This is a genomic window from Methylophaga sp. UBA2513 (assembly GCF_002341285.1).
GTDB classification, from domain to species: Bacteria; Pseudomonadota; Gammaproteobacteria; order Nitrosococcales; family Methylophagaceae; genus Methylophaga; species Methylophaga marina.
The window spans coordinates 1,970-59,446 of record NZ_DDNT01000021.1 but is presented as its reverse complement, the minus strand read 5'-3'; the positions used below and the strand labels follow the sequence as shown (position 1 = coordinate 59,446).

Here is a 57,477-nt window from a genome sequence, read left to right as displayed (position 1 = left end):
CTGGCTCTGGCTCTGGCTCTGCAATAGCATCTTCTATTGAATCTGTTTGTCCAGCAAAATCTTCATCAATGACGTCATTTTCAGGCGATGTCATCACATCGTCGTCAGATACAGATAACGCCGTATCTTCGGTAACTTGACTCGACTCCACCAAATCACTTGCTTCTGGCAAAGCGGTTTTCACATTGAGAGTATCGGTTTTTAAGAAGTCTTTTAGGCTTCTGGATTCTTTACTCGGAATATCCGCCGACGCTGACATTGATTCATCATCTAATATAGATAAATCATCAACCTGATCACGTTCATCTGTTGCATCAAGCTCACTGACTTCTTCAACCTCTTCGTCAGTGATGTCCATTTCAGGGATGTCATCAATTGGTTCGGCAAGATGATTTTCATCAGCTGTAATATCGTCGTCTGATGTAAGCGTAGAGCTCTCTAATGGCTCATCATCAAAACTAGGCAGGCTTTCACCATCATCATCAATAATATCAAACGACTCATCCGGAGATGTCTCAGCCTCTTCAGGCAAGCTTGTGTCTACATCTGATTCAAACTGCTGTTGTGATGATATATCTTCAGGTTGAACGCTTTCCGCATCATCCTCATCTGTATCTAACGTTAAATCGGCAGAATGATCGGGCTCAGTGGACTCTGATTCATCTTCGGTCAGGGCAGAAATTGCCTCATCAGCCTCAGCCAAATGTTCTTCTAACGCTGATTCAGTCAAAGGCTCATCGTTGTCATCGGCTGATGCCACTTGTTCGATAACATCATCTGTGAGCGGTTCAACATCTTCAATACTGAGATCATGAGCAGGTGATATATCATCATCACCCTCTTCAGCTGCCAGCTGTGACTCATCAGCTATTATGTTATCAGCGGCCGTTTCAGCTTCTGGAGAATCCACTGCTGCCTGTTCAGGTTCTAGATCCAGACTTTCTTCAAGTTCTACCTGCTCAGTTGTCGCCAGCGTCTCATCAGTGTCTGACTCTTCTTGAGTATCATCAGTCGCTTTCTCGGCTATCTCAACGAAATTCTCACTAGCGACGGCGTCCTCATCATGGACATCTTCGACAGGAACAGGTGCTTGTGTATCTTTTTCATTTTCATTGGTAACCAGTTCATCAATTGCTGGTATATCGTCGTTTTCTATAGGCTCAATAGTAAGCTGGTCTTCAGCAATCTCATGTTCTTGCTCAATCTCTGAACCCAGCTCTTCTGTTTCAGGATCTGAGAGTTCAGATACTTCTGGCTCATTATCTTCAGCAAGTTCTGGGGTTTCAGCTTCTGCTTCAGATTGAGGTTCATCTATTACTGGTAGGTCATCACTTTCTACCGGCTCAACATTCAATTCGTTTTCAGTCAGCTCGTTCTCAAGCTCTGAATTCAGTTCTTCTGTTGATGTGGATTCTTCAGCAATGCTTCCAGCTTCTGCTTCAGGCTCTGATAAATCTGATACTTCTGTTTCATTGTCTTCACTGAATTCTGGCAACTCGACTTCAGATACAGGGTCATCGATTGTAGGTATATCGTCTCTATCTATAGAATCAACATTAAGCTGCTCTTCAGTAAACGTTGGCTCAGTATCTGAAATCAGTTCTTCTGTTGAAGTGAGTTCTTCAGCAATCTTGTCAACTTCTGTTTCGGGCTCTGGTAAATCAGATACTTCTGGTTCATTATCTTCAGCGAGCGCTGTGGTTTCAGCTTCAGCTTCAAATTGAGGTTCATCAATTGCTGATAGGTCATCACTCTCAACCGGCTCAACACTCAACTCGTTTTCAGTGAGATCGCTCTCAAGCTCTGAATTCAGTTCTTCTGTTGATGTGGATTCTTCAGCAACATTGTCAACTTCTGTTTCGGTCTCTGATAAGTCAGATACTTCTGGTTCATTATCTTCAGCAAGCTCTGGGGTTTCAGCTTCTGTTTCAAGTTGAGGTTCATCAATTGCTGGAGCTTCATCGTTATCTATGGGCTCAAGACTCAGCTCGTCTTCAGAAAGCTCTGGCTCAGAATTCTGTTCTTCTGTTGTGATGGGTTCTTCAGCAATATTGTCAATTTCTATATCAGCTGACGACTCCGATGATTCTGACAACTCAGGCTCTACGTCAGCCAAATTGCTTTCATCATTGCCTTTGGACTCATCAGGCGTAACAGCTCCAGGCTCATTACCATCTTCGTCGATGTCACTACTAATGTCATCGACTGATTCAGTCGGTATGACTGCTTCGTTTTCAACGTCAAGAGCTTGAGTCACATCAACTGGTTGCTGCTCATCTTGAGCCTCACTGCTGTCAATTTCATCAGTTATGGTTTCATCTAGTGTCAGCTCAGACTCATTATCTTCGTTATCGATTTCAGTATCTGAATCTGTCTCAACTGATGTTTGCTGCTTCTCTTCGTTGTCTTGCAGTGACGACAAAATATCATCCACAGCCCCCGGAATTTCAATCTCATCTGTGACTTCGGTAAAGCGTTGAAGCTCTTCATCGGTGAGCTCTTCCTGTTGGACTGAATCAGCTTCATCAGCAATACCATTGATTTCAACGACATCAACTGGCTCGTTGCGAATCTCTGTCTCTCTAGTCTCGTTTGTATTGTCTGGGTCAGAAACACTTGCGTTTTCATCTTCCAGTGAAAAATCGTCCCCGTCTAATAACGCATCCAGTTCTTCATTAGATAAGATGGGCTCTTCTTCTGGAGATGAGTCGTTGTTAGCAGGTATTTCAGCATTAGGGGTGTCAGTATCAGCTGCGTCTTCAGGCTCGGTTGGCTCACTGACATCTGTCTCAGGTGAGAGTGATGGAACCTCGGCCTGATCATCGAATACCTGATTTATCTCATCGCCATCACCAAAGGTTTGCTCTTCCTGAGGTTCAGGTACCTCGTCAATTTCTGCTGGCGTTTCCTCTTCGGTCACACTCTCATCAATCTCAACATCCTCTTTCTCAGTTGGAAGCACAGCTGCCGCAGCCATTGAAGCCCCTGTCAGTTGTTGATACTGACTCAGTAAACGTTCCATCGTTTGTGCCGCGTGATCAATCTGTTGCTGTAAATCATCTGCGGTTGGTGCCGTTTCTTCAGATTGTTGAGACTTAGCGTGTGAACCAACTGGCTCGATGTTCAATGCCGCATCAACGGCTTGCTCAACCAGGCCAGGAATAGCTAAAAACGCTTTATCATCCTGTTCTATATAGGTTTTGATAAGACTTTTTTGTATGCGACGTTCACGCTCAAGAAAGTCGTTTACTTCCGCTTTGAGCGCTTCATCACTTAGGGCGTATTTTTCATGTAAAACCTGACTGAGATTTTGCTCTCTCGATATCTGGTCCCGCTTAATTTTTTTTACGGCGTTGGTGCCGGCATTATGAACTTTCCGCCTTTTTTTTCGATTACTTATTAATAAAATGCCAGCAATAACAGCAAAAATCAGAGCCAGTTCATACGCCAGGAACTCGAGCATTGGATCGGTTAGATTTATCAAAGCATATCTCCCACCGCTGCGGTTGCTGCATTCTGTCTTCGCCACCAGATAACGCCAGCTATCAGTAGAGCTAAGATAATGGCATTACCTATCAGAAGTTTTGTGTTATCAGATATTGAGATACCTGATTCTTCATTATCCTCGCTTAGCATCAAGTCATCATCCAAGGGCATAATATCGACGTCAGCTGCATCTTCACCTGTAATCGGTTCCAGAATGGGAGCAAGTTCTTCATCAAATAATTCAGCAGCTGGTTCAAGCGCTAATTCATCTTTCAACGTGATAGGCTCAGCTTGTAAAAAAACCGGACGTCCTTCAGGCGTTTCACCGCGTAACTGAAGCGATAATTCGTAATCGGCATCTTTCGTGAGTTCAGTTAATGTCAGCTGCCAATTGTTCGTATCCGTTTTCTGCATCTCGTATGGCCACTCGCTACCATTTTCTTCTCTTAATAATGCTTTTATCGACAAAGAATCTGGTTTTATTAGGGTTGGTTCGACCTGAACCTGTATACGATGACTTCGACTATCGCCAGGTAGACGTTCCGAATCAACATAGTAAGGCGCTGCTATCACATTGATACTTTGGCGTCTCTGACGTTCAAACGTCGCACTTTTCAAGGTGACAATCACATCCTGACGTCCAGCGGTGAACTCCTCACCCAATTTGGCATTAAACTGACTTTTTTGTGGGTCCAATGTCATCGACAACTGCTTTTCTTCCAGCTCAGAATTTTGTTTGAGTGAGCCGTCAACCAACTCCAGAAAATCGTTTCGTGTAATGTGTTTTCCGTGATCAGTTAATGTCGCGTGAAAATCGAACTTTTCCCCTTTCAGCACATTATTAGGTAAATCACTGGTTTCCAGTTTCATATCCGTGACAACCATTACCCTGTTATCCGGATCAAGCTGAGCATCAATTCGCCACTCGCCCGTCGCCGGGTTTTCAATGGTAATCAGATCAAAACTATCTTCATGTAACCAACGCAATTTATCTGATTGATCCAACTCGGTGAGGGTTCTACCGTCGGGTGTTTTAAGTTGTGTTTCTGCTGATCCTGCTTTTCGAAAAGCCAGCACTGTCATTTCATTGACACTGCTATCGATTTTGAACTGATTATCAGCGAGAGGAACAGTGTCTGGCTGGGTGGCTTTTTCGAACATATGAAGGAAAATACGTTGCAAATCATCAGCCGTATTGGCTTGTTGATACCAGCCATCCGTTTCCATTGAGATAGCTTTCAGCAGTTCATGATCGGCATTATCTGACAGGGCAATTGTGTGAACGGCGAGATTCGCCGCTTTTAGTCTAGGCACAATCGCATTGAGGATGCGCTGGCGAGAGGCTTCGCTGGCTTTTTGTCCTGGTTGTAAATCAACAAAACCATCAGACAATAAAATCAAGCTTTGACGTTGTTTAGGATCGTTTTTTATGCCTGTTTTTGTGGCTTTTTCTAAGGCTAGCTCGATATTAGTATAGAGACCAAGGGAGTGAATTTTTGAGGATTTTTCAATCGCTTTCTGTCGCCAGTCATCATCAACTTTTTGCCATGGCACCAGCATATTGACCATCTTAGCAAAGGTCCAAACCCCTGAGTTTGCGTCATCTGGCATGAGCCCCACTAACATTCTCAGCGCAGGTGCTCGCAGGTTTTTGGGATCATTCTTTTTCATGCTGCCCGAGACATCTATCACAACACGAACATCACTACTGGGTGTTTCAGCCGCTTGTGCAAGCTTTGTTGGCATAGTCACCAACAAAGCTAATGGCAATGCGATCTTTAAGAAATCTAACATAGCAATCTACCTTGTTCATTATGCTGTCAGCTTCTGTCTTTACGCTTTTTAAAGACATTTTTTTGACAGCCACTCCAATCTAGGCAGGGCTATGCAGGTTTTGTGCCGTTATTTAATAGCAGCAAAGCCGCGGGCTAAATCCGCTTTAATATCATCCACACTTTCAAGGCCGATAGAGAGTCGTAACATTCCATCAGTGATGCCAGCTGCAGCGCGTGCTTCTTCAGTGAGACGTCCATGTGTTGTTGTTGCAGGATGCGTGATGGTCGTTTTGCTATCACCTAAGTTCGCGGTGATAGACAGCCACTCCAAAGCGTTAATGAGAGACCATGCATCCTTCTTACCGCCTTTGATTTCAAAAGCAATAATGCCACCAAATGCTGACTGCTGTTTCTTAGCTAATTCGTGCTGTGGATGCGATGGTAAGCCTGAGTAAAACACATGGCTTACTAAAGGTTGCGACTCTAGCCAGCTTGCTACCTCAAGTGCTGACGCAGAATGGGCTTTCATTCTGAGATCCAGGGTTTCCAGACCTTTGAGGAAGGTCCAGGCATTGAATGGACTCATCGTCGGTCCTGCTGTACGCAAGAAACCATATACGTCTTCACCAACACGTTTAGCATCGCCAACCACCGCACCACCAATACAACGGCCCTGGCCATCGATGTATTTTGTAGCTGAATGCACAACGATATCAGCGCCAAACTCCAACGGTCTTTGTAATGCCGGCGTACAGAAACAGTTATCGACAACCAATAAACAATCATTGGCCTTGGCAAGCTCAGAAAGCGCTTCCAAATCTGCAATTTCATTCATTGGATTAGAAGGCGTTTCTAAAAACAGCATTTTTGTTTCTGGCGTAATAGCGGCTTTCCAGTCATCTAAATCAATCAGCTTCACATAGCTGGTGCTGACACCAAACTTGGATAAATATTTATCAAACAACACACGTGTAGTGCCGAAAATACTCATCGACGAAACGATATGATCACCGGCTGATAATAAGGCCATCATTGTCGATAAAATCGCCGACATGCCAGATGAAGTAGCAACACAGGACTCACCACCTTCCAAAGCAGCTAAACGCTGTTCAAAAGTGCGAACGGTGGGATTAGTAAAACGAGAATAGATATTACCCGGCTCATCACCACCAAATCGTGCTGCAGCTTGCTCTGCACTTTCGAAGACAAAGCTGGACGTTGGGAATATAGGTTCAGACTGTTCTGACTCGGCAGTTCTTTTGTGACCAACTCGAACGGCTTTGGTAGCAAAGCCTTTATTGTCATATTTATCTGTCATGGGAGTTCAACATAAAAAAGATGTAACAATTCTATATTTTTAGCAGGCTACTGACCAGATGAATCCTGAGTTTCAGTCAAAAAAATACCCGAAACTTGTTCGGGTATTTTTTATGAAGCCTAGTCGGTTTTATGGTTGATAGCTCAGAGATAACATCACTGTTCTACCAAGGCTATTGTATGTATCCGCTGTCTGGTAGTCTTTATTGAGCATATTTTCACCAGTGAGTCTGACAGTCCATTCCGGTTTGAATTGGTAAGCGACTCTCAGATCAACTAATCCATATCCACCCAAACGGTTGGTATTAGAGGCATTATCATAGCTCTTTCCTCTCAGCTTTAGACTGCCGCCCACAGACCACTGATGATTGATGGCGTGATCCAGGTTAATGTTAGCCAATTGTCTGGCTCGTCTTGCTAATGTATTACCCGTGTCCGTGTCTTCTGGGTCGAGAATAGCTGCGTTGAAATTGACATCCCATCCAGACAGCTGGGTTGATGCATCAAATTCAATCCCTTTTATCTCAGCTTCATCAACATTCACGTACGTGTTGCCCTGAAATGACAATAAATCCCTTACTTTGTTTTTGTAGAGATTAACTGACCATGTTCCCCAGCTTGGCGTGGACTGTAGAGCAATACCATAATTTTTTGACTTTTCTGCATCTAAATCTGGGTTACCGACAAACCAGCCAAAATCAGGGGCGTAGAGCTGATTAAAGGTCGGGGCTTTAAACGCCGTACCAGCGCTTGCAACAAACCGGATGTCATCCGTTACAGACATACCCCATTCAGCAGTTCCAGTCGTCTCATCACCGAATGCTTCATTGTCATCATAGCGAGCACTAATCATCCAGTCATGAATATTTGCCTGACCTTGCCAGCTGGCAAACACAGCATGATTGTCTCGTGATGTTTCACGATAGTCATAGGCTCCATCAACGCGGTCATTATCTAAATCGATGCCTACATTTAGTTTGTTTTTTTCATTCAGCGTCAGTGTGTTAAGCCAACTTATCGTTCTGTGGCGTGTATTAAAGTCATTACCTGCGATGTTGTCAGCGTAGGCTTGAGATTTATCTCGTGACTCTGACAACGTAAAGGATGTCAGCCATAAGTCGTTAATATTGATACTTGTATTGACTCCAACGACTTGTTCCACAACTTTACTGGATGGATTACCAGAGCCATCATAGTATGCACGACCTTGTGTCCTTAATAAGGTCGTACCAACTTGCCAATCATTTGTGATTTTGTGCTGAACATTGAACGATAGACTATTATTTCTGTATCCATCATGATCTGGATCCGTTGTTTCTCTGACATCAATACCGTTCGATGATAAGTGACTGTAACTAAGGTTATATTTAGTATTTTTGGTGCCACCACTCACACCTGCTGACGCGGTTTGAGTATTTTTTGTTCCAGTAGCGATAGAGAAAAACGGCTTTATTTCACCTTCCTGACCTTTTCTGGTGAAAATTTGAATAACACCACCAATAGCTTCTGATCCATATACACCGGATCTCGGCCCTCTCACGATTTCTATCCTATCAATAAGCTGAACAGGAAAGTGTTGTAAGGCCGATCCACCTGATGTCGCTGAAAACCATTTGACGCCATCGACAAGTACGAGAACATGGTCTGAATTCGAACCTCTTATGAATAAACTCGTGCTATTTCCGAGCCCACCATTTCTTGCCATATCGACGCCAGGTGTTCTTGATAAAAGTGTTGGAAGATCATTGATTTGTAATTTTTCGATTTGCTCCCGCGTAATCACCGTGGTCGGCGCCAACGCATTTTCCGTAGGCATACGATTCGCTGTGACGGTAATGGAATTAAGCTCATCACTGGCGATGGCAGGTAAAGAAAGTAAAGAAGAAATCAGCGTAAATGCTGAAAGGCGCGTGCAAGCACGCAAAGGCAACGCCTTTGAAAACAAGGTCATAATTGTCTCCTGAGGATACGCTCACCCGCGCTCCAAGGTTAAAAGGGTCACAACACTATGGTGTTGTTATGAAACCTCAGGCCGGTCTCCGGACTTACGTTGTGGCTATGCCTGACACATCGCCTTCCCACGAGATTCGCAGTGGCTTAATGATGTGCTTTTCAACGCTTACCGTTGCGGGGGCAGTGTTGGATTTGTCACCAACTTCCCGTTTAACTCTGCCTAAACAGAGCACCTGAAGAGCCGCGCATAGTAATGGCTGCGCATCCATACGTCAAACCTACGCCATCCTCTTATATTAAAGTTGAGAGTTTATTCTTCACGTCAAATTGACAATATATCGTATTAATCCTTATTCTATCGCGAGTTTTAGGTATTGCAATCGCGAGTAAACGGGAAGTCGGTGCATCAATAGATAATGCCGACACTGCCCCCGCAACGGTAAGTGAGATCAGATAAACCTAATGCCACTGTACAGTGCTGTATGGGAAGGTGTTTATCAGGCAACACTCACGAGTCCGGAGACCGGCCTGAAAATACAACGTGCCTCTTGGCAAATTCAAACCTATTGTGTGCGGGTGGGCACACTGGAGAATCACATCATGACCTTATCTCGTTCTCAGCAACTAATTATTGCTGGTCTCTTAGCGCTTTTAATGTTTATGACCCGAGGTCATCATTTTGCTTCTGTCGATGCATTACCCAGTGCATCATGGGCTATCTTTTTCTTAGCAGGTCTTTACCTCAGTTCAGCAGCCTGGTTTCCCGTGTTTTTAGCGATGGCGGCTGGTCTCGATATCACCAGTGTGTTGTTGGGTGGTGGTCAATTGAGCACTAGTTTCTGTATGTCTCCTGCTTACGGTTTTCTCATTCCTGCTTATGGCAGCTTATGGATGGCTGGACGCTGGTATGCATCGAAATACCAATTTAATGCTGCCACCTTATTGCCTCTTGTTGGCAGTGTATTAGTAGCCGCCACTGCAGCCACACTATTTAGTGGTGGTGGTTTTTACTTCTTCTCTGGTCGTTATCCTGATCCAACATTCACTGAATACACACAACGCTTTATTCAATACTTCCCTAAAAACCTGGCGGTGATGAGTTTTTATCTGGTGGTGGCCATGATTTGCCATGTGTCTATGTACTTCACCAAAACCACACATCAAGCTGATCAAAAGTAGTTAATAAATGCAGTCGCAGTCATGCGCTGCTGTAGTCATTGCTGCACCCGCATCTGGTCAGGGTAAAACGACGGTTACGGCTGTACTAGCAAGACATTACAGGCAGCAAAACAAACACGTTCGAGTCTTCAAAGTGGGTCCAGATTTTCTGGACCCCATGGTTTTAGAGCAGGCGTCCGGTCACCCTGTTTATCAACTTGATCTTTGGATGGTTGGCAAACAACATAGTCAGCAACTGTTAGCAGAAGCCGCTGCACAGGCTGACATTATCCTGATTGAAGGTGTGATGGGACTGTTTGATGGCGAACCTTCTACAGCTGATCTGGCAGCAGCTTTTGGTATACCCATTCTCGCCGTTATCGATGCCAGCGCCATGGCACAAACCTTCGCGGCGATTACAGTAGGTTTGGATCACTATCGGCAAGACACACAGGTGGCGGCGGTTATAGCGAATAAAGTCGGCAGTGAACGTCATGCCGATATGCTCAAAAATGCCCTGCCTCCAACACTTCCCTGCCTTGCTACCTTATACCGACAAACTGAACATGCCTTACCCAGTCGATATTTAGGCTTACAACAAGCCGGTGAAATTACAGATTTAGAACAACGTTTAAGCCATACGCTTGAGGCTTTTGATTTTGATGATTCAGTGTCTTTGCCAAACATCGATTTTCCGTTCATTGATACTCCGCAACTTCCAGCGTTACTGGATGGTTTGAAGATTGGCATCGCCAAAGATGCCGCTTTCTCTTTTCTCTATCAGGCAAACCTGGATTGTCTGAAGTCTTTAGGTGCTGAGCTTGTTTTTTTCTCTCCACTCAATGATGCCGAGCTACCTGATATCGATAGTCTCTATTTACCCGGTGGATATCCGGAGTTACATTTGGCCGCATTAAGTGCCAATACACAGATGCAACAAGCTATTCAGCAACATTACGAGGCAAATAAACCTATCCTCGCGGAATGTGGTGGCATGTTATACCTTTGCGAGACGCTGACAGACAAGACAGATGTTACCGCCACAATGTGTGGTATTTTGCCAGCTAAGGCGAAACTCCAGGCCAGATTAACCGCGCTTGGTTTGCAGGAAGTGACCGTTGAGAATCAAGCGATTAGAGGTCACACTTATCATCATTCTTCACTCAGCACAGAATTAGTATCTGAAATAAGCGGACAGTGTCCTAATGGCAAATCAGTCAATGAAGCTGTTTATCAACAAGAGCGTCTGACCGCCAGCTATATCCATTTTTACTTTTACTCTAACCCTCATCTTATTGCAGCGTGGTTATCACCATGAGTGATTCCCCTCATCAATTTTCAAGAGCAGAACAAGAAGCGGTTTACAGGGCAATAGCCGAGCGCCGGGATATGCGTCACTTTCGACCTGATCCTGTTGCACCGAAACAGCTAAAACGTTTATTAATGGCCGCACACCAAGCCCCAAGCGTTGGTCTGATGCAACCCTGGCGAATTATTCGAATTACTGATTCCATTATTCGTGAAAAGATAAAAGCCCTGGTCGAAAAAGAACGCATAGAAACGGCCAAAGCCATGAACGAACGTGAAGATGAGTTTATGCGTTTAAAAGTCGAGGGCATGGATAATTGTGCTGAAATCCTGGTTGTCGCCTTATGCGATAAACGTGAAGAACATATCTTTGGCAGGAGAACCATGCCGAATATGGATTTGGCCTCCGTTTCCTGTGCCATTCAGAACATGTGGCTGGCCGCCAGAGTCGAAGGTCTGGGTATGGGCTGGGTATCTATTTTTGAACCAGAAGCATTGGCAGACTTACTCAAGCTGCCTTCAGGTGCCTCCCCTGTCGCCATTCTGTGCCTGGGTCATGTTAATGAGTTTTATCCAGAGCCGATGCTACAAATGGAAAACTGGCGCCAGGGCATTGAACTTGACTCTGTTTTATATGAAAACCACTGGGATAAACCGGCCAGTTTATGACCTTACTGTTTATTATTCTTGCTTTATTGCTTGATTGGTTACTCGGTGAACCAACACGTCGTCACCCGCTTGTGGGTTTTGGTCAACTCACCAAACACATTGAAAACAGAGTGTACAACGCTAGTGACGGCATTAAAAAGCAGTTTATTAAAGGACTGCTTGGCTGGTTAGTGCTGGTCGCACCTTTTGCTTTTATCGCCTCTTGTATAAGTGACATTCCATCACTTAACCTGATATTCAGCGTTATCGTACTCTACCTCTGTATTGGTCATCGTAGCTTATACGATCATGTGACACCGATTATCACTTCATTAAAACAAGGCGATATTGAACAGGGAAAAACCTTAACCAGTTACATCGTCAGCCGTGACAGAGAAACATTACATATTCCTAAAGCCAGTATCGAATCGGTATTAGAAAATGGCGCCGATGCCATTTTTTCAGCTTTGTTCTGGTTTATTGTGGCGGGCCTTCCCGGTGTCGTTATTTACCGACTGAGTAATACATTGGATGCTATGTGGGGATATAAAACTGACCGTTATCTCTATTTCGGTCGTGCTGCCGCCCGTATTGACGACCTAATGAATTATATTCCGGCACGATTAACAGCGCTCAGTTATGCACTGGTAGGCAATGTCCGCTCTGGACTACATTGCTGGAGACAGCAAGCTAAACAATGGGATAGTCCCAATGCTGGCCCGGTGATGGCGGCAGGTGCCGGGGCGCTGGAAATAGAGCTGGGTGGCCAGGCACGTTATCACGGTATTTGGCACGATCGTCCAACGCTTGGCTTAAATCGCGAAGCCAATGCAGATGATATTCCTCGGGCCTTACATCTAGTCACGGATAGTCTGTTGTTGTGGATAGCCGTCATCACTATCATTACAGGTATCAGCTATGCTTGAGCATGGTGGCAAACTCAATCACTACATTAAAAAATATGGTATCGCCCACCAGCATTGGCTGGATTTATCAACGGGGATCAATCCCAATGGCTGGCCCATTCCGGCATTACCCGAATCTGTCTGGACCCGTTTACCAGAGCAAGATGATGATTTACTTAACTCGGCAGCAGAGTATTACGGTAATCCATCTTTAATCGCCCTTCCCGGCAGTCAGGCGGCTATACAGTTTTTACCACAGTTACGTGGGCCATGCAGAGTAAAAGTGATAGACCCTTGCTATGCAGAGCATGCCTATAGTTGGCAAAAAGCCGGGCACGATGTTCAAGCCATTGCTCATGAAGAGATTGATTCTGTGATTGCCCATACGGATGTGTTGATTATTATCAACCCAACCAATCCAAGCGGCAGACGATATAGTAAAGAACAGCTATTAAACTGGCATCAGCAATTACAACAAGGTGATGGCTGGCTAGTCATTGATGAAGCTTTTATTGATACAACACCCGAGAAAAGTCTTTGTAACCTACCGGCCATGCCCGGACTACTTATTCTGAGATCGATAGGCAAATTCTTTGGTCTGGCAGGTTGTCGCGTTGGCTTTTTAATCGCCGAACAATCAATTCTGGATAAAGTCGAAGAGCATCTTGGCCCCTGGCCCATTGCTACTGCATCACGTTTTATCACCACAAAGGCACTCAAGGATACTGACTGGCAGCAGCGTACCATTCAACAACTGCAAAACCAGTCTCAACGTTTAGCTCAGTTGCTTAGCACTTATAAGCTCAGTCCCACAGGCAGCACTGATTTATTTCAATGGGTGATGCATCCTGCCGCCAGCGACATTCATGAACATCTGGCAAAACAAGCCGTACTGACCCGCTTATTTAGCTCCCCTGCCAGTTTGCGTTTTGGTTTACCGGCCAATGAACAGCAATGGCAGCAACTGGAAAAAGCCCTACAATCCCTGCGAGAAGTGTTATGAAACAGAAAACATTGATGATTCAGGGCACCACATCCGATGCAGGCAAAAGCACGTTGGTCACCGCCTTATGTCGTTGGTTTGTGCAGCAGAATTATCGTGTTGCACCGTTCAAACCACAAAATATGGCACTCAATAGCGCAGTGACTGCTGAAGGAGGAGAGATTGGCCGAGCTCAGGCAGTACAAGCACAAGCCTGTCATCTGGCGCCGCATATTGATATGAACCCGGTATTACTCAAACCTAATAGTGATTCCGGTGCTCAGGTCATTATCCATGGCAAAGCTGTCGCTAATATGGAAGCCCGCTTTTACCATGACTATAAGCCAATAGCGATGCAAGCCGTTCTGGACTCACATCACTGGCTTGAATCCAATTATGAGCTGGTGATGGTTGAAGGTGCAGGTTCGCCGGCAGAGATCAATTTACGTGATCGAGACATCGCCAATATGGGCTTTGCTGAAGCGGTTGATTGTCCGGTCATTTTGATTGCTGATATTGATCGTGGCGGTGTGTTTGCCCATTTGGTCGGTACATTATCGTGTTTATCTGAATCAGAACAGGCACGTATTAAAGGCTTTATTATTAATCGTTTTCGCGGAGATATTAGCTTATTGCAACCAGGTCTGGACTGGCTGGAACAAAAAACAGGTAAACCGGTGTTAGGCGTGTTGCCCTATTTGCATGGTCTGCATTTAGAAGCTGAAGATGCCGTCAATACGCAGCAAATCACGTCTTCGGAAAAACAGCTCAATATTATTGTTCCCGTGTTACCACGTATCAGTAATCACACGGATTTCGACCCACTGAGACTTCATCCTCAAGTCAATTTACAGTTTATTGGCCCTGATGAAACCATTCCCGCAGCCGATCTGATTATTTTGCCTGGCAGCAAACATGTCAGAGCAGATTTGGACTGGCTGATAACTCAGGGCTGGTCTGAAGCGATTCAGAAACACTGTCGCTATGGTGGCAAAGTGTTGGGTATCTGTGGTGGTTTTCAAATGTTGGGCAGACTAATTCATGACCCGGATGGCATTGAAAGTGAGCCTGGTAGCAGTGATGGTCTTGGTCTATTGGATATGGAAACAATATTGGCTGGCCATAAAACATTACGACAAAATCAGGGGCAATTACTTATCAATAATGTGCCTGTCACTATTTCAGGTTATGAGATACATGCGGGTATCAGCACAGGAAACGCATTGAAATCGCCTCTTGTACATCTGTCACATGGTCCAGATGGTGTCATCAGTGATGACAAACAGATTATCGGCACCTATCTGCATGGTTTATTTGAACAAGATGAACCAGCAAAAGCGTTATTGAGTTGGGCAGGTCTTGATAATGTTGAATCTGTTGATTATTGGCAACTTCGTGAAAATGACATCAATAAACTGGCAGAAATGGTAGCTACACATATTGATACGGATAAGTTGATGCAGATACTTGAGGACGCATGATGACAACGACGTTAATCCTTGGTGGCACAAAATCAGGTAAAAGCCGCTTAGCGGAACAATGGGCAGCTACCACAAATGAATCCGTCACCTATATTGCTACAGCGCAGGCGCATGATGATGAAATGGCAAAGCGGATCAAACAGCACCAGCAGCAAAGACCAGACAACTGGCCAACCATTGAGCAGCCACTGTATCTTGCGGATGCCATAAAAAAAGCCACAACTGACGTCGTGCTTGTAGATTGTTTAACGCTTTGGCTGACCAATCTTTTATTAGCTGAAGACGTTCTTCTAACAGAACAGATATCAGCTTTTTTGGATACGCTGCAAACCTCTGATAAACACATCATTATGGTCAGTAATGAAACCAATATGGGCGTGATGCCTCTCGGGGACTTAACGCGTCGTTATTGTGATGAGGCCGGTGTTTTACATCAACGTATCGCCAACATCAGCGATAACGTTATCTTAACCGTGGCAGGTTTACCTCATCTTTTAAAAGGACAACTGCATGAACAACTTCGCTGAATGGCTCAAACAACCTGTTAAGGCGGTAGATAAGACGCATGAACAAAAAGCGTTAGCACGTCAGCAGCAGTTGACTAAACCGCCAGGTTCCCTCGGTCAGCTGGAAAACTTAGCCGTCAAAATAGCGAGTTTACAAGCCAGTGAAATCCCTGACCTGACGCATGTGCACATCACTGTTTATGCTGCAGACCATGGCGTGATGGCTGAAGGTGTTTCAGCCTTCCCTCAGTCTGTCACCGCCGCGATGATCAGAAACTTTGCCAATGGCGGTGCCGCTATCAGTGTATTAGCTCAGGAGTTGATGGCAAAGCTCGATGTTATCAATGTCGGTACTGTGGAAGCATTAGAAGAAATTCCAGGTGTATTAGATAAACGTATCGATGCGGGTACCGCTAATTTTTGCCAGAGCTCGGCTATGACTGAGCAGCAATGCCAGCAGGCACTATTAATTGGCCGTGATAATGTATTCAGTGATATTGAAAATACGCAACTCTACATTGCCGGTGAAATGGGTATTGGTAATACCACTGCTGCTACAGCTTTAGCCTCTGTTTTACTAACATGTGACCCCGCAGACTTAGTCGGTCCCGGCACAGGACTGGATCAACAAGGTGTTCAACACAAATTAAACGTTATTCGGCGAGCACTTGAGCAACATTCCGCGCAGCGCGACAAGGATGCGTTAACCGTATTGCAAACCTTGGGAGGTTTCGAAATCGCCGCAATGGTGGGTGCCTATCTGACGTGTTCCAAACAAGGTATCCCGGTGCTGATAGATGGTTTTATCAGTACAGTGGCAGCATTAATAGCAGAGAAAATACAAGCTGGCTGCAAAGATTGGTTTATATACAGTCATCAAAGCGCTGAGCCAGGCCATCAAGTTGTTTTAGAGGCCTTAAACGCTGAACCATTACTCAAACTGGATATGCGTCTAGGTGAAGGCAGTGGTGCTGCCGTCGCTGTTCCCCTACTTCGCCAAGCTTGCCTGTTACACAACGGCATGGCGACTTTTGAACAAGCCAACATCAGTAAAGGAGACAAATAATGTGGTTATCGTTTCAAATAGCCCTACAATTTCTCACCATTATTCCTGTCAGTTATGCGAACGCAACTGAACAACAGCTTGGACGCTCTTTAGTTTTTTATCCGCTAGTTGGCTTGATTATCGGATTCATTTTATCTGGTGTCGTATCTGTTTTACCCGTTTCCTATAGCTTACTCAGCGCCGCTTTATTACTGACCGTCTGGGTATTGTTAACGGGCGGTTTACATATAGATGGTCTTGCTGACTCAGCTGATGCCTGGCTTGGTGGTATCGGCAGCAAACAGCGTACGCTGGCGATCATGAAAGATCCTGCAGCCGGTCCGATTGCCGTGGTGGTCCTGGGATTAACCTTATTACTCAAACTGGCCTTGTTGGAAATTGTTATTTCTTCAGGTCAAATTTATGCATTAATCTGGAGCATTATCCTCGCCAGAACAGCGATGCCTTTATTATTTCTCACGACTGACTACGTCAGACCCAACGGCATCGGTGCAGTATTAAAACACTATCTACCTGTAAATCAAGTGAAGTGGATGATGGGAATCACTACCTTCATTGCTTTTTTCTGTCTTGGTTTCACGCCGCTGTTACTGGGTTTGATCGTATTCTTATTACTTCGATACGCGATGGAGCATCGTTTGGATGGCTTTACTGGTGATACAGCCGGCGCGATGGTCGAATTGCTGGAAATCAGCTTTCTATTCTTTTTAATTGTGTTTTAGGAACGTCCAATGTCTGATACTGAAAAAAGTGAACGTCATAAAAAACGTATGCAACGCCATAAAAGTGTGGTCGATGAAAAAATTCAAAAAGCAGAAAAAGACAAAGGCCTGTTATTAGTTATTACGGGTAACGGTAAAGGTAAGAGCTCATCAGGCTTTGGTATGGTGGCAAGAGCGCTCGGTCATGATATGAAAGTCGGCGTAGTTCAGTTTATCAAAGGTGCATTCAGCACAGGGGAAGAATCCTTTTTTCGTCGCTTTCCTGAAGAAGTGTCCTACCATGTGGTCGGTGATGGGTTTACCTGGGAAACCCAAAACCTTGAGCAAGACATTGCATCTGCAGAAAAAGGCTGGGAAGTCTGCAAAGCCATGCTCAACGATCCAGACATTGATGTAGTGTTATTAGATGAACTGAACATCGTCTTAAAAATGAAATATCTCAATGTAGAAACAGTGTTGAATGACATTGCACAACGACCTGACATGCAACATGTCATTATTACGGGCAGAGGCGCTCCTGAAAGTGTCATAGAAGCCGCCGATACCGTGAGTCGTATTGAGGATGTTAAACATGCATTTCGGGCCGGTATAAAAGCACAGAAAGGTATCGAGTTATAAGCACCTTTTTGTGCTGTCATATAACTGTAAAGTTACTCACATTTTCTGTGGATAACTCTGTGATTAAGTTTGGAGTTACTCTCTAAGTGCCTCTCGTACAAGGGCTCTTCTCGAAATGGTTAAAAAATAACCATATAATTTTACCCTTTAAAATCAGACAGTTACAAAGCCTGCATTAAAAATCAGTCGCTTAGGGGAACTTTTTAATAAAAGCATGACAGAAAAAAGACAAGTGTATAACTCTGTAGAAAAGTGTTGACATAGAGTAATGACCAGTACAAAACAAAAAGCCCGGTAGTGAACACTACCGGGCTTTTTTTATTTCACTATTTTGAACGGATCAATCAGGATTTGACAGCCTCCGCTGCACTGTCCATTTCCAGATGAATATCTTCATCTTTTAGGGTGACACGAACATGTCCCCCACCCTGACTTAGTTGTCCAAATAGCAATTCATCAGCCAGTGGTCGTTTGATTTTCTCCTGAACCAGTCTGGCCATAGGACGAGCCCCCATTTGAACATCGTAACCATGGTCAGCCAGCCATTGGCGAGCCGCATCATCCACCTCGATAGTGACGTTTTTATCTTCAAGTAACATTTCAAGCTCTAATACCGCTTTATCAGCTACTCGAAGAATGGCATCTTTATCCAGTGGTTTGAATTGAATAATGCCATCAAGACGGTTACGGAACTCAGGCGTGAAGGTTCGTTTCAGGGCTTCATTACCGTCAGAAGTTAAATTGTCCTGTTTGGTGAAACCAATGGAAGGTTTACTCATCTCAGCGGCACCGGCATTACTGGTCATCACTAATACGACGTGACGGAAATCCGCTTTACGACCATTGTTATCAGTCAGCGTGCCATGATCCATCACTTGAAGTAACAGATTAAACACATCTGGATGCGCTTTCTCAATTTCATCCAACAACAGCACTGCGTGAGGTTGTTTGATGATGGCATCCGTTAACAGCCCCCCCTGATCAAAACCGACATAACCAGGCGGTGCACCAATCAGTCTGGAAACAGTATGACTTTCCATATATTCCGACATATCAAAACGAATCAGATCCACGCCAAGATTATGAGCTAACTGACGAGTGACTTCGGTTTTACCCACACCCGTTGGACCAGCAAACAAGAAAGCACCTGTCGGTTTTTCTGGATGCCCCAATCCTGAGCGGGCCATTTTAATCGCAGAACCCAGAGCAGAAATCGCTTCATCCTGTCCGAAGATAACGCGTTTAAGGTTTTCGTCCAGCTTACGTAGATTATCTTTATCAGCATTGGACACCGTTTTGGCAGGAATACGGGCAATTTTAGCCACAATAGCCTGCACATCATTCACACCAATCAATTTTTTACGTTTTGATTTTGGCGCAATACGTTGAGCAGCGCCCACTTCATCTAAAACATCAATGGCTTTGTCTGGCAGGAAGCGATCATTGATATGACGATGAGCCAACTCAGCGGCTTGTTCAATAGCCGCATTGGAGTAACGGACATTATGATGTTCTTCCAGACCAGGTTTAAGTCCTTTAAGAATTTCAATGGTTTCGGAGACACTTGGCTCAGGCAGATCAATCTTCTGGAAACGACGAGCCAAAGCACGATCATGCTCAAAAATACCGCGATATTCCTGATAGGTTGTCGAACCAATACACTTTAGTTCACCACTGGCTAATAGTGGTTTTAATAAGTTCGCTGCATCCATCGTGCTGTTACCCGCACTGCCTGCACCTATCATGGTATGGATTTCATCGATAAACAAAATCGCATGCGGTTGTTTTTTCAATTCCCGTAGCAAGGCTTTCAAGCGTTTTTCGAAATCACCACGATATTTTGTACCAGCGACCAGCGCCCCCATGTCTAATGAATAGATGGTGGTTTCAGCTAATACTTCAGGCACATCACCATGTACAATCCGTCTTGCCAGACCTTCAGCAAGGGCTGTTTTACCGACACCAGCTTCACCCACGAATAGAGGATTATTTTTACGGCGGCGACAGAGGATTTGTAGCGTCCGTTCTAACTCATGTGCACGTCCAACAAGGGGATCAATCTTACCTTTGATGGCGGCAGCATTAAGATTTTCTGCATATAGCGTTAAAGGACTTTTATCTTCATCAGACACCTCGTCGCTATCTACTTTGGCTTCAGACTCAGAGTGCATGGCAGAATCTTCAACTTCGCCATGACTGATAGCATTAACGACATCCAGACGAGTAACATCCTGTTTCTGAAGCAGATAAACAGCCTGTGACTGCTGTTCAGAAAAGATGGATACCAGAACATTGGCCCCCGTCACCTCTGTGCCACCCGAAGACTGAACATGCATGACGGCACGTTGTAAAATACGCTGAAAAGCCAAGGTCGGTTGAGTTTCACGTTCACTGTCTTCGGCAAGTGTCGGCAAATTATCAGCGAGAAAATCACTTAATTCCTGTCGTAGAGCAGTGATATCCACTTCGCATGCTTTCAACACAGCTAATGCCTGGCCATTTTCCAGCAACGCTAACAGAAGATGCTCAACGGTAAGAAATTCATGAGCACGTTGGCGGGCATAATTAAACGCCTGACTGAGGGTTTGTTCGAGCTCTTTACTTAACATGTTACGTTCCACCTTGTTGGTTGGATATCGAACTAGGTCATTCCTCTTCCATCGTACACTGCAATGGATGACCGTGGCTTTGAGAATAGCTGTTGACCTGTTCGACTTTCGCTTCAGCTATCTCATAGGTAAAAATACCACATAAGGCACTACCTTCGGTATGCACTTGAAGCATGGTGCGTGTAGCACGCTCACGCCCCATGCCAAAAAGGTTTTCCAGGACTTCAATCACAAAATCCATCGGCGTGTAGTCATCATTAAGCATAATCACCCTATACTTGGGCGGCTGCTTCAAGTCTGGCTTGGCTGGCGCAACGGCATAATCGTTGTCGTTGTTCCATTCGTGATCATTTTCCTGACTCATGCCCTTTTTTAGCTCACTTCATCAATCATTTTTTTCAAGTCGCCGTTCTCATACATTTCCATGATGATGTCACAGCCACCGACTAATTCCCCGTTGATATACAACTGTGGGAAGGTTGGCCAATCTGCATAACGATGCAAGTTTTCACGTACATCTGGCTCAGCTAATACATTGACGTAAGCAAATTCTGCACCACAGGCAGAGACAGCTTGAGAGGCGCGGCTTGAAAAACCACATTGTGGAAACTCAGGCGTGCCTTTCATAAATAAGATCACAGAGTTTGATTCAATCGCCTGTTTAATTTTGTCCATTACGTCCATTATTTAATCCTCGTAGTTTTGGAGTTTTATTATGTCTGTTGAGATGGGGATGCTTTTTATAATTTCAAGCTTAGGCTAGTTATATTCAAGCTGCAATAAGCCGAGAATAGCATCCAACCCATTATGATTTATCGCCGTCGCCGCTTGTTGCTGCACTTTGGGCTTGGCATGATAAGCCACACTTAAACCGGCCGGAGCCATCATCAATAAATCGTTAGCGCCATCCCCTACCGCTATTGTTTGCTGTGCGGAAATAGTCATTTTTTCACAACATGAAAGTAGGAAATCTGCTTTTGTTTGTGCGCCACAGATATCACCATCCACCTCTCCAGTCAGTTTGCCATTCTTCTCAGCCAGTTTATTGGCCTGAGTAAAATCAAGGCCTAACCGCTGCTGCAATCGATCAGTAAAGAAAGTAAAACCACCTGATACTAACGCTAAACTATAGCCTTGTTTTTTTAGTGTAGAGACCATTAGCTCAGCACCGGGACTGAGCTGCAAACGTTCTTCATAGACACGTTCGAGTACAGCTACATCAAGGCTTTTTAATAACGACACTCGCTGACGAAGTGAAGTTTCAAAGTCTATTTCGCCCCGCATGGCTGATTCGGTAATCGCTGCGACTTGTGGTTTTAAGTTCATAAAATCAGCAATTTCATCAATGCACTCAATGGTAATCAGCGTGGAGTCCATATCTGTAACGAGCAATTTAGCCGTTGTAGGATCAAATGCCTCTGGCAATGCATTAATATCGAAGTCGTATTGCTGACGAAGATGCGTAACGGTTTCAGAGTTAATATCTGTTGCCTGAATGATCGTCGCATAATGCTTGTACCAATTAAGCTGACCTGAATATTGATGAGCGATCTGTTCAGCCAGTTCGCGAGTGAGAGTGATGCCTTGAAGTACCAGTGTTGTCATGATGTTTCCGCACTAGATAAAAAAACGGCGAGCTGATTAATCAGCTCGCCGAATCATTGTAAATCAGTCAGATTTAAAATTGTGGTTTAACAGGAGCTGATTTGAAACGCTCAACGCTGGCTACAATTTCAGTTTCCGCTTCAGCTTTACCTACCCAACCTTCAACTTTGACCCATTTGTTTTTTTCGAGATCTTTGTAATGTTCAAAGAAGTGCGAAAGTTGGTTCAACAAACGCTCTGGTAAATCGTTAATATCGTTAACATCATCGTACATTTTATCGTGTGGTACGGCGATTATTTTGGCATCTTCGCCAGACTCATCTGTCATTTTTAACATGCCCACTGGACGACAGCTCACGACTGAACCGCTGATTAGGGCGTATGGACTGACCACCAACACATCAACCGGGTCACCGTCATCAGATAAAGTGTGTGGAACATAACCATAGTTGCATGGGTAGAACATCGCTGTGTTCATGAAACGATCAACAAAAAGCGCTCCGGTTTCTTTATCCACTTCATATTTGACAGGGTCAGAATGTGAAGGGATTTCAATAATGACATTGATGTCTGTCGGCAAATTTTTGCCTGAACCAACACGGTCGAGATTCATAGGGTCATGCTCCAGATAGCAGATAAACAAAGTCGCTGATTATAGAAGAAAAGGTCTTCAGGTTAAACTCCCACCGATAAATAGGTAGTCTCCTTTGATGACGTCACCAGCTTGGCGCGGCCTTATGCGCGAAATCAAGATGCAATAAACGACTAAAGCCTTGGCCTAACGAAAGAGAAAGACCATTCCTAACCCAAGCAAAAAAACTGAGAATAAACGACTTAGCATCTGACTGGGTAGTGTCTTGGCTAATTTTGCGCCAATAGGAGCAACCCAGATGCTGGTAGCAATGATGCCCAAAAAAGCTTGCCAATGAACGAATCCACTTTGCCATTGCCCGTCCAAATGTTCCAGTTGTGTACCAATGAGCATATAAGCCACTGCACCACTTAGCGCAATGGGTAAACCACAGGCAGCAGCCGTACCAACGGCTCGTTGCATGGAAAGTCCACTCATGACCAAATAAGGAACAACCAGCGAACCGCCGCCAATTCCTACCATGGCTGAGACAATCCCCGTCACTAAACCCGCAGAAAAAATACTCGGTGCGGCTAAAAACTGAGAGGAGACAGATTTAGGTGGTGGCAACCACATTTTTATAGCCACCAACAGTGCGAACACACCAAACCAAACCTTTAAAGTATCGCTAGACATGGAGCTAGCGATATAGGCCCCAGCAAAACTCCCCAAAACCAGACTTGGTGCTAGCTTCTTTACCAAATGCCATTGAGTGGTTTCGAATTTATGATGTGCCAGCATGGACGAAAGAGAGGTAACACTAATCGTCATTAATGAAGTGGCAATAGCCACATGAATTGCTATATCGGATGACATACCCTGCCAACCAAACACCAGCATCAGAATAGGCACAATAATCAGCCCACCACCAATGCCAAATAACCCGGCCAATAAGCCAGATACCAATCCTGCAATCAGATAAGCAGTCCACTCCAACATCCTGTCACTCTGTATTTCGATTCAAAGGTAAGTCTCTGACTTTACTTGGATATATCAGGCGAGTATAAGTGGAGGAAACCATAAGAAACGTTCCACCTACAATTCATAAAAAGAGAGGGAATTCTATGGCATCGCTCAGTTATGTTCCAATCATTCTTGGTGTTTTCGGTTTATTTTGCGCGTTTCTCCTTTATATATCGATCCTTAAAAAACCAGCAGGCACAGGCAAGGTCGTTGATATAGGCGATCAAATTCATCTCGGTGCGATGGTGTTTATGAAAGCGGAGTATTCGCGCTTAGCCATTTTCTGCTTGTTGTGCATCTTGGCGCTGGGATTTTCGAATTTAGGTTGGCCAAGTGCCCTATCTTTCTTTATTGGTGCTATCTGCTCTGCTTGTGCTGGCTTCATTGGCATGTATGCCTCAACCAAAGCCAATGTCAGAACAGCCGTCGCCGCACAGAATCAAGGAACAGCACAAGCGTTGTCCATCGCCTTTTCCGGTGGTTCGATTATGGGACTTACCGTCGCCGCCATGGGGTTATTAGGGTTAGGCTTTCTTTACCTACTCTACGGCCATGATCCTCAAACCACACATATTATTCACGGCTTCGGCATGGGTGCTTCGTCGGTCGCCTTATTTTCAAGAGTGGGTGGTGGAATCTACACCAAATCAGCCGATGTTGGGGCGGACTTAGTTGGCAAGGTCGAAGCCGGTATTCCTGAAGATGATCCACGTAACCCAGGTGTTATCGCCGACAATGTGGGAGACAATGTCGGTGATGTTGCGGGTATGGGGTCTGATATTTTTGAATCTTACTGCGGCGCCATCATTGCCAGTATCACCATTGCCTCAACAATGGGACTAGTTGCTATCAAGTCACTCGCTGACAGTCAGTCAACGTTGATGTTTCTGCCCCTGGCCCTCGCCTCTACAGGACTTATTTGCTCCATCTTAGGCATTCTCAGTGTCAAACTGTTTTCACAACAAGCTCCGAGTGTGGCATTAAGAATCGGCACCATTGGCGCATCAGTGCTTTTTATATTCACTGCCTGGTTGATGATTAGCCTGATGGGTGGCGCCGGTGAATTGTGGGTTGCGGTATTATCAGGTGCCTTAGGCGGTATTATTATTGGCCTGGTTACCGAATACTACACCGGCGGTTCACCCATAAAAAAACTGGCAGCAAGCGGTGAAACAGGGCCTGCCACAATAATGATTTCAGGACTCGCTTTAGGCATGCAATCTGTTGCCATACCGGTTGTCACCATCGCGGCCATTATCTTTTCTGCCAGTTATGTTGCAGGACTTTATGGTGTCGCTATCGCAGCAGTGGGCATGCTGGCAACAGTCGGTATTACCATGGCTATTGATGCCTATGGTCCTGTTGCCGATAATGCCGGAGGCATCGCTGAAATGGCAGAAATGGGTAAACAAACCCGCGATATCACTGACTCACTTGATGAATTAGGTAATACCACCGCCGCTATTGGTAAGGGCTTTGCGATTGGGGCCGCAGCTCTGGCGGCATTAGCCATTATCAGTGCCTATATCGAAACCATCAGTCATGGTGATACCAGCTTTGTATTACTACTCAACAATCCGCTGGTGCTGATGGGCATGTTCCTGGGGGGCATATTTCCCTTTCTTGTCAGCGCCCTCACTATGACAGCGGTCGGTGATGCGGCATTTGATATGATTCACGAAATTCGTCGTCAGTTTAAGGAAATTCCTGGCTTATTAGAGGGAACGGCTAAACCAGACACGGCACGTTGTGTGGATATTGCCACTAAAGCGGCTTTGAATAAAATGGTATTGCCTGGTTTATTAGCGGTGTTAGCTCCTGTTGTGGTTGGTTTTGGTTTAGGCCCTCAAGCATTGGGAGGCATGTTAGCCGGCGCACTGATCTGTTGCGTTATGATGGCTTTGATGATGGCGAACGCCGGAGGTGCATGGGATAATGCTAAAAAGTATATAGAGAAAGGTCACCATGGCGGCAAAGGTTCTGATATACATAAAGCCGCTGTAGTCGGTGATACGGTAGGAGATCCACTGAAAGATACCTCGGGTCCAGCCATGAACATTTTAATCAATGTGATGGCAATAGTGAGTTTGGTTATTGCTCCGCTTCTCTGAGCTCAGATACAAAAAAACGCTACAAAGGCCACCTTGATGTGGCCTTTTTATTTTCTGGATACACGATTGAAAAAGACACTCTCACATCAACAAATTTGGGCCATTGCCGGCCCCATGATTCTGGCAAATTTATCAACACCAATTCTGGGATTGGTCGATACCGCCGTCATGGGGCACCTGAATTCGCCCATCTACCTGGGTGCTGTAGCGCTGGGTAGCATGATATTCACGTTCCTGTTCTGGGGTTTTGGTTTTCTGCGGATGGTGACAACCGGCCTGACATCACAAGTCAGTGAGCATGGAAATCAACAGCAAACTGAGTCAGTGTTAATCCAATCGGCACTTTTGGCATCAGGCATTGCTATGGTATTGCTTTTGCTGCAATGGCCCATTGCGAAGATGGCTTTCAGCTTAATAGATGGCAGTGCTGATGTGTTATCGCAGGCAGAACAGTATTTTTATGTTCGAATCTGGAGCGCGCCCGCCACATTACTCAACTACGCGATTATGGGGTGGTTAATTGGCAATAGTGCGGCGCGTTCAGCGTTAGCTATGGCCATTGTGATTAATCTCACCAATATTGCGTTTGACCTGTTATTTGTTAATGGCTTCGAAATGAAAGCCAGCGGTGTGGCTTTAGCCTCTGTGATTGCTGAGTTATCCGGCTTGATATTTGCCGGTTATCTATTGAGTAAACGAGGCTTTCAATGGCGGAAAGTGCATCTCCCACAGGCCATTCAACAGTTTGTAAAACAACGGCATCAATTAGCCATTCACGGCAATTTTATGCTGAGAACCTTATGCCTGATCTTCAGTTTTGCTTTTTTCACTAACCAGGGTGCTCAGCATGGTGATGTGGTTCTGGCTGCGAACATGGTGCTACTGAATTTTATTACTTTTATGGCTTATGTTTTAGATGGATTTGCCAATGCCACGGAAGTGATGACGGGTAAAGCTATCGGGCGCAAAGATAAAGCCATGCTGAAAGCCAGCCTTATTATGAATGGACAATGGGCTTTAGCCGTCGCTGCTTTATTCAGTCTTGTTTATAGCGTATTCCACCAAAACATTATCAGTATGTTGACGGATATACCGGCTGTGGCCACTTTTGCCGAGCAATATAGTATCTGGATAGTTATTGCACCATTACTTGCTGTGTGGTCCTATTTGTTTGATGGTTTGTTTGTAGGAGCAACGCTTGGCAAAGAAATGAGAAACGCCATGATGTTCTCCGTCTTTATTTGTTACCTGCCGGCCTGGTATCTATTGCAAGACTATGAAAATCATGGCTTGTGGGCGGCGTTAATGACACTGTTCATTGCCAGAGCGATTTCACAAGCAGCCTACTTACCCGGCATATTTCAACGCATTGTTATAAAAAAAGAAGACGCTAACTAGCTAACAAATTAAATTCTCTATGCTGTTGTGTAAACGGACAGGTGAAAGCTAAATAGTAGGCACTTAACTGCAAGTTTTCATTGGTTTTACGCTGACCATAAAGCCTGTCACCTATCACAGGAAATCCGAGACTGGCAGCATGCCGGCGGATCTGATGTTTCCGCCCTGTTTCAATCGACACGTCTAACAGCGTCTGCTGCTGTATTGAGTCATATTCCAGAAACACAAAATGACTGCGAGCATGTCGTCCATCAATCGGTTCGTCAACGCTGATCGGGTCGTCTACGGTTGCTTTCTCTGAAAACTCGCCCTCAACCCAGATTCGATAGCGCTTATCGATATCGCGTTGTTGAAACAAGGCTGATAATTTTGCTGCTGCCTGTTTTTCGTGGGCAATCACAATCAAGCCATTAGCTGCACGATCAAGTCTATGCACGACAAAAGCATTTCTTTGAGGTTTAAGCTGTCGTTCTGCCCAACGGGTTACCGTGCAATGATCGCCCCATTTTGAGCCCTGAGATAATACGCCGTAAGGTTTGTTCCACACACTATAATGACCGTAATCCGCTACCAGTTCTGGCTCGGCCGTTTCGCGCTCTAACACTGTTTTGTCATAATAAAGGTGCAAGGTTTCACCAGCTTTTAATAAGCGCTTGGCTCGGCGCAGTCGCTGTGTTTTTTTTCCGACACTCACCCAAACTGCACCTTTGAGCATGATGCGTTTTAGCTGTTGCTTAGAAAGCTCACAGGCATCGGCAAGCAAATCAACGGCATTAGCACCTGATTTTTCAATAGGTAAATGAATTTCAAAACGGTCTGTGTGATAAGACATTTTATGATGGCTAGCTTTGGCGTAGAATTAACGTAGTTTAGTGCTTTGGTGTATGTAATGTTAAGAGATAATCTCAAATTCAGTCTGATTATACTGTCTGTGACGTTTACCGGCACCGCCAGCGCCGATATCTACAAATGGGTCGATGACCAGGGACAAGTGCATTACAGCCAACAAGCGCCCGAGTCAGCTCCCGCAGAATTAATCAAAACACCGCCACCACCACCTGTTGATCCCGCTAAAGCCCAAAGAGAAATCGATGCCTTGATTGCTCAGCAACAAGCCGCTGAACAAGAAAGGCAACAAGCACAACAACAGGCAGAGCAACAAGCGGCACAAGAAGCTAAGCTTGAAAAACAATGTCAGGATGCCAAAGACGCCCTTACCGCCTATCAAAACCATCCAGGTGGGCGCTTTTATGATGAAAATGGCAATTTACAGCGTATTAAAGAAGAAGAGCGCCAGCAGAAAATACAAGAACTGAGCAACAATATAAAACAACATTGTCAATAAGGAGAAGCGTTATGCCATACCTTAATATCAACACGAATCAACAAGTTAACGATAAGTCATCATTCATTAAACAAGCTAGTGAAACCGTTGCAAAAGCGTCGGGTAAGCCTGAAAGCTATGTGATGATTGTGCTGAATGACAACGCCGATATGTCATTTGCTGGCAGCGATGCACCTGCGGCTATGCTTGATTATCGAGCACTTGGGCTACCCGGCGATCGCCAAGCCTTCTCAGATACTTTATGCACATTCATTAGCGATAATCTAAACGTTGACGGTAGTCGTATCTATATCAGCATGACTGATTCAGAACGACAAAACTGGGGTTGGAATCACAGCACCTTCTAACTTTTTAGAACACTCACAGCCTTAGGGCTAAACCATTATTATTACAGGAAAAATAAAAACACATGCGCGCCTCAAACCTGCTTATTTCCACATTAAAAGAAACACCAGCAGACGCAGAAATTGTCAGCCATCAATTAATGCTCCGTGCCGGACTAATTCGTCGTCTGGCATCAGGCTTATACACATGGTTGCCAATGGGATTGAAAATACTCAGAAAAACTGAAGCCATTGTCCGTGAAGAAATGGATAAAGCCGGCGCGCAGGAAGTGTTAATGCCTTCAGTTCAACCTGCAGAACTCTGGCAAGAAAGCCAACGCTGGGAAAAATATGGTCCCGAATTATTACGCATTACCGATCGTCATCAGCGTGAGTTCTGCTATGGACCGACCCATGAAGAAGTGATCACCGATCTGGTGCGCCAGGAAATTCGCAGTTATAAACAGTTACCGGTCAACTTTTATCAAATCCAGACTAAGTTCCGTGATGAAATTCGTCCACGTTTTGGCTTAATGCGTGCCCGTGAGTTTTTGATGAAAGATGCCTATTCCTTCCATTTGGATCAGGCTTCTTTGCAAGAAACCTATGACAATATGTATGCGACATATTCTCGTATTTTCAGTCGCATCGGCTTGGAATTCCGTGCTGTTCAGGCTGATACCGGCAGTATTGGTGGTAATGCCTCACATGAGTTTCATGTATTAGCCAGTTCCGGTGAAGATGCTATCGCCTTTAGTGATAAAAGCGATTATGCCGCTAATGTTGAATTAGCTGCAGCCATCGCCCCACAAGGTGAACGTGCAGCTGCAACTGAAACCTTGACCGTGGTTGAAACACCTGCTCAGCACACTATTGATGATGTTAGTCAGTACCTTGATATACCCGCTTCACAATGTCTGAAAACGCTATTAGTTGAAGGTGCTGAAGAAGGTTCGGTTGTCGCTCTGGTTGTTCGTGGCGATCATGAACTCAATGAGATTAAAGCTGAAAAACACCCTCTAGTAGCCGCACCACTCACCTTTGTTACTCCTGAAAAAGTACTTGAAATCAGTCATGCCAATATTGGTTCGGTTGGGCCTGTTGGTTTAACCATCCCTGTTATCGTTGATCATGCAGCTGCGTTTGTCAGTGACTTCGTCTGTGGCGCCAATCAGGATGATAAACATTTAACTGGCGTGAACTGGGGGCGTGATTTAGCTGAACCTGAAACAGCAGACTTGCGTAAAGTGGTGGCTGGTGACCCAAGTCCAGATGGCGATGGCACATTAGAAATCGCACGCGGTATTGAAGTGGGTCATATATTCCAGCTTGGTGAAAACTACAGCAGTAAATTAAACGCGGTTGTGTTGACAGAATCCGGCAAATCACAAGTTATCACCATGGGTTGTTATGGCATTGGTGTATCACGGGTTGTCGCTGCTGCAATTGAACAAAATCATGATGATCGCGGCATTATCTGGCCAGAATCTATTGCGCCTTACCAAGTAGTTTTAGTGCCTGTTAACGCACATAAATCAGTTCGAGTTAAAGAAAAAGCTGAAGAAGTCTATCAGCAGTTGCTTGATGCTGGTGTCGACGTATTACTTGATGATCGTGGTCTGCGTCCTGGCGTTGCCTTTGCTGATATGGAATTGATTGGTATTCCACATCGGCTAATTTTAGGTGAACGCGGATTGGATAATGGCATGATCGAATACAAAAACCGTCGCAGCGGTGATGGCGAAGAGTTTGCGATTGAGGATGTGGTCAGCATCATCAAACAAAAATTGAGCTGAGGTTGAATACATGACAGTCATTAAAGAGACTGACTTTATCGACAGTATTGCAGACGCACTGCAATTTATTGCCTGTTATCACCCAAAAGATTTTATTCAGGCAATGACAGCCGCTTACGAGCGCGAACAATCCATTGCGGCAAAAGATGCTATCGCACAGATTCTGGTGAACTCCAGAATGTGTGCCGAAAACAATCGCCCTATTTGTCAGGACACAGGCATTGTTAATGTCTTTGTCAAAGTGGGCATGGATGTGAATTGGGAAACCACTAAAAGTCTTGACGTTATGGTGAATGAAGGTGTGCGTCGTGCCTATCTTCATCCTGATAATGTGTTACGGGCTTCGATTGTGTCTGATCCCATCGGTCAACGGAAAAATACTGGCGACAATACCCCGGCGGTTATTCACACTGAACTGGTCATGGGAAATCAAGTCGACGTTCTTATTGCAGCCAAAGGTGGCGGCTCAGAAAACAAAGCCAAATTCACCATTCTGAATCCAAGCGACAATCTGGTTGATTGGGTATTAAAAACTGTACCCACCATGGGCGCAGGCTGGTGTCCGCCAGGTATGTTAGGTATTGGTATTGGTGGCACAGCAGAAAAAGCGATGCTGATGGCAAAAGAGTCGTTAATGCATCCCATCGATATCCAAGAATTAATGGATCGCGGTGCAGAAACGGCGGCTGAAAAGCTACGTATCGAATTGTATGAAAAGGTTAATCAACTGGGGATTGGTGCGCAAGGACTGGGTGGGTTAACCACGGTACTGGATGTCAAAATCAGTGATTATCCAACGCATGCTGCCTCATTACCTGTCGCCATGATTCCAAATTGTGCCGCCAGCCGTCATATCCACTTCACTCTAGATGGGTCTGGTCCCGCTGAGTTTGAACCACCCTCCATGGATGACTGGCCAGATATTACCTGGGAAGCCGCAGAAAATACTCGTCATGTTGATTTGGACAATATATCAGCAGATGACATCGCTGAATGGCAGCCTGGTGAAACGCTCTTATTGTCAGGCCATTTGTTAACAGGACGTGATGCGGCGCACAAAAAAATTGCCGATTTACTGAATAATGGTCAGTCGTTACCTGACGGGCTTGATTTCAATAATCGCTTTATCTATTACGTAGGTCCTGTCGATCCGGTTAAAGGTGAGATTGTCGGTCCTGCAGGTCCAACAACAGCAACTCGAATGGACAAATTCACAGATATGATGCTGGAACAGACCGGTTTGTTAGGCATGATTGGTAAAGCGGAACGTGGTGATGAAACAGTCGCATCAATAAAACAACATCATTCGGTTTATCTGATTGCCATTGGTGGCGCAGCGTATTTAGTGTCAAAAGCTATTAAATCATCACGTATGGTGGCATTCGAAGAACTGGGTATGGAAGCTATCCGCGAATTTTATGTAGAAAATATGCCCGTCACTGTGGCTGTCGATAGTGAAGGTCATTCGGTACATAAAACAGGTCCAAGTGAGTGGAAAATTAACATTGCCGATATACCTATAAACACGAATTAACAAAACATATAAAGAGAGCCTACTTATGATAATTGCCTTACCTTTACACCTGTTAGCTGCCGTGATTTGGGTGGGGGGTATGTTTTTTGCCTACACCGCCCTTCGTCCTGCAGCAGTTGAACTACTCACTCAGGAACAGCGTCTGCCTCTGTGGGCAGGTGTCTTAAAAACATTTTTCAATTGGGTCTGGTTGGCTATAGCAACCCTATTGCTTACTGGCGTGTGGATGATTTCTCTACTAGGTGGCATGGGCGGCGTTGATGGAGTCGGCATTCATGTTCATATCATGTTATTGATTGGCATCTTTATGATGCTCATTTTTATGCATGTATTTTTTAATCCATTCAAAAAGCTGAAATGGGCAGTAGTAGAGCATGACTGGATTGCAGGCGCTACAGCCTTAACGCAAATACGTAAACTGGTTCTGCTCAACCTGATCTTAGGTCTTATCACTATTCTGATAGCCAGTTCTGGACGTTATTGGTTTTAGACATGAATACGCTGATGAAATGGTCCTTGCTCAGTCTGATGGTGTTTTTAAGTCAGCAGACTGTGGCAGACACCATTCAGCGAATCCAAAACCCGGATGGTTCCATTGAGTTCAGTAATGTTAGGCAAGCCACATCACAGACTGTCATATACAAATCACAAACAGGTGAAGGGTTTGTTTTTTCAGATCAAAAACCTGCACATGGTCATTTCGAAATTTTAAAATACAGCTGTTATGCCTGTAATCCCTCATCAAAAATAAACTGGCATACCATTAAACTGGATTTTTCATCCTATGCTGACGAAGTAAAACGCTATGCCAAGAAATATAACGTGGATGCCGCCTTGGTCAGAGCCGTTATTCATGCGGAATCAGCGTTCAATAAAAAAGCGATTTCCAGAACTGGCGCTCAGGGCCTGATGCAATTAATGCCAGGTACAGCCAAAGACTTAGGTGTGGATAAGCCTTTTAATGTCGACCAAAACATAGAAGGCGGTGTTAAATATCTGGCGGAGCTGCTATCTTTATTCAAAGGCAATACTCGCCTCGCCACAGCTGCTTATAACGCAGGACCCAATGCCGTGAAAAAATATAATGATGTTCCCCCATACTCCGAGACAAAAGTTTATGTAGAACGTGTGAGCATTTTGCATCAACGTTATCAACATGAAAGTTAGAAAAACCAAAAAATGGCTGGCTGAAAATGACCATTTAATCCACGCCACCATGCAAAAAGTGGCTTCACATGTGCAGCGTGAAGAAGGTGAGTGGGTATTGAATACCATTACATTAGAAGGTCAGGATGTCCCCTTTAAATACAAACGCCGACGCCGATATAAATCATTAAAAGGCGCGCGGGTAGATATCGTCTATTACCCAGATAAAGAAGTGATTGCCCGCATGACTTTCGAATATATGAAAGTAGTTAAGATTGCCTTATCCTGACACCGGTACACGTAGCGTCATCACACCATTACGCTGAGTAATATCAAGATGTTTCATAAAACTCATACCTAATAAAACCACACCATCACTCATATGCGGATTAATACTCGCATCGACATGCTCTAAGGTAATACCACCAAGACGAACCGTGTCGACATCGGTCTGAAATACCGGCACCACACCATTAGCTGTCGAGACCATCGATGTAGCGCCTTTTTTTAATCCCGCCGCTTCTGCGATAGCAGCAGGAATACTGACATTAGTAGCACCTGTATCCAGTAAAAAATTAACAGGGTGACCATTGATATAGCCAGGGGCCAGATAATGGCCATCACGGTTACGTTTTAATGTGACTTCTCCGGTGCCTGAATTTGCGGACATCAAAGCCTGATTCGGATTGTCACGCTGTTGAATATAGCCATTAAAGAATAAGGTAAGTGACCCCATTAAGAACAGCCAGAACAATATGGTGACAATATTGCCGGAAAATAATTTTGATATATCAGGTGCACTCATACCTGCTCTTCCCCTTATATTTGTCGCCATAGTATAAACAACCATGACAATAAGACTAATGCTTGATATGGTGTCGCCATCTGAATAATTCAATTAGAGGTGTGTCATTAATACCATCAGTATTCTTGGTAGTGGTTGGTTAGGCTTACGCTTAGCAAGACAGTTACAAAGAGCTAATACCGAGATTAAACTCTCGACACGTGACTCAGAAAAACAGTCTTTATTGGTTGAACAAGGCTTTGATGCCTATCAAATCGATATTGAAACACCTGCTGACTTTAGTCAGTTTCTGGACGCTGACACACTCATTATCAATATCACCAATAAAAATAAAATGGCATATGAGCAGCTGATCAAACAGATTGAACAAAGCCCGATTAAACAGGTGTTATTTATCAGCTCCAGTTCTGTTTACCAAAATACCAATGACTGGGTTAGAGAAGAACGTCAATATGAAAACGAAGAGAGTATTCTGTGGCAAATAGAATCCCTGTTTAGGCAGTCTTCGGAGTTTTCCACTAGCATTATTCGCTTCAGTGGCTTGATAGGCCCACAACGTCATCCAGGCCGTTTTTTCAGAAATGGCAAGCAAGTACAACAGGCGGATGCCCCGGTGAATTTAATTCACCTTGATGATTGCATCGGCATCATTGAAAAGCTATTGGAGCAACAAGTCTGGGGAGAGGTACTTAATGGCTGTGCAGACACACATCCAAGCAAAAAACAATTTTACCGCCATGCAGCAGAGCTAATGAACCAGCCTGTACCAGACTTTAATCAGGATAATACGCCTTCCTATAAAATCGTCAGTAACGATAAAGTGAAAACATTACTGTCCTATCAGTTTCAGTATCCAGATTTAATGTCTATTCCCGCTAGTGCTTATGAATAATCACTTATGTCCCTGTCTCAGCCAGCTTCCTTACAGCGAATGCTGCCAACCGCTTCATAAAAAACAACAGCGTGCAGAAAATGCTGAGCAACTGATGCGCTCGCGTTACAGTGCTTTTTATTTGGGTGAGATAGACTATTTAATTGCCACATTGCACCCATCAAAACGACGTTTAGATGAACGAGAACTATTGCAAAATACGATTAATACCACGCAATGGTTAGGACTGAAGGTACTGGATCACCAGCAAAAAAATGAACTGGCTGAGGTGGAGTTTGTTGCATTTTATGAAGATAGCCCGGTAGGCCAACTACACGAACGCTCACGGTTTACCTGTGAAAGTGGTGAATGGTTCTATCATGATGGGATTATTCTACCCGCGATAAAACTAGGCAGAAACGATCCCTGTTTCTGCGGTAGTGGAAAAAAACTAAAACATTGTCACGGTTAGTCATTACCCAGATAACGTTTTCTTTTGGCAGGTTTTAGTTTATCCAAATCCACCATCACCAGACCATCAATACAATGACCAAAATCAGCGTCGATATTAAAATCTATAAAGCGAACCCCACCTTCTTCACAGACATCGGCATACTGTTTATATAAGGTGGGGATAGTGACATTCATATGCGTCAGCTGCTCACGCATGGCAGTAAAATCAGCCTCGGCGTCTGTACCGCAATAGGTTTGCAACACTTGTTGTTGCAGGCTTCGCTCAGCAATATACGAATTTTTCGCTATCGCTAAGTGTTTATCATCTGGAAAATAGTGTTGATAATAACCAACGATTAACGCCTTAGCGAAATCAGGATAACTGTTTGATAAACTAACAGGTCCAAATAGATAGCGGATATCAGGGTATCGTTTCAGGTAAGCGCCAATGCCATACCATAAATAATCCAGGCTACGTCGGCCCCAATATTTTGGACTGACAAAACTCCTGCCCAACTCAATTCCCTTTTCAAAAAATGGCTGCATGGCATCATGGTCGTATGAAAATAACTCCTGACTATAAATTCCTCGGCTGCCTGCTTGCGACAGTATATTATTCACTTCACCAATTCGGTAAGCGCCAGCGATTTCTAATTCGTTTTCATCCCATAGAATCAGGTGCCGGTAATCGCGATCATAACGATCAATATCTCGCCTTTTTCCTGTACCCTCGCCGACCTGTCTAAAAGTAAACTCACGTAAACGACCGACTTCATGCATCACGGCTGAATCGGGTTGATAGTCAAATAAGTAAATCTTTTTATTATCTGCTGTCTGGCCTAATAACTCCGCCGATTGCAACTCACGTTTAATATTACGACGGTCCTGTGGGTGAGCTATAGTTTGCTCTGTAACAAATAACGGTTTTTTACCTTTTGCCATCCGATAGAGGTGGCGGCGTAATAGTTTAGCCTTTTCTGCTTTCACCAATGGCAGTTGGTCAACTTGTTTATAAGGAATAGGTTCGCCAACACGCATGGTGATGTTCTTTGAGTTTTTATTAAACATCTCATGCGCCAACATCATGCCAGAAAGTGGTTTATAGACCATGGATGCACTGTAGAACAAGGAAGAGTTTCTGGCACCGACATAGATAGGCAGAATAGGTGAGTTGGTTTTCTTAGCAAAATTCAGAAAACCGGTATTCCATTTACCATCACGTACACCACTAGGACGAATGCGCGATACTTCACCCGCCGGGAAAACAATCACTGCTTCTTCATTATTCAGAGAATCAATAATGCGAGAAATACTACTTTTGCGTGTGGATTTCGATAAATTATCGACAGGTAAGAACAAAGAGTCGACCGCGTTAAAATTCATTAACATATCGTTTGCGACGATTTTGACATCACGGCGGACTTCACCAACCAATTTTAATAATGACAAACCATCCAGCGCACCCAGTGGATGATTAGCAACAATGACCACCCGCCCTGTTGCCGGAATATTATTGCGATCACGGTGGCTAATGCTGTAACTGAAATTGAAATAATCCAGCACCTGCTCAATAAAATCGAAGCCTTTTAAATCCTGATGCAACTCGAGGAATCGATTCACTTCCTGCTCGTGTGTAATTTTACGCAGAAAGCTAATCGTCGATTTTTTTATCCAAGGACGGGAGCGTTCGAATTTAGGAAATTTTTGTTGAACGGCTTGTTCGATATTGAGCATGTTTTCTCTCTATGCTTGCAGACAGCTTGCAAGCATAGAGAGAAGATATGACAGCCTTATAACGTTTTAATGACGTTTTTGTGACGATTAGTGGTCGTCAGCGTGGGAGAAGTATAAAGCCAGTGCGATAAGGCCAATACCACCAGCAAGCGCCAGCAAATCAAGCGGACCGTGAAAGTCCATGCTAATGGCATGTTCGAAAAAGTTAACAATCAGAATCATCAAAACAACACGGCCTAAACGTGCTTTTAGATCATCCAAACTGTGAATAGCTAATACTTTTGAGTTCTCACTCTCTTCTGCTTCTTCGATTTTACTGATAAACAGCTCATACAAGCCCAGAGAGAAGATAAACAGTACGGTCGCCAGCAAATAGCCATCAATCACCTCAACGACGTGTGCCACGGTTTCAGCACGAAAATCCTTTCTGGCATCACCAATCAGATCAGGTGACATGTATTCGCCAAGATGAGAAAGTAAATAATAGACATCAACCGTTGCCATATAAAACATGGCTAATGCGGTAATCAGACTAGCGATAACAGCTATCAGTACAACAAAACGACTATTCCAGAGCGCTTTTTCAAACAATCTTTCCATTGATTTAGTACTCGTTTCTTTTTATGCAGCTTGAACAGGAATAGCGTGACGCATGTGTGTGATATCGTTTTTTTCGTCGAGATACACCAGTGTTGGCTTAAAGTTTTCGACTTCTTTGGCATCAAGTGTTGCGAATGCACAAATAATTAAACGATCGCCTGGGGAAGCTTTATGGGCAGCTGCACCATTGACTGAAATGATATTTGAACCATCTTCTGCGCGAATAGCGTAGGTAGTAAAACGTTCGCCGTTGGCGACATTGTAAATCTGGATTTGCTCATATTCATGAATACCAGCGGCTTCCAGTAACTTACCGTCAATTGCACACGAGCCTTCATACTCCAACTCGGAATGAGTCACACAAGCACGATGTAATTTTGCTTTTAAAAAGGTCAGTTGCATAGCCAGAATGTTCTTATGAAATAGCCCAATATTATCGCTTTTTAACAAAAATCAGGCAAGGTCACAGGCAATATTATCTATTAATCTTACGCTTCCCAGCCTTGCAGCCACAAAAATACGAATGTGTTTGTCATTGGCATTAGCCAGTTCCAGATCATTTGCGCGACGAATATCGACATACTCAGGTTCCAGTCCCGCTTTTTGTAACTCTTCTTTCGCCGTCGCACAAAGTTGATGGAAGTCAGTAAGGCCATCTTCTTCAATAGCTTGCTTCATTGACAGCAGTGTTTTATAGATCAACGGCGCTTGAACTAATTGTTTTTGGTTCAATAAGCTGTTTCTGGAACTCATGGCCAGTCCACTCTCATGCCTTTTTGTTGGCACGCCAATCACATCTACCGACAAATTTAAGTCCGCCACCAGTTTCTTGATTAACATTAATTGCTGGTAATCTTTCTCACCAAAAATGGCAATATCAGGCTGCACCATATTGAATAGTTTTGTTACAACGGTAGCGACGCCATCAAAGTGGCCAGGACGACCTTTGCCGCAGAGCTTATCATCGACACCAGGAACAATGACTTTGGTTAACGATGCCATACCATTCGGATAAATCATTTCCTCAGTCGGCGTAAAAATCAGCTCACAATCGAGTTCACTCAATAACTGGATATCTTCATTCAATGTTCGGGGATAATCAGAAAGATCCTGTTTATCATTGAACTGCAGCGGATTCACAAAAATGCTGACGACAACGCGATCCGCCAGCTCACGCGCTTTTTGTACTAAAGAGAGATGACCTTCATGCAGATTGCCCATTGTCGGTACTAATGCAATCACTTCATTCTGTTGACGCCAACTTTTGATGCGGGTTCGTAATGCTCCCAAGTTTTCTGCTATCGCCATTAGAACTGCTGCTCCGCATTAGGAAATGCACCTGATTTCACCGATTGTACATAGCTTGTCAGAGCGGCTTGTATTGAGCCAGTATCCGCTAAAAAGTCGTGACTGAAGCGTGGTCTTCGGCCAGGCGTTAAGCCCAACATGTCATAGATTACCAACACCTGCCCATCACAGTCGCTACCAGCACCAATACCTATCACAGGAATATCCAACTGTTTGGATACAACGGCCCCTAAGGTTGCCGGTACGCATTCCAATACCAGCATATCTGCACCAGCTTCTTGCAGACTGATGGCATCGGCAATCAATTCTTCTGCGGCCTGTGTTTCACGACCCTGCACGATGTAACCACCTAACCGATGAACTGACTGAGGTAATAACCCTAAATGTCCACATACGGGTATGCCACGTGCAGTTAGCTGTTTAACTGTATCGGTGATGACGGCGCCACCTTCCAGTTTGACCATTTGAGCGCCGCCTTCAGCCATCAGGCGAGCAGCGTTTTTGATAGCTTGTTCAGCGTTGGCATAACTCATAAACGGCATATCAGCGATGACAAATAACTTATCACTACCGCGGATCACATTAGCCGTGTGATAAATCATATCGTCAACACTTACAGGAACTGTACTCTCTTGTCCCTGGATAACCATTCCCAAAGAATCACCTACTAGTAGAACATCCACACCGGCTTGCTCAAGTGCGTAACTAAAGCTCGCATCATACGCAGTGAGTACAGCAATTTTTTCTTGCGCCGTTTTCATTTGACGCAGATGTTTAAGACTAATACGGCTCATGATTATTTCTTCTCTGAGACGGGTAATGGATTGTAATAATGACGACCACTTTGAATACTGCAGATTTGTTCAAGTAATTGCAGATAATCTTGATCACCATTCACTAGATCAATTTGTTCAGCATTCACAATCAATAACGGCGACGCATCGTAATAGTGGAAAAAATCCGCGTACGTATCAGCTAACCGTTTCAGGTAGCCCTCTTCCACGTGTTGCTCATAGCTAATGCCACGTTGAGCAATACGCGATTTCAACACTGGCAATGATGCTTGCAGATAGATGACTAAATCAGGGGTTCTATGGTGTAACGTTAAATTATCATAAACCATATTATAGAGCGCTAACTCATCGTCATCTAAGGAAATTTGAGCAAATAACTTATCTTTCTCTACCATGAAATCAGCGATGTGCAAGTCGTTGAATAAGTCATCTTGATTGAGTGTTTTACCCAACTTAACGCGTTGCATTAAAAAACTGAGCTGTGTTGGAAGAGCGGATTGTTTGGGATAAAGGTAAAATTTTTCCAGAAAAGGATTTTGTTCTGGCTGTTCGAGTAGAACAGAGCCGGAAAAACTCTCAGCCAGACGTTTTACCAGATGCGTTTTACCTACGCCGATAGGTCCTTCAACCACAATATAACGATGTGATAGTGAGTGATTCATTATTTATGCGTTTCCACTTTTCTCAAGCCATCTAAAGGACAGTTTTGCTTGATTACTGATAGCTGACCTTGTCCAGGAATAGTTAAGTCAGCAACAATTTCGGCTAATGGATAGACAACAAAAGCCCGTTCGCTTAAGCCTGGATGAGGCACCTTGAGTCTGTCATCATCAATAACATAATCGGAATACACCAAGATATCGAGATCCAACGTGCGTTCGCCCCAATGGCGTTTCTTCACCCGGCCATGTTTCTGTTCAAGTTGTTGCAGGTTATCAAGCAATACATGTGGCGGCAATGCTGTATCCACCTCGACAACCGCATTCACATAATCCGGCTGATCCTGAGGCCCCATTGGCGGGCTATGATAAAGCGATGATTGATGTAAAAGACGTGTATCTTCGAGTTTTTTTATATCTTCTATCGCTGTCAAAATTTGTGTCTGCGGGTCGTCTAAATTACTTCCCAATCCAATAAAAACCTGCATCAATTTTGTTCCGACTTTTTCGCTGCGGGTCGTCTACGGCGTCTACGGCGAGGCTTTTTGACGCTGCCCTCTTTGCCCAGAGCATCGACCATGGACTGTTGCTGTTTCACTGTTTCTGTCTGAAATTTTGTCCACCAATCTACCGTTTCACTCAACGGTTCACCAGCTTGAGCTCTTAATGCTAAAAAGTCATATCCAGCACGAAACTTGGGATGCAATAATGTTTTGAATGCTCTTTTTCCCTGACGCTTCAATAGGCGGGGCTGCAAAGTCCAAATATCTCGGGTGACCAGACTATAACGCTTGGGAACAGCAACACGTTGGATCTGTTCTCCAATAATTTCAGATGATGCACGCTGCATCGCTGGAATTTCTGGCATGCCATTAGTCATCAATAAAACCGTACGCTGCCGCACTGGCTCCCATAATATTGCTGCAAACAAAAACGCTGGTGTCACTGGCTTACCGGCTGCGATACGAATATCCGTATTTTCTAATGCCTTCATCAGCATCGTTCTTGGATAACCGTCTTGTTCTTCATGCAACAACGCAGCGGTTTGTGGGTAGAGATGCTCAAACAGACCGTAATGACAGAGTAATTCATGTGTCATGGCAGCCTGGCCACTCAGATACAGTTTTAGTGTTTCATCAAACAGCCTTGCCGGCGGGATATCCCGAATCAAATGTGCCCAATCAAAAATACCTTGCTCTGTATCTTTATCCAGCTTTAAGCCAAGCTTAGCTAAAAAGCGACAGGCTCTTAACATGCGAACAGGATCTTCACGATAACGTGTTTCAACATCGCCAATTAAACGGATAAGGCCCGCATTGAGATCGGCCATTCCGCCAGTGTAATCGATGATAGAAAAATCTTTTATATTGTAATAGAGCGCATTGATCGTAAAATCACGTCGCCAGGCATCTTGTTCTAAAGTGCCAAACACATTGTCCTGCATAATGCGGCCCTGAGTATCAACATGTTGTTTAGCCTCAGGTGGCGCCCGGAAAGTAGCGACTTCTATGACGTCACGTCCAAACCGAACATGAACCAGCTTAAATCGTCGTCCGATCAACTGGCTGCGTTTGAATAGCGCATGCACTTGTTCTGGCGAGGCATTGGTGGCTACATCAAAGTCTTTTGGTTCATAACCTAGCAAAAGATCGCGTACACACCCACCGACGAGATAAGCATCATAGCCGCCCTCTTTCAAGGTATACAGCACTTTGAGTGCATGTTGACTAATCTGTTTACGCGATATGGTGTGTTCACTGCGAGGGATAATTAACGGTTCGCGTCCTTGTTGCGGATGTTGACCGTTTTTGCCTCTCACCAATTTGTTGAAAATTTTATTTAACGACAGCATAAGTTTTGAATAATACCACGCTCATCCATTTTTCTATGATTTATATAATGGCATTACAGTGATAATGCCTTATGAACAGGGCCGAATGAACGTCTATGAATATCCGTCACCCCTAGCGTCAGAAGTGCTTGCTGATGCTGCTTGGTTGGATAGCCTTTATGCTTAGCAAAACCATAGCCTGGATACCGTTCCTCCAGTGCAATCATTTCTTGGTCACGTGCGACTTTAGCTAAGATTGAAGCGGCCGCAATAGCGGGCTCAGATTGATCACCTTTGATAATGGTAGTGACGGGACAATTAAGCTTAGGGGCATGTATACCATCAACGAGCACGTGTTCTGGGACTATAGATAAGGCTTCAACGGCTCTTTTCATCGCAATTAAACTGGCCTGAAGAATATTTAGCTCGTCTATTTCATCTGGCTCAGCTCGTCCCATTGCCCAGGCTAAAGCATGCTCTTTGATTAGAGGTACCAGACTCTCTCTTCGTCTTTCAGTGAGTTTTTTTGAATCAGCCAAGCCTACAATTGGGTTATCAGGATTCAGTATGACAGCAGCAGTCACTACGGGCCCGGCTAATGGGCCACGTCCAACTTCATCAACGCCGGCGATAATAAGCGTATTTGTCATGAATGATGAGTATCAATAAAAGAAATAACGGCTCTGGCAGCGTTGTCAGCGCCACCGCTGGGCCCGAGCGCTTTAAGCACTTGTTCTTGAACAATATGGGCCTGTTGTTGGGCTTCTGCTGCGGTCAGAAAATATAATAACCGTGGCGCTAACTCAGCTACCGACACCTGGCTCTGTAATAACTCAGTGACGACATTTTTTCCGGTCACAATATTACATAAACCCACGTAAGGAATTTTTACCAGTCGTTTGAGAATCTGGTAAGTCAGTGGCGCAACCCGGTAAGTAATTAAATGCGGTACACCTAACAAAGCAATTTCCAGAGTGACAGTACCCGATGCCGCTACAATCGCATCACAGCTACGAACGACATCATAAAACTCACCAGAAATGACCTCCACTTTCACCGCCGTTTCTGATAAATATGGCTCAATTAACGTCCGATCTAGCCCAGGTGCTAAGGGTAAAATAACCTGCACAGAATTATCACGTTGTTGAATATGCTCGGCGGTCGCTAACATCACTGGCAATAATGCTTCCACCTCACTCCGACGACTGCCAGGAAACAAGCCTAAGACAGGCGCTTTCATATCAAGGGAAAAATGCGACTTGGCCTGTTCAGAAGTCCAGTCTGAATGTACTGCATCAACTAAGGGATGACCAACACATTTCACAGCCACATCGGCTTTTTCATAAAGCGACTGTTCAAATGGAAACAACACCAGCATCAGATCAACATAACGCTTTATGGCTTTGATTCGCCCAGCCCGCCAGGCCCATATTTTAGGGCTGATATAGTAAATAACCGGAATACCCAATTCATGCGCTTTTTTAGCTAGCTTTAGATTAAACCCAGGGTAATCGACTAATATTAATGCGTCAGGTTTACTTGAAGCTAAATGTTCAACGGTTTTATCAAAAACAGCTTTGATATGAGAGTAGCGTTTAATGACCTCAACCAGGCCCATGACAGCAAGCTCAGCAAAATCGGTGATAATATCCACACCCGCTTCACGCATGGTCTCACCACCGATACCGGAAACAGAAATATCCGGCCGGTGTTGTTTTAAGGCTTTTAGCATTCTGCCGGCATGGGCATCACCAGAAGCCTCACCCGCCACGACAAATAATTTAGGCATGCTTACTCAGTCTCGTCAGCTTCCAGATAACCCACTAACTCAAGTCCAAATCCTGAAACACCAGTCAACTTCGTGGGTGTCCCCATCACGCGCATTTTTTTCACGCCTAATGCTGACAAAATTTGTGCACCAACACCAAATGTACGCAGATCCCAGCCCCCCTTAACAGGTAAAGGGCTCTCATCACGGTCTTCTCGTTCATAACGTGCAATTTTGGCCGCTAACTGTTTATTCTGAGCCGGTAACCTCAAAACAACCAGAATACCTTTACCCGCTTGTTGAATTTGTTTCAGCACTTGAGGAACTGGCCAATGTGTCGGCTCCCTGACCGAGCCTAAAATATCACTGAGTGGGTCTGCCATATGCACGCGAACCAACGTTTCTTCATCAGGAGTAATATCACCATAGGTGAGGGCTAGATGGACCTGAGAATTGACTGAATCCTGAAAGCTGTATAGCTGAAAATCACCATACTCAGTAGGAAACTGACATTGAGATAATTTTTCGACGGTCATTTCATTTTCAAGTCGATAACTTATCAGGTCAGCAATCGTACCAATTTTCAGATCATGTTTTTGTGCAAAGGTTTCCAAGTCTGGGCGCCTGGCCATACTGCCATCATCATTTAAAATTTCAACAATGACAGCTGCTGGAGATAAGCCGGCAAGCTGAGCGAGATCACAGCCAGCTTCCGTGTGACCAGCTCGTGTTAACACCCCACCCGGCTGTGCTTTTAAGGGGAAAATATGGCCTGGTTGAACCAAATCATCAGGTCGTGAATCAGGATCAACTGCGACTTGCACGGTTAAAGCACGGTCGGCCGCTGAAATACCAGTCGTCACTCCTTCTGCCGCTTCAATGGAGACAGTGAAGTTAGTGGAATAAGGCGTCTGATTGTCACTGACCATCAGTGGTAATCGTAATTCACGACAACGATTTTCCGTTAGCGTCAGACAAATCAAACCACGCCCAAACCGTGCCATAAAATTAATGGCATCTGGTGTGACTTTTTCTGCAGCCATAATGAGGTCACCCTCATTTTCACGATCTTCATCATCCATAATGATGACCATTTTTCCCTGTCTGAGATCGTCAATAATCTCTTCTGTGCTGTTGAGTTGCATATTAAGTATCACTGTTTCCTGACAATGTTTCTCTGGCGTATACAGGGTCGAGTCCAGGTAACAAACGCTCAAGATATCGAGCAATCAAGTCGACTTCCAAATTCACAATCGTACCCACTTTATATTCCTTAATAATGGTTTCCTGCATAGTGTGGGGAATGATATTGATTTCAAACCAGCCCGCTCCAACCTCATTCACCGTAAGACTCACACCATCAATCGTCACAGAACCTTTTTTAGCGATATAGCGTTCCAAATTGGCGGGTACTTCCATTCGAAACTGTACTGAGCGCGCAGACGGTGACATCTCTAACACCTTACCAAGACCGTCGACATGGCCACTCACCATATGTCCACCGAGACGATCGCCTACAGCAAGCGCTTTTTCAAGATTAACGGGTGAGCCTTCAGTAATCTGTGACAGTGCAGTTCGCTCGAGACTCTCTTTTGATACATCAAAACTCACATGAGACTGATCAAGTTCAACCACAGTCAGACAGACACCATTAATAGCAATGCTATCGCCAAGACTGACATCAGATAAGTCTAATTTTTGGGTCGCCACTTTCAATCTCATATCGCCACCACTTGGGGTGATAGACGTTACCTGTCCCATGGCTGCAATAATGCCTGTAAACATGAATTAAGATTCCTCGTTATATATTGGTCTTGCAGTGATACGCCAATCCTTACCTACTGCTCGGATATCATCAATTGTTAGGGAAATATTCTGAGACATTGTCATCATCTCAGGTAAATGAAACACACCACGTGCCATATCGCCCATAATTTTGGGGGCCATGTATATGACTAATTCATCGATTAAACCTGCTTTCAACAACGCCCCATTCAAGACGCCGCCGGCTTCAATCATCAACTCATTGATTTCACGTTGTGCCAGTACCGCCATCAACGCATTCAGATCGATACTCTGGTCTATAGAGGGCAAAACTAAACATTCGGCTGGCTCCGCGATAGTAATATCATTGGCCGTAATCACCAGTACTTTACCCTCTTTGAGAATTTGAGCACTCGCAGGCAATCGTCCATCACTATCCACAATGATTTTGAGCGGTTGTCGGATCTTCTGACCAAAAGGGTACCAATTATCATGATCTGCAGAAAAACGGACATTTAACTGCGGATCGTCCGCGAGTATCGTACCAATTCCAGTCATAATGGCTGAGCTGCGCGCGCGCAGATTTTGTACATCCTGTCTGGCTTCAGGGCCGGTTATCCACTTACTCTCACCCGATGCCATAGCTGTTCGGCCATCAAGGCTCATGGCGACTTTACTTCTGATATACGGTCGACCATGACGCATACGATAGGAAAAACCAGGATTCAACTTCTCTGATTCAGAGCTCAACAGTTTGGTGTGGACCTCTATCCCCGCCTCTCTCAGGCGATGTATGCCTGAACCTGAAACAACGGGATTAGGATCAGTCATCGCTATAAAAACGCGTTTCACACCAGCATTAACCAGAGCATCAGCGCAAGGCGGTGTACGTCCATAATGGCTACAGGGTTCAAGCGTGACATAACAGTCCGCCCCTCTAGCCTGCTCACCCGCTTGGTGTAGAGCGTTTACTTCAGCGTGACTCTCTCCTGCCCGCTGATGCCAGCCTTCACCAACAATCTGATTATCTCTCACAATGACACAACCAACCCGAGGGTTAGGGTCAGTCGTGTATAGTCCATTTTTGGCAAGCTCAATGGCTCTTGCCATATAAAATTCAGCAGAAGCCATGGTCATTTCTCTTAAAATGAAATAACAATGTATTCATATCGAATACAACAAGATATAAAACACTGACTATCAGTAAGAGCATGATATCAGTGCAGATAAACATCTTTATTTTTTATCGTCCGGTTCTGATTTATTTTCCATTCGTTCAATTTCTTCACGAAAGGCATTCACATCCTGAAAACTTCGGTAGACAGAGGCGAAACGCACGTACGCGACTTCATCTAATTCACGAAGTGCATCCATCACCCAGTCGCCAACCAAGCGACTATCGACTTCACGCTCACCCGTTGCCCACAGTCGCCGAGTAATAGTTTTGACGGCTGTATCGACGGCATCAATACTGACGGGCCTTTTTTCCAGTGCTCGCATAAATCCGGCACGTAATTTATTTTCATCAAATAACTCACGTGAGCGATCACGTTTAATCAATCTTGGCAGACTTAATTCAGCCGTTTCGTACGTGGTAAAGCGTTCATTACACTCGACGCACATACGACGTCGGCGGATGGCATCACCTTCCGCCGACAGTCGTGAGTCCACAACTTTTGAGTCATCTGCACCACAAAATGGACAGCGCATAGTGTTTCCGTGAGGTTATTTATGAGTAAACAGGCAAACGATCACAAACCGCTTTTACTTTACTCTTCACATCGTTAATCACCTGTTCACTTCCCGCTGCGTCAATGACATCACACATCCAGTTTGCCAGATCGCGACACTCTTCTTCTTTAAAACCGCGAGTCGTCACAGCAGGTGTACCAACACGGATACCTGATGTCACAAAAGGTGATTGTGGATCATTTGGAACCGCATTTTTATTGACCGTGATATGAGCAGCGCCTAACCAGGCATCGACATCTTTACCTGTCAGGCCAGCTTCTATAAAACTGACTAGGAATAAATGGTCATCAGTACCATTTGAGACAACGTCATAACCACGTGTCATAAACACATCAGCCATCACACGTGCATTTTTGATGACCTGATCCTGATAGGTTTTGAACTCAGGCAGCATGGCTTCTTTGAAGGCAATTGCTTTAGCTGCAATCACATGCATTAAAGGACCACCTTGGAAACCAGGGAAAACAGCCGAGTTAAGTTTTTTCTCGATCTCAGGGTTGGCTTTTGCCAGAATCAAACCACCACGTGGACCACGTAATGTTTTATGCGTTGTTGTCGTTGTGACATCAGCAATTTGCACCGGGTTAGGATATAAACCTGCGGCAACCAGCCCTGCTACGTGGGCCATATCAACCAGTAAATAAGCGCCGACTGCATCAGCGATATCACGAAAACGTTGCCAATCCACTACACGAGAGTAGGCAGAAAAACCAGCTACGATCATTTTTGGTTGATGTTCTTTTGCTAAACGCTCGACTTCATCATAATCAATTTCGCCGGTTTCAGCATTCAAGCCATATGAAACTGAGTTATAGATTTTTCCTGAAGCACTGACTTTAGCGCCATGTGTCAGATGACCACCATGTGCCAGACTCATGCCTAAAATAGTATCACCAGCTTGTAATAAAGCGAGATAAACTGCAGCATTAGCTTGTGAACCAGAATGTGGCTGAACGTTAGCATAATCAGCACCAAACAACGATTTCGCACGTTCAATGGCAATAGCTTCTACTGTATCAACATGTTCACAACCACCATAATAACGTTTGCCAGGATACCCTTCAGCATATTTATTGGTTAAAGATGAGCCCTGAGCTTCCATTACACGAGGGCTCGTGTAGTTTTCTGAAGCGATCAGTTCGATGTGATCTTCTTGACGTTTATCTTCCGCAGCGATTGCATTGAACACGTCATCGTCAAAGCCAGCGATGGTCATGTTTTTATTGTACACAGTATTCCCCTGTATCTACTGTAAAATGGGACATTATTCTATCTCACAACGTCGCTGGCATCTATGGCATAGTGACAGTTTTATTCGCATAAGGATTAAATCATAGCTTATGAAAATAGGATTAATTGGAACAGGCCTGATGGGGCAAGCCTTATCACATCATTTATTAGCTGAGAATCAACCACTGGTCGTGTTTAATCGCAGCCTTGAAAAGTGTGATGAGTTAAAGGCTCGAGGCGCTGCTGTAGCGACATCTGCGCAAGCTCTAGTTGAGCAGTGTGATATTTGTTTACTTTTTTTAAGTGATGCAAAAGCCATCAACTCTGTACTGGACGATATCAACACTGAGACGTTTAAAAACTGTCTGATTATACAGATGGGCACAATCGCACCTGAAGAGTCACGCGAACTTGCCAATCGTGTAAAAACGACAGGCGGTCGATATCTTGAGTGTCCTGTACTTGGCAGTTTACCTGAGGCAGGCAGTGGCAAATTAATTTTAATGGCTGCAGGTGAAAAATCTGACTTTAATACGGCACTGCCATTACTTGAGTTGATTGGCCATGAACCACAATACATAGGCGAAATTGGACAAGGAGCGACTGTTAAACTCGCTATGAATCAGTTAATCGCAGGCCTGACAGCCAGCTTTGCATTGAGTTTGGCCTTAGTCGAAAAAGAAGGCATTGCCACTGAACAGTTTATGAAAATTATGCGTGATAGTGCCCTATATGCACCCACTTTTGATAAAAAACTGACTCGAATGGTGGATAGGGATTTCTCGGCACCCAACTTCCCAACCAAACATCTCGCAAAAGACACTCGCCTCTTCTTAACCGTTGCCAACGAACTAGGCCTGGACACAAGTGCACTCAAAGGCATTGAGCTACTGCTACAGAAAACGCTGGATATGGGACTTGATAACACTGATTACTCAGCATTGATGGCGGCTGTTTCGCCCAAAGAGTCATAAAAAAAGCCCTCATTTGAGGGCTTTTTATAAGTCTAGACTTCGAATAAATCTCGTCTAACAATCGTTTCGCGTCGGTCAGGGCCGGTTGAGATAATATCAATTGGCACACCGGCGAGGCTTTCCACTTTTTCTATATAGGCACGGGCATTTTCAGGCAGTTCACTATATTCAGTGATGCCCAAAGTAGACTCTTTCCAACCCGGCATATCAATGTATACAGGCTCACAACCTTCGAACTCATCTGCACTCAACGGTAAGATATCGACAGGTTGACCGTCTTTTTCATAGGCAACACATAGACGAATAGTTTCGATACCATCAAGCACGTCTAGCTTGGTCAGACATAGTCCCGTGATACTATTTATCCAACTAGCACGATTCAGTGCCACCATATCTAACCAACCACAGCGGCGGTCACGTCCGGTTGTGGCACCTTTTTCCATGCCTTTATCAGCCAGATATTTTCCAGTTTCATCAAACAACTCAGATGGAAATGGTCCACCACCGACACGCGTGGCATAAGCTTTTGTAATACCAAGAACATAATCAATATGACAAGGACCTACACCAGAGCCAGTTGCACTGCCTCCCGCTGTTGTATTGGACGAAGTAACATAAGGGTATGTGCCGTGGTCAATATCTAACAAAGCACCTTGTGCACCTTCAAACATGACATTGTCACCCGCTTTATGATACCCCTGAAGCATCGCTGGGATATCAGCAATAAGTGGGATTAAGACATCACGCATTGCGAGTGTATCTTTTAATACAGTTACATAATCAACAGGTGCTACTTGATAATAATTAACTAATGAAAAGTTATGAAACTCAATGACTTCTTTTAGTTTTTCAGCAAAGGCTTTTTCATTCATTAAGTCACCGACACGTAGACCTCGACGGCCAACTTTGTCTTCATATGCGGGACCAATACCTCTACCTGTTGTGCCGATAGCGGCTTTACCTAAGCGTGACTCACGCGCCTTATCCAAAGCGATATGATAAGGCAAAATCAATGGGCAGGCCGCACTGATTTTTAAGCGTTCACGTACAGGAATCCCGTTGGACTCAAGCTCTGCCATCTCTTTCAATAGTGCTTCAGGACAAACCACAACACCATTACCAATCAAGCATTGAACGTTTTCACGGAGAATGCCAGATGGAATCAAATGCAACACCGTTTTTTTGCCATCAATAACCAGTGTGTGACCAGCATTATGACCACCTTGGAAACGTACTACAGCAGAGACATTATCCGTTAGTAAATCGACTAATTTACCTTTACCTTCATCGCCCCACTGGGAGCCAATTACAACTATATTTTTAGCCACGAGTTTGTGTTCCTATTTCAGTCACTTGCCAGTGACCATTTTGTTTTACCAATGTATGTGTGGTGGATGTCTGAGAGCCAGGAAATTGATAAATGACCACCTTTCCTGATTCACGTAATGATTTGACAGTGGCGTGAAGATGGCTGTCTTCAGCCCACTCAACACCTATTGTTTCCTGATTGAATGATCCAGCAGGGAGCTGTGTCGCCAGCTTCTTCAAGTCAAGACTAAATCCCGTTGCTGGCTGAGCCAGACCAAAGGCTTCACCTATATCATCATAGCGACCACCTGCTGCAATAGCATAAGATGATTCCGGTTTGTAAGCTGCAAACACCACGCCCGTGTGGTAATGATATCCGCGCAGTTCAGCAAGATCGAAGTTAATTGCAATATCTGGGATTCGCTGCGTAAGCGCGTCAGCAATTTGTTCAAGCGTACTTAATGCAAGCTGCACTGATTTTGGTGCATTCTTTAATACAGATTCAGCTCGTGGCAAGACAGATTTATCACCATTTAATTCAGACAATTCTTGCAACATTTGCCTAGCATCATTACTAATCTGATAACTGTCTAACAGGGCGGATATATCGGTAGCAGCCTTTCGTTGTAAAGCAGAAAATAATTCTTGCTCTTGGCTTTCTGTCAGACCAGCAAACTCGGCTAATCCTCTATAAACACCAACATGACCGATATCCAACGCTATCTTTGATACTGCGCCAGATTTTTTTAGAAGCTCAACCATCAGCTCAATGCTTTCAATATCACTCTCAGGTCCCGCATGACCATAGATTTCAGCACCTAGCTGAATGGGATTTCTGACCCCATCCAATCCGGTAGGTAAAGTATGAAGAACACTACCTATGTAGCACAATCGAAGAATATCTGATTGATGACGTAGCTTGTGGGCAGCAATTCTGGCCACTTGTGGTGTCATGTCTGCCCGTATACCCAGCATTCTGCCGGACATTTGGTCCGTCAGCTTAAATGTTTGTATATCTAAACTTTTGGCCGTACCAGTCAGCAGTGAGTCCAGATACTCAACTAAGGGTGGAACAACAAGCTGATACCCCCAACCTCGCATGAAGTCGACCAGTATTCGATGCATATTCTCAAGTTGAGTTGCTTCTTGAGGCATAAGCTCATCAATACCTTCAGGTAGCAGCCAGCTCTCTTTTATAGTCATTATGAGTTAATTTATCCAGTACAAAAAAATCAAGCCGACAAGCATGCATATCAAACCAGTTAGTCTAATTTGAGTATCGCTCATGCTTGCCGTTTGTAGTAAAGCGCGTTTAAACATAGTCGGATTGAGAAACGGCATTATACCTTCGATAATCAGTACTAATGCCGTTGCTACGAGAAGACTATGGCCTAATTCTCCGCTCACTTCACAGGAAGTTCAGCATCGTTAAAACGTTTGAAGAAGTCACCTTTGGGTTCAATGACCAGCATGTCGTCACCATTAAACACATTTTTATATGCTGATAGTCGACGATATAAGGAATAGAACTCTTCATTTTCACCGAACGCTCTAGCATAGATATCCGTGGCTTTGGCGTCACCTTCACCACGTAACTCTTCTGCTTGACGTCTTGCTTCGGCAATAATAACGGCACGCTGACGATCAGCATCTGAACGAATTTTTTCCGCTTCTTCAGCACCTTGTGAACGCAGCTCTTTTGCAACACGTTCACGCTCAGCTTCCATACGTGTATAAACAGATGTACTGACTTCAGAAGGCAAATCAATACGTTTTATACGCACATTTGAGATAGAAATACCAAAGCCTTCGGCTACACGGTTAGCTTCTGTCAGAATATCCTGAACCATTGCCACACGGTCACCAGACACGACTTCTTGAATTGTCTTACGTCCAAACTCTGCACGCAAACCATCCTTGATGATTTGTGATAATCGCGATGCCGCACGGTCTTCGTCACCACTCATGGATCTGAAATAGGTCGCCACATCGCTGATACGCCAAATGATGAAAGAGTCGACTATGACATTCTTTTTCTCACCTGTCAGGTATCTAGCAGGTTGTGCATCGAGTGCCATTTCACGAGCATCAAACTTACGAACATCTGTGACAAAAGGTGTTTTGAAATGAATACCTGGCTTAAAGTCAGCCTTTTCAATCTGACCTAATCTGAGCAGAAGTACTTTTTGACGCTCATCAACAACAAAAATAGATGATGATAAAGTGATGACAGCTAGTGCCAGTAAAATTAAAATCAGTGTCAAACGGGAACTCATTTAGCGACCTCCTCTGCTACGAGCATCATCGCTTGATGAGCTTTTGTTTGAAGATGAAGTATTAGCCGACGTAGATGACGGATAATTAAAGCTATCTAAATCCAGTTGTGTTGGACTGCTGTTACGACGATTCATGCGGTCTAATGGTAGATAAAGTACATTACTACCGCCATTTTCCATATCAACCATCACTTTTTGGCTCTTAGAAAACACGGATTCCATTGTATCAAGGTATAGTCTCTCAGCTGTAATGTCGGGTGCTTTATTAAACTCCGTCATGACTTGAGTGAAACGGCTCGCATCACCCTCTGCTTTTGCAATAACTTGACTCTTATATGCTTCAGCTTCTTGAACAATTCTAAACGCTCTACCTCTGGCTTTCGGCAAGATATCATTTGAATAGGCTTCTGCCTGATTCTTTTGACGAACTTCATCTTCGCGTGCTTTTACTACGTCAGCAAATGCTGCTTGAACTTGCTCGGGTGGCTGAACATCTTGCATATTCACACTTGTGACTAACAAGCCCATTTCATGCGAATCAAGCATTGTCTGTAAGAGTTGCTCAGTACTGTTAGCGATCGCGCTTCTACCTTCAGTTAAGACGAAATCCATATTTGAACGCCCTACTGTTTCACGTACTGCACTTTCCATCATTTGACGCAAAATAACATCAGGATTTCTGACGTTGAAAAGATACGCCGGTGCATCTTGTACTCTGTACTGTACGGCAATCTTGAGATCAATAATATTTTCGTCTTTAGTTAACATCAGTGACTCAGAGTGAATGGTGCCACCACCTCGACTACCACCGCTTCTGTAACCAATCTCAGCTGTACGAATTTCTTCAACGTTGACCACTTCTACTTTTTCAATTGGGCTCGGCAGATGCCAATGTGGTCCAGGCATAGTTGTAGTGGCATATTGACCAAAACGAAGAACAACGCCACGCTCAGCTGGGTCGACTATGTATATCCCTGAGGCGATCCACACCAGAAAAGCAATTATGGCAATCAAACCAAAACCAAAGAAACCGCCCCGACCTGATGAGTTGTTATTGTTATTATTACCTTTACCACCAAAAATGCCACCAAGCTTACGTTGCATATTCTGGATAACTTCGTCTAAATCAGGTGGCCCATCATTGCCACGATTACCCCACGGGTCTTTACCACCGTTTCCGGGTTCATTCCAAGCCATGTAGCTCTCCAAATTGAAAAAACAGAGAATTTATTTCAAACACGCCTATTTTACGGACATGGTCACTATAAGCAACCAAAACCGTATCTAGGCATCAACATATTCAGAAAGTGATTCTTCTGGAAAATATTCATGTAGGGCATCTCGTAACAATTCCAGCCCTTCACCTGTTCTTGCTGACAACCAAATACGGTTAATATTACCCTTATCATCTCTATCGATGCGCGGTGAAATATCATCGACCTTATCTATTTTGTTATAAATAATTACCTGGCGGACTTCATCAGCTTCGATTTGTTTTAAAACCTCATTCACATGATGAATAAGATCATCACGATCATTCGCGCCACAATCAACGACGTGTAGCAGCAGTTCAGCATCACGTGTCTCTTCAAGTGTCGAACTAAATGACTCGACGAGATCATGAGGTAAGTCACGTATAAAACCGACCGTATCTGCCATGATGAGGAGTTCGGTTTCTTGTAGCTTAACTCTTCTTAAAGTTGGGTCTAATGTCGCAAATAATCGGTCATCAGCATAAACTTTAGCTGATGTCATTTTGTTAAATAATGTGGACTTGCCTACGTTTGTGTAACCAACCAGGGACACAACAGGTACACCGCCTCGCTGTCGTGAACGTCGGCCTTGCTCCCGTTGTGACTGAACTTTACCCAAACGCTTCTTAAGTGACTTGATACGTTGGCCTAGTAAGCGTCGGTCTGTCTCCAGCTGTGTTTCACCAGGTCCACGCAATCCGATACCACCTTTTTGCCGCTCAAGGTGAGTCCAGCCTCGAACTAGTCGCGTTGATAAATGCTGAAGTTGGGCTAGTTCAACTTGGAGTTTACCTTCATGAGAACGTGCTCTTCTGGCAAAAATATCCAATATCAGACCTGTTCTGCCCAGCACCCTGCATTTGAGTTTCTGCTCAAGATTTCTTTCCTGACTAGGTGACAACTCATGGTTAAAAATGACTAAGGCTGCATGCGAGGCATGAACATGTTCTGCAATTTCATCAACTTTACCACTACCAGCAAAAAATTTAGGATCGGGGCGGTGGCGTTTTCCTTGAATAATCGCTGCAATCGCTGCACCTGTTGAGCCAACTAATTCAATAAACTCTTGTTGAGAATCATCGTAATCTGGATCATTAAAATTCAGATGAACCAAGACAACAGCTTCTTTCTCTGACGCATCATCGAAAGCTGTTTGAATATCCGGTCTGTCGAACAATCAAATACTCCTATTCTTCTTGGTTAACATTAACATTACGTGCAGGCACGATAGTTGATATAGCATGCTTGTATACCATTTGATTGACAGAGTTTTTAAGTAAGATGACAAACTGATCGAAGGAATCAATCTGACCTTGAAGTTTGATACCGTTTACTAAATAAATAGAAACTGGAATATTTTCTTTTCTTAAAGCATTCAAGAAAGGGTCCTGAAGAGTCTGTGCTTTTGCCATCTTTCACTCCATATATTGTTATTATTTTTGACTGTTTAATATCTCATTCTAAAAGCCTTAACAGAATCGTCAAGCATTATTCGTCAACTCGGGTACTTGCTCTGTTAAGTATCGTTCTACATCATTGATAGGCAAGGCTAAACCACTATCAAACCAGATTCCATCATTCTGGGATCGTAACCAGGTTAGCTGGCGTTTCGCCATCTGACGTGTGGCAACAATTGCACGATAAACAAATTCATCATAATCGTACTTACCTTCAAGATATGACCACGCCTGCCGGTAACCGACTGCACGTATTGATGGTAAGTTCGCATGACAGTCATTTCGATTAAATAATGTTTTCACTTCTTCAATAAAGCCTGCATTCATCATTGTCTGGTATCGCTCAGCTATTCTGTTGTGAAGAATGGCTCTATCAAATGGTGAAACAATGATCTTAGTGACTTTATAGTCAAAACTATCATGGCTTGCTTGAGTCAATTCAGTCAGACTTTTACCCGATACTTCATACACTTCCAGAGCACGTTGTAAACGCTGTGGATCATTAATGTGTATTCGTGCTGCTGAGACTGGGTCGATTTCTTTTAACCGATTGTGTAAGGCTTCAATGCCCAATTGCTGAATTTCCAGATTTAGCTTTTCTCTGATAAGCATATTTGCTGGGGGCAAGTCAGCAAGTCCATATTGAAGACTTCTGAAATAGAGCATTGTTCCGCCAACCAATAAAGGAACTTTACCTCTGGCGGAAATATCAGCCATCAGATTGAGGGCGTCTTCTTTGAATTGACCAGCAGAATAAGGCTCATGAGGTTCGACAATATCAACTAAATGATGAGGATAGTGGCTTAGAACGGAACGGTTTGGTTTTGCAGTGCCGATATCCATGCCTTTATAGACAAGCGCGGAATCGACACTGATGATCTCTACTGGATACTTCTTTGCAAGGGCGATAGCAATATCTGTTTTTCCAGCTGCTGTAGGCCCCATAATAAATATGGCGGGTGGAAGCACAGAGTTTGATTACCCCTGTTTCATTGAATCAAAAAACTCAACATTTGTTTTCGTCGATTTTAACCTATCCATTAAGAATTCCATGGCTTCAACAGGTTCCATCTGAGCAATAATTTTTCTCAAGATCCAAAGTTTTTGGAGATCTTCTTCTGTTGTCAGCAGTTCTTCACGACGCGTGCCTGAACGTGTCACATTGATGGCAGGATACATTCTACGATCAGCAAGTTTACGTTCCAGCAATACTTCCATATTACCAGTACCCTTGAACTCTTCGAAGATGACTTC

57 protein-coding genes, 1 pseudogene and 2 riboswitches are annotated in these 57,477 nt (G+C 44.3%); of the genes and pseudogenes, 22 read left to right on the top strand and 36 right to left on the bottom strand.

All coding sequences use genetic code 11. The features are described from left to right. From B3V56_RS12800 to B3V56_RS12785, 4 genes are all read right to left on the bottom strand, one after another. Positions 1-3,484: hypothetical protein (locus tag B3V56_RS12800; RefSeq protein WP_289284365.1), on the bottom strand; the 3,484-nt coding region annotated here is incomplete at its 3' end. Further along, positions 3,481-5,280: a vWA domain-containing protein gene (locus B3V56_RS12795; protein ID WP_289281694.1), complete on the bottom strand. Its 1,800-nt coding sequence runs from the start codon at positions 5,278-5,280 to the stop codon at positions 3,481-3,483. The genes B3V56_RS12800 and B3V56_RS12795, both read right to left, overlap by 4 nt. Before the next feature lie 108 nt (positions 5,281-5,388). Beyond that, positions 5,389-6,579 (bottom strand): O-succinylhomoserine sulfhydrylase, encoded by a 1,191-nt coding sequence (locus B3V56_RS12790; RefSeq protein ID WP_007144755.1) that lies wholly within the window; start codon positions 6,577-6,579, stop codon positions 5,389-5,391. Positions 6,580-6,708: 129 nt separating this feature from the next. Continuing rightward, entirely contained in the window at positions 6,709-8,529 is a 1,821-nt protein-coding gene (locus tag B3V56_RS12785) for a TonB-dependent receptor domain-containing protein (RefSeq protein ID WP_289284364.1), read from the bottom strand. A 62-nt stretch (positions 8,530-8,591) separates the two neighbouring features. Beyond that, a riboswitch (cobalamin riboswitch) is annotated at positions 8,592-8,783 on the bottom strand. A gap of 100 nt (positions 8,784-8,883) precedes the next feature. Then, positions 8,884-9,077: riboswitch (cobalamin riboswitch) on the top strand. A gap of 54 nt (positions 9,078-9,131) precedes the next feature. Here B3V56_RS12785 and B3V56_RS12780 point away from each other — a divergent pair. From B3V56_RS12780 to cobO, 10 genes are read left to right on the top strand one after another with little or no spacing between them, the layout of a single operon-like run. Then, positions 9,132-9,710, top strand: a complete 579-nt coding sequence (locus B3V56_RS12780) for a hypothetical protein (protein WP_289282955.1) — start codon at positions 9,132-9,134, stop codon at positions 9,708-9,710. Between the two features lie 7 nt (positions 9,711-9,717). Then, complete coding sequence (locus tag B3V56_RS12775; protein ID WP_289284363.1) at positions 9,718-11,007, top strand: cobyrinate a,c-diamide synthase; 1,290 nt, start codon at positions 9,718-9,720, stop codon at positions 11,005-11,007. Then, a complete protein-coding gene (gene bluB / locus B3V56_RS12770; protein WP_286304310.1) occupies positions 11,004-11,666 on the top strand; it encodes a 5,6-dimethylbenzimidazole synthase in 663 nt (220 codons plus the stop codon). Before B3V56_RS12775 ends, bluB begins: the two co-directional genes overlap by 4 nt. After that, complete coding sequence (gene cbiB / locus B3V56_RS12765) at positions 11,663-12,571, top strand: adenosylcobinamide-phosphate synthase CbiB (RefSeq protein WP_289282951.1); 909 nt, start codon at positions 11,663-11,665, stop codon at positions 12,569-12,571. Before bluB ends, cbiB begins: the two co-directional genes overlap by 4 nt. Further along, a complete protein-coding gene (gene cobD / locus B3V56_RS12760; protein WP_289282950.1) occupies positions 12,564-13,553 on the top strand; it encodes a threonine-phosphate decarboxylase CobD in 990 nt (329 codons plus the stop codon). Before cbiB ends, cobD begins: the two co-directional genes overlap by 8 nt. Next, on the top strand, positions 13,550-15,013 hold the full coding sequence (locus B3V56_RS12755; protein WP_289282949.1) for a cobyric acid synthase: 1,464 nt from the start codon (positions 13,550-13,552) through the stop codon (positions 15,011-15,013). Before cobD ends, B3V56_RS12755 begins: the two co-directional genes overlap by 4 nt. Then, positions 15,010-15,540 (top strand): bifunctional adenosylcobinamide kinase/adenosylcobinamide-phosphate guanylyltransferase, encoded by a 531-nt coding sequence (gene cobU, locus B3V56_RS12750; RefSeq protein WP_289284362.1) that lies wholly within the window; start codon positions 15,010-15,012, stop codon positions 15,538-15,540. Before B3V56_RS12755 ends, cobU begins: the two co-directional genes overlap by 4 nt. Next, positions 15,524-16,585, top strand: a complete 1,062-nt coding sequence (gene cobT / locus B3V56_RS12745) for a nicotinate-nucleotide--dimethylbenzimidazole phosphoribosyltransferase (protein ID WP_289282947.1) — start codon at positions 15,524-15,526, stop codon at positions 16,583-16,585. Before cobU ends, cobT begins: the two co-directional genes overlap by 17 nt. Then, positions 16,585-17,307: an adenosylcobinamide-GDP ribazoletransferase gene (locus B3V56_RS12740; RefSeq protein WP_289282946.1), complete on the top strand. Its 723-nt coding sequence runs from the start codon at positions 16,585-16,587 to the stop codon at positions 17,305-17,307. Before cobT ends, B3V56_RS12740 begins: the two co-directional genes overlap by 1 nt. A 9-nt stretch (positions 17,308-17,316) precedes the next feature. Beyond that, positions 17,317-17,925, top strand: a complete 609-nt coding sequence (gene cobO / locus B3V56_RS12735; protein WP_289282945.1) for a cob(I)yrinic acid a,c-diamide adenosyltransferase — start codon at positions 17,317-17,319, stop codon at positions 17,923-17,925. A 344-nt stretch (positions 17,926-18,269) separates the two neighbouring features. On the opposite strand, the gene clpA is transcribed toward cobO, so the two are convergent. The 6 genes from clpA to B3V56_RS12705 all read right to left on the bottom strand — a co-directional run bounded on the left by clpA (position 18,270) and on the right by B3V56_RS12705 (position 23,709). Continuing rightward, positions 18,270-20,534 (bottom strand): ATP-dependent Clp protease ATP-binding subunit ClpA, encoded by a 2,265-nt coding sequence (gene clpA, locus B3V56_RS12730; RefSeq protein WP_289284361.1) that lies wholly within the window; start codon positions 20,532-20,534, stop codon positions 18,270-18,272. 37 nt (positions 20,535-20,571) lie between these two features. After that, entirely contained in the window at positions 20,572-20,898 is a 327-nt protein-coding gene (gene clpS, locus B3V56_RS12725; RefSeq protein ID WP_289245148.1) for an ATP-dependent Clp protease adapter ClpS, read from the bottom strand. Positions 20,899-20,906: 8 nt separating this feature from the next. Next, positions 20,907-21,218: a Grx4 family monothiol glutaredoxin gene (gene grxD / locus B3V56_RS12720; protein ID WP_286304301.1), complete on the bottom strand. Its 312-nt coding sequence runs from the start codon at positions 21,216-21,218 to the stop codon at positions 20,907-20,909. Between the two features lie 75 nt (positions 21,219-21,293). Further along, on the bottom strand, positions 21,294-22,139 hold the full coding sequence (serB, locus tag B3V56_RS12715) for a phosphoserine phosphatase SerB (protein WP_289282942.1): 846 nt from the start codon (positions 22,137-22,139) through the stop codon (positions 21,294-21,296). A gap of 73 nt (positions 22,140-22,212) precedes the next feature. Continuing rightward, the gene (ppa, locus tag B3V56_RS12710) at positions 22,213-22,752 is read right to left on the bottom strand and encodes an inorganic diphosphatase (protein ID WP_286304299.1); all 540 of its coding nucleotides are present in this window, start codon (positions 22,750-22,752) and stop codon (positions 22,213-22,215) included. Positions 22,753-22,917: 165 nt separating this feature from the next. Then, positions 22,918-23,709, bottom strand: a complete 792-nt coding sequence (locus B3V56_RS12705) for a sulfite exporter TauE/SafE family protein (RefSeq protein ID WP_289284360.1) — start codon at positions 23,707-23,709, stop codon at positions 22,918-22,920. Positions 23,710-23,834: 125 nt separating this feature from the next. Between B3V56_RS12705 and B3V56_RS12700 the strand changes: the two genes are divergently transcribed. Continuing rightward, positions 23,835-25,844, top strand: coding sequence for a sodium-translocating pyrophosphatase (locus B3V56_RS12700; protein WP_289284359.1), 2,010 nt, complete (start codon positions 23,835-23,837; stop codon positions 25,842-25,844). Between the two features lie 66 nt (positions 25,845-25,910). Continuing rightward, positions 25,911-27,242 carry an MATE family efflux transporter gene (locus B3V56_RS12695; RefSeq protein WP_289282939.1) on the top strand — a complete coding sequence of 444 codons (1,332 nt, stop codon included), beginning with the start codon at positions 25,911-25,913 and terminating at the stop codon, positions 27,240-27,242. Here B3V56_RS12695 and B3V56_RS12690 read toward each other — a convergent pair. Beyond that, positions 27,235-28,074 (bottom strand): RluA family pseudouridine synthase, encoded by an 840-nt coding sequence (locus tag B3V56_RS12690; protein WP_289282938.1) that lies wholly within the window; start codon positions 28,072-28,074, stop codon positions 27,235-27,237. The two genes, B3V56_RS12695 and B3V56_RS12690, sit on opposite strands and share 8 nt — an antisense overlap. 57 nt (positions 28,075-28,131) lie before the next feature. On the opposite strand from B3V56_RS12690, the gene B3V56_RS12685 reads away from it, so the two are divergent. The 7 genes from B3V56_RS12685 (at position 28,132) to B3V56_RS12655 (ending at position 33,675) form a co-directional block, all read left to right on the top strand. Beyond that, complete coding sequence (locus tag B3V56_RS12685) at positions 28,132-28,587, top strand: DUF4124 domain-containing protein (protein WP_286304293.1); 456 nt, start codon at positions 28,132-28,134, stop codon at positions 28,585-28,587. 11 nt (positions 28,588-28,598) lie between these two features. Next, positions 28,599-28,934, top strand: a complete 336-nt coding sequence (locus tag B3V56_RS12680) for a phenylpyruvate tautomerase MIF-related protein (protein WP_289284358.1) — start codon at positions 28,599-28,601, stop codon at positions 28,932-28,934. A 62-nt stretch (positions 28,935-28,996) separates the two neighbouring features. Next, a complete protein-coding gene (locus B3V56_RS12675; RefSeq protein WP_289283227.1) occupies positions 28,997-30,706 on the top strand; it encodes a proline--tRNA ligase in 1,710 nt (569 codons plus the stop codon). A 10-nt stretch (positions 30,707-30,716) separates the two neighbouring features. Further along, positions 30,717-32,240, top strand: coding sequence for a fumarate hydratase (locus tag B3V56_RS12670; RefSeq protein ID WP_289283226.1), 1,524 nt, complete (start codon positions 30,717-30,719; stop codon positions 32,238-32,240). A 25-nt stretch (positions 32,241-32,265) separates the two neighbouring features. Then, on the top strand, positions 32,266-32,730 hold the full coding sequence (locus tag B3V56_RS12665; RefSeq protein ID WP_286304289.1) for a CopD family protein: 465 nt from the start codon (positions 32,266-32,268) through the stop codon (positions 32,728-32,730). A gap of 14 nt (positions 32,731-32,744) precedes the next feature. Further along, entirely contained in the window at positions 32,745-33,407 is a 663-nt protein-coding gene (locus B3V56_RS12660) for a lytic transglycosylase domain-containing protein (RefSeq protein WP_286304288.1), read from the top strand. After that, positions 33,397-33,675, top strand: coding sequence for a hypothetical protein (locus B3V56_RS12655; protein ID WP_289283224.1), 279 nt, complete (start codon positions 33,397-33,399; stop codon positions 33,673-33,675). The genes B3V56_RS12660 and B3V56_RS12655 overlap by 11 nt, the downstream gene beginning before the upstream one ends. Here the strand turns inward: B3V56_RS12655 and B3V56_RS12650 are convergent. Then, on the bottom strand, positions 33,667-34,191 hold the full coding sequence (locus B3V56_RS12650) for a retropepsin-like aspartic protease family protein (protein ID WP_289245161.1): 525 nt from the start codon (positions 34,189-34,191) through the stop codon (positions 33,667-33,669). The genes B3V56_RS12655 and B3V56_RS12650 overlap by 9 nt on opposite strands. A 106-nt stretch (positions 34,192-34,297) precedes the next feature. Here B3V56_RS12650 and B3V56_RS12645 point away from each other — a divergent pair, with 106 nt between their 5' ends. Beyond that, the gene (locus B3V56_RS12645) at positions 34,298-35,083 is read left to right on the top strand and encodes an NAD(P)H-binding protein (protein WP_289283228.1); all 786 of its coding nucleotides are present in this window, start codon (positions 34,298-34,300) and stop codon (positions 35,081-35,083) included. Beyond that, positions 35,076-35,534 carry a YchJ family protein gene (locus B3V56_RS12640; RefSeq protein WP_289283222.1) on the top strand — a complete coding sequence of 153 codons (459 nt, stop codon included), beginning with the start codon at positions 35,076-35,078 and terminating at the stop codon, positions 35,532-35,534. Before B3V56_RS12645 ends, B3V56_RS12640 begins: the two co-directional genes overlap by 8 nt. Here B3V56_RS12640 and B3V56_RS12635 read toward each other — a convergent pair. From B3V56_RS12635 to glyA, 15 genes are all read right to left on the bottom strand, one after another. Continuing rightward, a complete protein-coding gene (locus tag B3V56_RS12635) occupies positions 35,531-37,249 on the bottom strand; it encodes a lysophospholipid acyltransferase family protein (RefSeq protein WP_289283221.1) in 1,719 nt (572 codons plus the stop codon). The genes B3V56_RS12640 and B3V56_RS12635 overlap by 4 nt on opposite strands. Positions 37,250-37,336: 87 nt before the next feature. Beyond that, complete coding sequence (locus B3V56_RS12630; RefSeq protein WP_289283220.1) at positions 37,337-37,849, bottom strand: YqhA family protein; 513 nt, start codon at positions 37,847-37,849, stop codon at positions 37,337-37,339. Between the two features lie 21 nt (positions 37,850-37,870). Then, a complete protein-coding gene (gene panD / locus B3V56_RS12625) occupies positions 37,871-38,251 on the bottom strand; it encodes an aspartate 1-decarboxylase (RefSeq protein WP_091714420.1) in 381 nt (126 codons plus the stop codon). 51 nt (positions 38,252-38,302) lie between these two features. After that, the gene (panC, locus tag B3V56_RS12620) at positions 38,303-39,157 is read right to left on the bottom strand and encodes a pantoate--beta-alanine ligase (RefSeq protein WP_289283219.1); all 855 of its coding nucleotides are present in this window, start codon (positions 39,155-39,157) and stop codon (positions 38,303-38,305) included. Next, a complete protein-coding gene (gene panB / locus B3V56_RS12615; RefSeq protein WP_289283218.1) occupies positions 39,157-39,951 on the bottom strand; it encodes a 3-methyl-2-oxobutanoate hydroxymethyltransferase in 795 nt (264 codons plus the stop codon). Before panB ends, panC begins: the two co-directional genes overlap by 1 nt. A 2-nt stretch (positions 39,952-39,953) precedes the next feature. Further along, the gene (locus tag B3V56_RS12610; RefSeq protein ID WP_286304281.1) at positions 39,954-40,613 is read right to left on the bottom strand and encodes a deoxynucleoside kinase; all 660 of its coding nucleotides are present in this window, start codon (positions 40,611-40,613) and stop codon (positions 39,954-39,956) included. After that, the gene (folK, locus tag B3V56_RS12605) at positions 40,613-41,098 is read right to left on the bottom strand and encodes a 2-amino-4-hydroxy-6-hydroxymethyldihydropteridine diphosphokinase (RefSeq protein ID WP_289283217.1); all 486 of its coding nucleotides are present in this window, start codon (positions 41,096-41,098) and stop codon (positions 40,613-40,615) included. The genes B3V56_RS12610 and folK overlap by 1 nt, the downstream gene beginning before the upstream one ends. Further along, a complete protein-coding gene (gene pcnB / locus B3V56_RS12600; protein WP_289284357.1) occupies positions 41,098-42,462 on the bottom strand; it encodes a polynucleotide adenylyltransferase PcnB in 1,365 nt (454 codons plus the stop codon). The genes folK and pcnB overlap by 1 nt, the downstream gene beginning before the upstream one ends. 53 nt (positions 42,463-42,515) lie before the next feature. Beyond that, positions 42,516-43,091 carry a ribonuclease HII gene (rnhB, locus tag B3V56_RS12595; RefSeq protein ID WP_289283215.1) on the bottom strand — a complete coding sequence of 192 codons (576 nt, stop codon included), beginning with the start codon at positions 43,089-43,091 and terminating at the stop codon, positions 42,516-42,518. Further along, positions 43,088-44,230, bottom strand: coding sequence for a lipid-A-disaccharide synthase (lpxB, locus tag B3V56_RS12590; protein ID WP_289284356.1), 1,143 nt, complete (start codon positions 44,228-44,230; stop codon positions 43,088-43,090). Before lpxB ends, rnhB begins: the two co-directional genes overlap by 4 nt. Before the next feature lie 2 nt (positions 44,231-44,232). Continuing rightward, positions 44,233-45,354, bottom strand: coding sequence for a bifunctional 3,4-dihydroxy-2-butanone-4-phosphate synthase/GTP cyclohydrolase II (gene ribBA / locus B3V56_RS12585; RefSeq protein ID WP_289284355.1), 1,122 nt, complete (start codon positions 45,352-45,354; stop codon positions 44,233-44,235). Position 45,355: 1 nt separating this feature from the next. After that, on the bottom strand, positions 45,356-45,994 hold the full coding sequence (locus tag B3V56_RS12580) for a riboflavin synthase (RefSeq protein WP_289283434.1): 639 nt from the start codon (positions 45,992-45,994) through the stop codon (positions 45,356-45,358). Positions 45,995-45,997: 3 nt separating this feature from the next. Continuing rightward, positions 45,998-47,104, bottom strand: coding sequence for a bifunctional diaminohydroxyphosphoribosylaminopyrimidine deaminase/5-amino-6-(5-phosphoribosylamino)uracil reductase RibD (ribD, locus tag B3V56_RS12575; protein WP_289283433.1), 1,107 nt, complete (start codon positions 47,102-47,104; stop codon positions 45,998-46,000). 105 nt (positions 47,105-47,209) lie between these two features. Continuing rightward, the gene (gene nrdR, locus B3V56_RS12570) at positions 47,210-47,683 is read right to left on the bottom strand and encodes a transcriptional regulator NrdR (RefSeq protein ID WP_286304274.1); all 474 of its coding nucleotides are present in this window, start codon (positions 47,681-47,683) and stop codon (positions 47,210-47,212) included. A gap of 19 nt (positions 47,684-47,702) precedes the next feature. Then, positions 47,703-48,956: a serine hydroxymethyltransferase gene (gene glyA / locus B3V56_RS12565; protein ID WP_289283432.1), complete on the bottom strand. Its 1,254-nt coding sequence runs from the start codon at positions 48,954-48,956 to the stop codon at positions 47,703-47,705. Positions 48,957-49,065: 109 nt separating this feature from the next. Here glyA and B3V56_RS12560 point away from each other — a divergent pair, with 109 nt between their 5' ends. Continuing rightward, positions 49,066-49,929, top strand: a complete 864-nt coding sequence (locus B3V56_RS12560; RefSeq protein ID WP_289283431.1) for an NAD(P)-dependent oxidoreductase — start codon at positions 49,066-49,068, stop codon at positions 49,927-49,929. Positions 49,930-49,961: 32 nt separating this feature from the next. Here the strand turns inward: B3V56_RS12560 and B3V56_RS12555 are convergent, their stop codons facing one another. The 9 genes and pseudogenes from B3V56_RS12555 to rho all read right to left on the bottom strand — a co-directional run. Beyond that, complete coding sequence (locus B3V56_RS12555; protein ID WP_289283430.1) at positions 49,962-51,257, bottom strand: adenylosuccinate synthase; 1,296 nt, start codon at positions 51,255-51,257, stop codon at positions 49,962-49,964. Further along, entirely contained in the window at positions 51,250-52,440 is a 1,191-nt protein-coding gene (locus B3V56_RS12550; protein ID WP_289283429.1) for an ATP phosphoribosyltransferase regulatory subunit, read from the bottom strand. The genes B3V56_RS12555 and B3V56_RS12550 overlap by 8 nt, the downstream gene beginning before the upstream one ends. 6 nt (positions 52,441-52,446) lie before the next feature. Continuing rightward, positions 52,447-52,644, bottom strand: coding sequence for a DUF2065 domain-containing protein (locus B3V56_RS12545; RefSeq protein WP_289283428.1), 198 nt, complete (start codon positions 52,642-52,644; stop codon positions 52,447-52,449). Then, on the bottom strand, positions 52,641-53,513 hold the full coding sequence (gene hflC / locus B3V56_RS12540; protein WP_286304269.1) for a protease modulator HflC: 873 nt from the start codon (positions 53,511-53,513) through the stop codon (positions 52,641-52,643). Before hflC ends, B3V56_RS12545 begins: the two co-directional genes overlap by 4 nt. After that, positions 53,514-54,710 (bottom strand): FtsH protease activity modulator HflK, encoded by a 1,197-nt coding sequence (hflK, locus tag B3V56_RS12535; protein ID WP_286304268.1) that lies wholly within the window; start codon positions 54,708-54,710, stop codon positions 53,514-53,516. An 87-nt stretch (positions 54,711-54,797) separates the two neighbouring features. Then, a complete protein-coding gene (gene hflX / locus B3V56_RS12530; protein ID WP_286304267.1) occupies positions 54,798-55,943 on the bottom strand; it encodes a ribosome rescue GTPase HflX in 1,146 nt (381 codons plus the stop codon). 10 nt (positions 55,944-55,953) lie between these two features. Beyond that, entirely contained in the window at positions 55,954-56,178 is a 225-nt protein-coding gene (hfq, locus tag B3V56_RS12525; protein WP_286304266.1) for an RNA chaperone Hfq, read from the bottom strand. A 69-nt stretch (positions 56,179-56,247) separates the two neighbouring features. Further along, positions 56,248-57,192 carry a tRNA (adenosine(37)-N6)-dimethylallyltransferase MiaA gene (miaA, locus tag B3V56_RS12520; RefSeq protein ID WP_289284354.1) on the bottom strand — a complete coding sequence of 315 codons (945 nt, stop codon included), beginning with the start codon at positions 57,190-57,192 and terminating at the stop codon, positions 56,248-56,250. A 9-nt stretch (positions 57,193-57,201) separates the two neighbouring features. Next, positions 57,202-57,477: pseudogene (gene rho / locus B3V56_RS12515) on the bottom strand (transcription termination factor Rho); the annotation flags it as partial.

Excerpts from the sequence above, each read along its gene's own strand:
- B3V56_RS12795 (WP_289281694.1), bottom strand. The coding sequence starts at position 5,280 with ATGTTAGATTTCTTAAAGATCGCATTGCCATTAGCTTTGTTGGTGACT.
- B3V56_RS12790 (WP_007144755.1), bottom strand. The coding sequence starts at position 6,579 with ATGACAGATAAATATGACAATAAAGGCTTTGCTACCAAAGCCGTTCGA.
- B3V56_RS12785 (WP_289284364.1), bottom strand. The coding sequence starts at position 8,529 with ATGACCTTGTTTTCAAAGGCGTTGCCTTTGCGTGCTTGCACGCGCCTT.
- B3V56_RS12780 (WP_289282955.1), top strand. The coding sequence starts at position 9,132 with ATGACCTTATCTCGTTCTCAGCAACTAATTATTGCTGGTCTCTTAGCG.
- B3V56_RS12775 (WP_289284363.1), top strand. The coding sequence starts at position 9,718 with ATGCAGTCGCAGTCATGCGCTGCTGTAGTCATTGCTGCACCCGCATCT.
- bluB (WP_286304310.1), top strand. The coding sequence starts at position 11,004 with ATGAGTGATTCCCCTCATCAATTTTCAAGAGCAGAACAAGAAGCGGTT.
- cbiB (WP_289282951.1), top strand. The coding sequence starts at position 11,663 with ATGACCTTACTGTTTATTATTCTTGCTTTATTGCTTGATTGGTTACTC.
- cobD (WP_289282950.1), top strand. The coding sequence starts at position 12,564 with ATGCTTGAGCATGGTGGCAAACTCAATCACTACATTAAAAAATATGGT.
- B3V56_RS12755 (WP_289282949.1), top strand. The coding sequence starts at position 13,550 with ATGAAACAGAAAACATTGATGATTCAGGGCACCACATCCGATGCAGGC.
- cobU (WP_289284362.1), top strand. The coding sequence starts at position 15,010 with ATGATGACAACGACGTTAATCCTTGGTGGCACAAAATCAGGTAAAAGC.
- cobT (WP_289282947.1), top strand. The coding sequence starts at position 15,524 with ATGAACAACTTCGCTGAATGGCTCAAACAACCTGTTAAGGCGGTAGAT.
- B3V56_RS12740 (WP_289282946.1), top strand. The coding sequence starts at position 16,585 with ATGTGGTTATCGTTTCAAATAGCCCTACAATTTCTCACCATTATTCCT.
- cobO (WP_289282945.1), top strand. The coding sequence starts at position 17,317 with ATGTCTGATACTGAAAAAAGTGAACGTCATAAAAAACGTATGCAACGC.
- clpA (WP_289284361.1), bottom strand. The coding sequence starts at position 20,534 with ATGTTAAGTAAAGAGCTCGAACAAACCCTCAGTCAGGCGTTTAATTAT.
- clpS (WP_289245148.1), bottom strand. The coding sequence starts at position 20,898 with ATGAGTCAGGAAAATGATCACGAATGGAACAACGACAACGATTATGCC.
- grxD (WP_286304301.1), bottom strand. The coding sequence starts at position 21,218 with ATGGACGTAATGGACAAAATTAAACAGGCGATTGAATCAAACTCTGTG.
- serB (WP_289282942.1), bottom strand. The coding sequence starts at position 22,139 with ATGACAACACTGGTACTTCAAGGCATCACTCTCACTCGCGAACTGGCT.
- ppa (WP_286304299.1), bottom strand. The coding sequence starts at position 22,752 with ATGAATCTCGACCGTGTTGGTTCAGGCAAAAATTTGCCGACAGACATC.
- B3V56_RS12705 (WP_289284360.1), bottom strand. The coding sequence starts at position 23,709 with ATGTTGGAGTGGACTGCTTATCTGATTGCAGGATTGGTATCTGGCTTA.
- B3V56_RS12700 (WP_289284359.1), top strand. The coding sequence starts at position 23,835 with ATGGCATCGCTCAGTTATGTTCCAATCATTCTTGGTGTTTTCGGTTTA.
- B3V56_RS12690 (WP_289282938.1), bottom strand. The coding sequence starts at position 28,074 with ATGTCTTATCACACAGACCGTTTTGAAATTCATTTACCTATTGAAAAA.
- B3V56_RS12685 (WP_286304293.1), top strand. The coding sequence starts at position 28,132 with ATGTTAAGAGATAATCTCAAATTCAGTCTGATTATACTGTCTGTGACG.
- B3V56_RS12680 (WP_289284358.1), top strand. The coding sequence starts at position 28,599 with ATGCCATACCTTAATATCAACACGAATCAACAAGTTAACGATAAGTCA.
- B3V56_RS12675 (WP_289283227.1), top strand. The coding sequence starts at position 28,997 with ATGCGCGCCTCAAACCTGCTTATTTCCACATTAAAAGAAACACCAGCA.
- B3V56_RS12670 (WP_289283226.1), top strand. The coding sequence starts at position 30,717 with ATGACAGTCATTAAAGAGACTGACTTTATCGACAGTATTGCAGACGCA.
- B3V56_RS12665 (WP_286304289.1), top strand. The coding sequence starts at position 32,266 with ATGATAATTGCCTTACCTTTACACCTGTTAGCTGCCGTGATTTGGGTG.
- B3V56_RS12660 (WP_286304288.1), top strand. The coding sequence starts at position 32,745 with ATGAAATGGTCCTTGCTCAGTCTGATGGTGTTTTTAAGTCAGCAGACT.
- B3V56_RS12655 (WP_289283224.1), top strand. The coding sequence starts at position 33,397 with ATGAAAGTTAGAAAAACCAAAAAATGGCTGGCTGAAAATGACCATTTA.
- B3V56_RS12650 (WP_289245161.1), bottom strand. The coding sequence starts at position 34,191 with ATGAGTGCACCTGATATATCAAAATTATTTTCCGGCAATATTGTCACC.
- B3V56_RS12640 (WP_289283222.1), top strand. The coding sequence starts at position 35,076 with ATGAATAATCACTTATGTCCCTGTCTCAGCCAGCTTCCTTACAGCGAA.
- B3V56_RS12635 (WP_289283221.1), bottom strand. The coding sequence starts at position 37,249 with ATGCTCAATATCGAACAAGCCGTTCAACAAAAATTTCCTAAATTCGAA.
- B3V56_RS12630 (WP_289283220.1), bottom strand. The coding sequence starts at position 37,849 with ATGGAAAGATTGTTTGAAAAAGCGCTCTGGAATAGTCGTTTTGTTGTA.
- panD (WP_091714420.1), bottom strand. The coding sequence starts at position 38,251 with ATGCAACTGACCTTTTTAAAAGCAAAATTACATCGTGCTTGTGTGACT.
- panC (WP_289283219.1), bottom strand. The coding sequence starts at position 39,157 with ATGGCGATAGCAGAAAACTTGGGAGCATTACGAACCCGCATCAAAAGT.
- panB (WP_289283218.1), bottom strand. The coding sequence starts at position 39,951 with ATGAGCCGTATTAGTCTTAAACATCTGCGTCAAATGAAAACGGCGCAA.
- B3V56_RS12610 (WP_286304281.1), bottom strand. The coding sequence starts at position 40,613 with ATGAATCACTCACTATCACATCGTTATATTGTGGTTGAAGGACCTATC.
- folK (WP_289283217.1), bottom strand. The coding sequence starts at position 41,098 with ATGCAGGTTTTTATTGGATTGGGAAGTAATTTAGACGACCCGCAGACA.
- pcnB (WP_289284357.1), bottom strand. The coding sequence starts at position 42,462 with ATGCTGTCGTTAAATAAAATTTTCAACAAATTGGTGAGAGGCAAAAAC.
- rnhB (WP_289283215.1), bottom strand. The coding sequence starts at position 43,091 with ATGACAAATACGCTTATTATCGCCGGCGTTGATGAAGTTGGACGTGGC.
- lpxB (WP_289284356.1), bottom strand. The coding sequence starts at position 44,230 with ATGCCTAAATTATTTGTCGTGGCGGGTGAGGCTTCTGGTGATGCCCAT.
- ribBA (WP_289284355.1), bottom strand. The coding sequence starts at position 45,354 with ATGCAACTCAACAGCACAGAAGAGATTATTGACGATCTCAGACAGGGA.
- B3V56_RS12580 (WP_289283434.1), bottom strand. The coding sequence starts at position 45,994 with ATGTTTACAGGCATTATTGCAGCCATGGGACAGGTAACGTCTATCACC.
- ribD (WP_289283433.1), bottom strand. The coding sequence starts at position 47,104 with ATGGCTTCTGCTGAATTTTATATGGCAAGAGCCATTGAGCTTGCCAAA.
- nrdR (WP_286304274.1), bottom strand. The coding sequence starts at position 47,683 with ATGCGCTGTCCATTTTGTGGTGCAGATGACTCAAAAGTTGTGGACTCA.
- B3V56_RS12560 (WP_289283431.1), top strand. The coding sequence starts at position 49,066 with ATGAAAATAGGATTAATTGGAACAGGCCTGATGGGGCAAGCCTTATCA.
- B3V56_RS12550 (WP_289283429.1), bottom strand. The coding sequence starts at position 52,440 with ATGACTATAAAAGAGAGCTGGCTGCTACCTGAAGGTATTGATGAGCTT.
- hflC (WP_286304269.1), bottom strand. The coding sequence starts at position 53,513 with ATGAGTTCCCGTTTGACACTGATTTTAATTTTACTGGCACTAGCTGTC.
- hflK (WP_286304268.1), bottom strand. The coding sequence starts at position 54,710 with ATGGCTTGGAATGAACCCGGAAACGGTGGTAAAGACCCGTGGGGTAAT.
- hfq (WP_286304266.1), bottom strand. The coding sequence starts at position 56,178 with ATGGCAAAAGCACAGACTCTTCAGGACCCTTTCTTGAATGCTTTAAGA.